Annotated in this window: 51 protein-coding genes and 1 pseudogene (1 of these 52 cut by a window edge); 14 read left to right on the top strand and 38 right to left on the bottom strand. The window is 71.5% G+C overall.

Annotated features, from left to right (window positions below; translation table 11 throughout):
- Positions 1–744, bottom strand: the 5' portion of a protein-coding gene (locus tag TN53_RS26645) for an MFS transporter (RefSeq protein WP_046261201.1). It extends 522 nt beyond the left edge of the window; the window shows 744 of its 1,266 coding nt (coding positions 1–744); its start codon is at positions 742–744; its stop codon lies off the left edge, out of view.
- Between the two features lie 63 nt (positions 745–807).
- Here TN53_RS26645 and TN53_RS26640 point away from each other — a divergent pair, with 63 nt between their 5' ends.
- Positions 808–1,770, top strand: coding sequence for a LysR family transcriptional regulator (locus TN53_RS26640; RefSeq protein ID WP_046261200.1), 963 nt, complete (start codon positions 808–810; stop codon positions 1,768–1,770).
- Here TN53_RS26640 and TN53_RS26635 read toward each other — a convergent pair.
- The 7 genes from TN53_RS26635 to TN53_RS26605 form a co-directional block, all read right to left on the bottom strand.
- Positions 1,724–2,623, bottom strand: coding sequence for an anchored repeat-type ABC transporter permease subunit (locus tag TN53_RS26635; RefSeq protein ID WP_052745319.1), 900 nt, complete (start codon positions 2,621–2,623; stop codon positions 1,724–1,726). The genes TN53_RS26640 and TN53_RS26635 overlap by 47 nt on opposite strands.
- Positions 2,620–3,333 carry an anchored repeat-type ABC transporter ATP-binding subunit gene (locus tag TN53_RS26630; protein ID WP_046261215.1) on the bottom strand — a complete coding sequence of 238 codons (714 nt, stop codon included), beginning with the start codon at positions 3,331–3,333 and terminating at the stop codon, positions 2,620–2,622. Before TN53_RS26630 ends, TN53_RS26635 begins: the two co-directional genes overlap by 4 nt.
- On the bottom strand, positions 3,330–4,730 hold the full coding sequence (locus TN53_RS26625; RefSeq protein ID WP_046261199.1) for a choice-of-anchor M domain-containing protein: 1,401 nt from the start codon (positions 4,728–4,730) through the stop codon (positions 3,330–3,332). Before TN53_RS26625 ends, TN53_RS26630 begins: the two co-directional genes overlap by 4 nt.
- On the bottom strand, positions 4,730–6,253 hold the full coding sequence (locus tag TN53_RS26620) for an anchored repeat ABC transporter, substrate-binding protein (protein WP_046261198.1): 1,524 nt from the start codon (positions 6,251–6,253) through the stop codon (positions 4,730–4,732). Before TN53_RS26620 ends, TN53_RS26625 begins: the two co-directional genes overlap by 1 nt.
- Before the next feature lie 14 nt (positions 6,254–6,267).
- On the bottom strand, positions 6,268–7,905 hold the full coding sequence (locus tag TN53_RS44230; RefSeq protein WP_052745318.1) for a choice-of-anchor M domain-containing protein: 1,638 nt from the start codon (positions 7,903–7,905) through the stop codon (positions 6,268–6,270).
- A complete protein-coding gene (locus TN53_RS26610; protein WP_046261197.1) occupies positions 7,902–8,546 on the bottom strand; it encodes a choice-of-anchor M domain-containing protein in 645 nt (214 codons plus the stop codon). The genes TN53_RS44230 and TN53_RS26610 overlap by 4 nt, the downstream gene beginning before the upstream one ends.
- A 152-nt stretch (positions 8,547–8,698) precedes the next feature.
- Positions 8,699–9,460 carry a prolyl oligopeptidase family serine peptidase gene (locus TN53_RS26605; RefSeq protein WP_046261196.1) on the bottom strand — a complete coding sequence of 254 codons (762 nt, stop codon included), beginning with the start codon at positions 9,458–9,460 and terminating at the stop codon, positions 8,699–8,701.
- A gap of 113 nt (positions 9,461–9,573) precedes the next feature.
- Between TN53_RS26605 and TN53_RS26600 the strand changes: the two genes are divergently transcribed.
- Positions 9,574–10,737 (top strand): adenosine deaminase, encoded by a 1,164-nt coding sequence (locus tag TN53_RS26600; protein WP_046261195.1) that lies wholly within the window; start codon positions 9,574–9,576, stop codon positions 10,735–10,737.
- Between the two features lie 138 nt (positions 10,738–10,875).
- Entirely contained in the window at positions 10,876–11,235 is a 360-nt protein-coding gene (locus TN53_RS26595; protein ID WP_046261194.1) for an ATP-binding protein, read from the top strand.
- A 73-nt stretch (positions 11,236–11,308) separates the two neighbouring features.
- On the opposite strand, the gene TN53_RS26590 is transcribed toward TN53_RS26595, so the two are convergent.
- From TN53_RS26590 to afsQ1, 5 genes are all read right to left on the bottom strand, one after another.
- Positions 11,309–11,518 carry a PspC domain-containing protein gene (locus TN53_RS26590; RefSeq protein WP_046261193.1) on the bottom strand — a complete coding sequence of 70 codons (210 nt, stop codon included), beginning with the start codon at positions 11,516–11,518 and terminating at the stop codon, positions 11,309–11,311.
- Between the two features lie 90 nt (positions 11,519–11,608).
- Positions 11,609–12,160, bottom strand: a complete 552-nt coding sequence (locus TN53_RS26585) for a VanZ family protein (protein WP_046261192.1) — start codon at positions 12,158–12,160, stop codon at positions 11,609–11,611.
- A 71-nt stretch (positions 12,161–12,231) separates the two neighbouring features.
- Entirely contained in the window at positions 12,232–12,876 is a 645-nt protein-coding gene (locus TN53_RS26580; protein WP_234441718.1) for a hypothetical protein, read from the bottom strand.
- Positions 12,873–14,423 carry a sensor histidine kinase gene (locus tag TN53_RS26575; RefSeq protein WP_046261190.1) on the bottom strand — a complete coding sequence of 517 codons (1,551 nt, stop codon included), beginning with the start codon at positions 14,421–14,423 and terminating at the stop codon, positions 12,873–12,875. The genes TN53_RS26580 and TN53_RS26575 overlap by 4 nt, the downstream gene beginning before the upstream one ends.
- Entirely contained in the window at positions 14,420–15,097 is a 678-nt protein-coding gene (gene afsQ1 / locus TN53_RS26570) for a two-component system response regulator AfsQ1 (protein WP_046261189.1), read from the bottom strand. Before afsQ1 ends, TN53_RS26575 begins: the two co-directional genes overlap by 4 nt.
- A 230-nt stretch (positions 15,098–15,327) precedes the next feature.
- On the opposite strand from afsQ1, the gene TN53_RS26565 reads away from it, so the two are divergent.
- Positions 15,328–16,071 (top strand): SigE family RNA polymerase sigma factor, encoded by a 744-nt coding sequence (locus TN53_RS26565; protein ID WP_046261188.1) that lies wholly within the window; start codon positions 15,328–15,330, stop codon positions 16,069–16,071.
- A 174-nt stretch (positions 16,072–16,245) separates the two neighbouring features.
- Here the strand turns inward: TN53_RS26565 and TN53_RS26560 are convergent, their stop codons facing one another.
- Both TN53_RS26560 and TN53_RS26555 read right to left on the bottom strand, forming a co-directional pair.
- Positions 16,246–16,569: a DUF6281 family protein gene (locus TN53_RS26560; protein WP_046261187.1), complete on the bottom strand. Its 324-nt coding sequence runs from the start codon at positions 16,567–16,569 to the stop codon at positions 16,246–16,248.
- A gap of 31 nt (positions 16,570–16,600) precedes the next feature.
- The gene (locus TN53_RS26555) at positions 16,601–17,263 is read right to left on the bottom strand and encodes a uridine kinase (RefSeq protein WP_095046742.1); all 663 of its coding nucleotides are present in this window, start codon (positions 17,261–17,263) and stop codon (positions 16,601–16,603) included.
- 230 nt (positions 17,264–17,493) lie between these two features.
- Here TN53_RS26555 and asnB point away from each other — a divergent pair, with 230 nt between their 5' ends.
- Genes asnB through TN53_RS26540 form a run of 3 tightly spaced genes read left to right on the top strand, consistent with a single transcriptional unit; the run spans position 17,494 to position 23,013 of the window.
- Positions 17,494–19,332: an asparagine synthase (glutamine-hydrolyzing) gene (gene asnB / locus TN53_RS26550; protein ID WP_046261185.1), complete on the top strand. Its 1,839-nt coding sequence runs from the start codon at positions 17,494–17,496 to the stop codon at positions 19,330–19,332.
- Positions 19,332–20,957, top strand: coding sequence for an AMP-binding protein (locus TN53_RS26545; RefSeq protein WP_046261184.1), 1,626 nt, complete (start codon positions 19,332–19,334; stop codon positions 20,955–20,957). Before asnB ends, TN53_RS26545 begins: the two co-directional genes overlap by 1 nt.
- A complete protein-coding gene (locus TN53_RS26540; RefSeq protein ID WP_159038201.1) occupies positions 20,950–23,013 on the top strand; it encodes a condensation domain-containing protein in 2,064 nt (687 codons plus the stop codon). Before TN53_RS26545 ends, TN53_RS26540 begins: the two co-directional genes overlap by 8 nt.
- 65 nt (positions 23,014–23,078) lie before the next feature.
- Here TN53_RS26540 and TN53_RS26535 read toward each other — a convergent pair whose 3' ends face one another.
- The 10 genes from TN53_RS26535 to TN53_RS44225 form a co-directional block, all read right to left on the bottom strand.
- Complete coding sequence (locus tag TN53_RS26535) at positions 23,079–24,005, bottom strand: diiron oxygenase (RefSeq protein ID WP_046261182.1); 927 nt, start codon at positions 24,003–24,005, stop codon at positions 23,079–23,081.
- A complete protein-coding gene (locus tag TN53_RS26530) occupies positions 24,002–26,833 on the bottom strand; it encodes a condensation domain-containing protein (protein ID WP_159038200.1) in 2,832 nt (943 codons plus the stop codon). Before TN53_RS26530 ends, TN53_RS26535 begins: the two co-directional genes overlap by 4 nt.
- A 190-nt stretch (positions 26,834–27,023) precedes the next feature.
- Positions 27,024–28,301 (bottom strand): MFS transporter, encoded by a 1,278-nt coding sequence (locus TN53_RS26525; RefSeq protein WP_046261180.1) that lies wholly within the window; start codon positions 28,299–28,301, stop codon positions 27,024–27,026.
- On the bottom strand, positions 28,285–28,533 hold the full coding sequence (locus TN53_RS26520) for an acyl carrier protein (protein WP_095046740.1): 249 nt from the start codon (positions 28,531–28,533) through the stop codon (positions 28,285–28,287). The genes TN53_RS26525 and TN53_RS26520 overlap by 17 nt, the downstream gene beginning before the upstream one ends.
- Positions 28,526–30,388, bottom strand: a complete 1,863-nt coding sequence (locus tag TN53_RS26515; protein WP_046261178.1) for an AMP-binding protein — start codon at positions 30,386–30,388, stop codon at positions 28,526–28,528. The genes TN53_RS26520 and TN53_RS26515 overlap by 8 nt, the downstream gene beginning before the upstream one ends.
- A complete protein-coding gene (locus tag TN53_RS47435) occupies positions 30,385–30,525 on the bottom strand; it encodes a hypothetical protein (RefSeq protein ID WP_159038199.1) in 141 nt (46 codons plus the stop codon). Before TN53_RS47435 ends, TN53_RS26515 begins: the two co-directional genes overlap by 4 nt.
- A gap of 136 nt (positions 30,526–30,661) precedes the next feature.
- Positions 30,662–32,005, bottom strand: coding sequence for a crotonyl-CoA carboxylase/reductase (ccrA, locus tag TN53_RS26510; protein WP_046261177.1), 1,344 nt, complete (start codon positions 32,003–32,005; stop codon positions 30,662–30,664).
- 29 nt (positions 32,006–32,034) lie between these two features.
- Positions 32,035–33,483: a methylmalonyl-CoA mutase family protein gene (locus TN53_RS26505; RefSeq protein ID WP_046261176.1), complete on the bottom strand. Its 1,449-nt coding sequence runs from the start codon at positions 33,481–33,483 to the stop codon at positions 32,035–32,037.
- Between the two features lie 3 nt (positions 33,484–33,486).
- Positions 33,487–33,750, bottom strand: a complete 264-nt coding sequence (locus TN53_RS26500) for a phosphopantetheine-binding protein (protein WP_046261175.1) — start codon at positions 33,748–33,750, stop codon at positions 33,487–33,489.
- Positions 33,751–33,936: 186 nt separating this feature from the next.
- Positions 33,937–34,671: a helix-turn-helix transcriptional regulator gene (locus TN53_RS44225; RefSeq protein WP_052745317.1), complete on the bottom strand. Its 735-nt coding sequence runs from the start codon at positions 34,669–34,671 to the stop codon at positions 33,937–33,939.
- A gap of 293 nt (positions 34,672–34,964) precedes the next feature.
- On the opposite strand from TN53_RS44225, the gene TN53_RS26490 reads away from it, so the two are divergent.
- Positions 34,965–35,372 carry a hypothetical protein gene (locus tag TN53_RS26490; protein WP_046261174.1) on the top strand — a complete coding sequence of 136 codons (408 nt, stop codon included), beginning with the start codon at positions 34,965–34,967 and terminating at the stop codon, positions 35,370–35,372.
- Between the two features lie 67 nt (positions 35,373–35,439).
- Here TN53_RS26490 and TN53_RS26485 read toward each other — a convergent pair whose 3' ends face one another.
- The 3 genes from TN53_RS26485 to deoC are packed head-to-tail and all read right to left on the bottom strand — an operon-like array spanning position 35,440 to position 38,745.
- A complete protein-coding gene (locus TN53_RS26485; RefSeq protein WP_046261173.1) occupies positions 35,440–36,351 on the bottom strand; it encodes an aldehyde dehydrogenase family protein in 912 nt (303 codons plus the stop codon).
- Positions 36,344–37,780, bottom strand: coding sequence for an aldehyde dehydrogenase family protein (locus tag TN53_RS26480; RefSeq protein ID WP_046261172.1), 1,437 nt, complete (start codon positions 37,778–37,780; stop codon positions 36,344–36,346). Before TN53_RS26480 ends, TN53_RS26485 begins: the two co-directional genes overlap by 8 nt.
- A gap of 5 nt (positions 37,781–37,785) precedes the next feature.
- On the bottom strand, positions 37,786–38,745 hold the full coding sequence (gene deoC / locus TN53_RS26475; RefSeq protein WP_046261212.1) for a deoxyribose-phosphate aldolase: 960 nt from the start codon (positions 38,743–38,745) through the stop codon (positions 37,786–37,788).
- 192 nt (positions 38,746–38,937) lie between these two features.
- Between deoC and TN53_RS26470 the strand changes: the two genes are divergently transcribed.
- Both TN53_RS26470 and TN53_RS26465 read left to right on the top strand, forming a co-directional pair.
- On the top strand, positions 38,938–39,561 hold the full coding sequence (locus tag TN53_RS26470) for a PH domain-containing protein (RefSeq protein ID WP_046261171.1): 624 nt from the start codon (positions 38,938–38,940) through the stop codon (positions 39,559–39,561).
- 115 nt (positions 39,562–39,676) lie between these two features.
- Entirely contained in the window at positions 39,677–41,341 is a 1,665-nt protein-coding gene (locus TN53_RS26465) for a hypothetical protein (RefSeq protein ID WP_046261170.1), read from the top strand.
- Between the two features lie 33 nt (positions 41,342–41,374).
- Here TN53_RS26465 and TN53_RS26460 read toward each other — a convergent pair whose 3' ends face one another.
- The 4 genes from TN53_RS26460 to TN53_RS26445 form a co-directional block, all read right to left on the bottom strand.
- Positions 41,375–42,556 (bottom strand): glycosyltransferase family 39 protein, encoded by a 1,182-nt coding sequence (locus TN53_RS26460; protein WP_046261169.1) that lies wholly within the window; start codon positions 42,554–42,556, stop codon positions 41,375–41,377.
- A gap of 143 nt (positions 42,557–42,699) precedes the next feature.
- On the bottom strand, positions 42,700–44,331 hold the full coding sequence (locus tag TN53_RS26455) for a phospho-sugar mutase (protein WP_046261168.1): 1,632 nt from the start codon (positions 44,329–44,331) through the stop codon (positions 42,700–42,702).
- Positions 44,332–44,593: 262 nt separating this feature from the next.
- On the bottom strand, positions 44,594–45,418 hold the full coding sequence (locus tag TN53_RS26450) for a purine-nucleoside phosphorylase (RefSeq protein WP_046261167.1): 825 nt from the start codon (positions 45,416–45,418) through the stop codon (positions 44,594–44,596).
- A 111-nt stretch (positions 45,419–45,529) separates the two neighbouring features.
- Positions 45,530–45,967, bottom strand: coding sequence for a gamma-glutamylcyclotransferase (locus tag TN53_RS26445; protein ID WP_046261166.1), 438 nt, complete (start codon positions 45,965–45,967; stop codon positions 45,530–45,532).
- A 106-nt stretch (positions 45,968–46,073) separates the two neighbouring features.
- Here TN53_RS26445 and TN53_RS26440 point away from each other — a divergent pair, with 106 nt between their 5' ends.
- Together TN53_RS26440 and TN53_RS26435 are read left to right on the top strand one after the other, a co-directional pair.
- Positions 46,074–47,522, top strand: a complete 1,449-nt coding sequence (locus tag TN53_RS26440; RefSeq protein ID WP_046261165.1) for an NAD(P)H-quinone dehydrogenase — start codon at positions 46,074–46,076, stop codon at positions 47,520–47,522.
- 213 nt (positions 47,523–47,735) lie between these two features.
- On the top strand, positions 47,736–48,656 hold the full coding sequence (locus tag TN53_RS26435) for a DeoR/GlpR family DNA-binding transcription regulator (RefSeq protein WP_046261164.1): 921 nt from the start codon (positions 47,736–47,738) through the stop codon (positions 48,654–48,656).
- 116 nt (positions 48,657–48,772) lie between these two features.
- Here the strand turns inward: TN53_RS26435 and TN53_RS26430 are convergent.
- Together TN53_RS26430 and TN53_RS26425 are read right to left on the bottom strand one after the other, a co-directional pair.
- A pseudogene (locus tag TN53_RS26430) lies at positions 48,773–49,315 on the bottom strand (TetR/AcrR family transcriptional regulator); the annotation flags it as partial.
- Positions 49,316–49,488: 173 nt separating this feature from the next.
- Complete coding sequence (locus TN53_RS26425) at positions 49,489–51,261, bottom strand: acetyl/propionyl/methylcrotonyl-CoA carboxylase subunit alpha (RefSeq protein ID WP_046261163.1); 1,773 nt, start codon at positions 51,259–51,261, stop codon at positions 49,489–49,491.
- A gap of 363 nt (positions 51,262–51,624) precedes the next feature.
- On the opposite strand from TN53_RS26425, the gene TN53_RS26420 reads away from it, so the two are divergent.
- Positions 51,625–52,143, top strand: coding sequence for a hypothetical protein (locus tag TN53_RS26420; protein WP_046261162.1), 519 nt, complete (start codon positions 51,625–51,627; stop codon positions 52,141–52,143).
- Here the strand turns inward: TN53_RS26420 and TN53_RS26415 are convergent.
- Positions 52,112–52,732 (bottom strand): Maf family protein, encoded by a 621-nt coding sequence (locus TN53_RS26415; protein ID WP_046261161.1) that lies wholly within the window; start codon positions 52,730–52,732, stop codon positions 52,112–52,114. The genes TN53_RS26420 and TN53_RS26415 overlap by 32 nt on opposite strands.
- A gap of 22 nt (positions 52,733–52,754) precedes the next feature.
- Complete coding sequence (gene mmpB, locus TN53_RS49195) at positions 52,755–52,883, bottom strand: morphogenic membrane protein MmpB (protein ID WP_095046738.1); 129 nt, start codon at positions 52,881–52,883, stop codon at positions 52,755–52,757.
- Between the two features lie 131 nt (positions 52,884–53,014).
- Here mmpB and TN53_RS26410 point away from each other — a divergent pair, with 131 nt between their 5' ends.
- Positions 53,015–54,133, top strand: a complete 1,119-nt coding sequence (locus tag TN53_RS26410; protein ID WP_046261160.1) for an SGNH/GDSL hydrolase family protein — start codon at positions 53,015–53,017, stop codon at positions 54,131–54,133.
- 57 nt (positions 54,134–54,190) lie between these two features.
- On the opposite strand, the gene TN53_RS26405 is transcribed toward TN53_RS26410, so the two are convergent.
- Positions 54,191–54,400 (bottom strand): acyl-CoA carboxylase epsilon subunit, encoded by a 210-nt coding sequence (locus TN53_RS26405; RefSeq protein ID WP_046261159.1) that lies wholly within the window; start codon positions 54,398–54,400, stop codon positions 54,191–54,193.
- A gap of 9 nt (positions 54,401–54,409) precedes the next feature.
- The gene (locus TN53_RS26400; RefSeq protein ID WP_046261158.1) at positions 54,410–56,005 is read right to left on the bottom strand and encodes an acyl-CoA carboxylase subunit beta; all 1,596 of its coding nucleotides are present in this window, start codon (positions 56,003–56,005) and stop codon (positions 54,410–54,412) included.
- Positions 56,006–56,356: the final 351 nt, after the last annotated feature.

Raw genomic sequence — 56,356 nt, 5'->3', positions numbered from 1 at the left:
CATGAACAGCGCGCCGATCGCGTACAGCCGGCACATCAGCGGGTTGGACAGGTGCGCACGGACCGTCCGCACCAGCACCCGCGGCTTCAGCGACCCGGCGACGAAGTGCTTCGGCGCCGGCAGCAGCAGCCGGAACGCCACCGCACACCCGACCGCGATCGCACCGATCACGCCCAGGGCCACCCGCCAGCCCCACTCCTGCGCCACCCAGCCGGTGATGACCCGGCCGCTCATCCCGCCGACGCTGTTGCCCGCGACGAACAGTCCGATCGCCGTGACCAGCGCCTTCGGCCGGACCTCCTCCGCCAGATAGGCCGTCGCGGCAGCCGGAAGGCCGGCCAGCGCCGCACCCTGCAACGCCCGCAGCGCCACCAGCACCGGCAGCGAGGGAGCCAGCGGAACCAGGAGACCGACGATCACCGCGACCGCCAGCGAGCCCGTCATGACCGTGCGCCGTCCGTACCGCTCCGACAGTGCGCTCATCGGGAGGACGAACAGGGCCAGTCCGCCCGTCGCCGCCGCCACCGTCCAGCTCGCGTCGCTCGCCGCCACCCCGAAGTCGCCGGAGATCAGCGGCAGAAGGGCCTGCGTGGAGTACAGGAGGGCGAAGGTCGCCACCCCGGCGAGGAAGAGGGCGAAGCTCATCCGGCGGTAGCCGGGGCCGCCCGGGGCCATACGGGAGTCGGGAGCAGGAACAGCGGATACGGCGCCCATGGTCATGGGCGCCTCGGTACTGGCAGGCATGCCTCGAAGTTACGTACACCTCGGTTCATGCGTCCAATGCATGGACTTGCCATAATCGTTCCCATGGTGCATCAACACAGCTCACAGCCTCGACTGTCACCGTCCAGTGACACAGAAGACATGTCGGAGATGTCGATGGTGCTGGCCCCGCGGCTGGCGTACTTCGCCGGCGTCGCCCGCACCGAGCACGTCACCCGGGCCGCCCAGGAGATGAACGTCCCGCAGTCCACGCTCTCCCGCGCGATGGTCCGCCTCGAACAGGACCTGGGCGTCGACCTGTTCGCCCGCATCGGCCGCACCGTCTCCCTCACCCCGGCAGGGCGCGCCTTCCTCGGCCACGTCGAACGCGCCCTCGCCGAGATCGACCGCGCCGCCGAGGAGGTCCGCGCCGACGCCGACCCGGCCACCGGCAAGGTCGCCTTCGGTTTTCTGCACACCATGGGCTCGGAGACGGTCCCCGGCCTGATCCGCGCCTTCCGCGCCGACCACCCCCGTGTCCGCTTCAGTCTCGTCCAGAACTACGGCGAGGCGATGCTCGAGCGCCTGCGCGCGGGCGGGCTGGACCTGTGTCTTACCTCCCCGGTCCCGGACGCCCCGGACCTGGTCGGCCGCCGACTCGACGAGCAGAAGCTGCGCCTGGTCGTCCCCGCCGACCACCGCCTCGCCTCCCGTAAGCGGGTGCGCCTCGCCGAGGCCGCCGACGAGACCTTCGTGACCCTGGAACCCAACTACGGCATGCGCCGCATCACCGACGACCTGTGCCAGGAGGCCGGTTTCAAGCCGCGGATCGCCTTCGAGGGTGAGGAGGCCGAGACACTACGGGGGCTGGTCGCCGCCGGTCTCGGGGTCGCCCTCCTCCCGCCGCCCGCCGTGGCCCGCCCCGGTGTCGTCGAGCTGACGGTCACCGCCCCGCGCGCGGTGCGCGAGATCGGCGTCGCCTGGCTCGACGGCCACCCGGACACACCACCGGTCGCGGCCTTCAAGAAGTTCCTGCTCGCACAGCGCGGCCGTCTCCTCCCGGACTGACCGGACCGACCACCGCCTTCGCCGAAGCACGCGCGAGCAGCCCGTGCTTGGGCGCCAGACACCACGTCACCATGAACACCCCGGTCAGGACCACGACGATGGAGCCGCCGGCCGCCAGGTCGTACGTGTACGAGACGTACAGCCCGGCCAGGCTCCCCACGCAGCCGATCGCCGACGCGAGCAGCGTCATGGTCCACAGCCGCTCGGTCAGCAGCCGGGCGGTCGCGGCGGGCGTGATGAGGAGGGCGAGGACGAGGACGTTGCCGACGGCCTCCAGCGACATCACGATCGTGGAGGTCACGACCACGTACAGCGTCAGGTCGAGCCGGAACACCGGCAGCCCGGCAGCCCGTGCCGTCTCCCGGTCCAGGCTGACCGCGACGAGTTCCTTGCGCAGGGCGAGCACGACGGCCACCAGCACCGCCCCGATCCCGGCGACCGTCCAGACGTCCTGCGGCGACACCGCCAGCACCTGCCCGAACAGGAACGAGGACAGGTCGGTCGTCCAGGTGTCCCGCGTCGACACCAGCACGATCCCGAGGCCGAACGCGAAGGCGAAGAAGACCCCGATGACGGTGTCCTCCTTCAGCCGCCGGTTCTGCGACACGTACGCGATGAGCACCGAGGTGACGATCCCGGCCGTCGCCCCGCCGAGGAGCAGATTCCCCTCGAAGGTGTAGGCCAGCGCCACCCCGGGAAACGCCGAGTGCGCCACCGCGTCCCCGATGAACGCCATCCCGCGCAGCACCACGTACACCCCGACCACCCCGCACACCAGCCCCACCACGGCGGCGACAGCGAACGCCCGCTGCATGAAGGGCAGTTCCCAGGGATCAAGCAGGAAGTCGATCACGTCACCGTCTCCGTGGGCATGGCCCGGTCGAGTCCGAACGCCCGCAGCATCCGGTCCGGTTCGGCCAGCAGCTCGGGCCCGCCCTCGGCGACGACCGTCCGGTTGATCAGCACCACGCGGTCGCAGGTGCGGGCGGCGGCCGCCAGGTCGTGGGTGGTCATCAGCAGGGCCCGGCCCTCGGCGGCGAGCTGCCGGAAGAGCTGGTTGAGGAGCTCCTGGGTGGGGACGTCCACGCCGGTGAACGGCTCGTCGAGCAGCAGGAGCCGGGGTTCCGCCGCCAACGCCCTGGCCACGAGGACACGTTGGCGCTGCCCGCCGGACAGTTCGCCGATGGGGCGGCGGGCCAGGCCGGTGAGCCCGGTGAGCTCCAGGGCACGGTCGGCGGCCTCCCGGTCGGCCTGCCGGGGCCGTCTGAGCCACCCGATCGCCCTGGTACGTCCGGTCAGCACGGCCCCCGCGACATCGATCGGGAAGTCCCAGGCGAACTCGTGCCGTTGGGGCACGTACCCGGGCCGGGACGCCACGGACACGGCCCCCGAGGCGAGCGGCACGAGCCCGAGCGCCGCCCGCAACAGAGTCGTCTTCCCCGCCCCGTTGGGCCCGATCAGTCCGACCAGCTCACCCGTCTCCACGGCGAGCGAGGCGTCCTCCAGCGCGAGCCGCCCCCCGAGCACGACGGACGCGGCCTCCACCCGCAGCACCCCGTTCACACGCCCCGCCGCCGACGCCGTACGCCCCACACCGCACCCCCACCGACGAGCGCGAGGCCGACGGCCGCGGTGGCGAGGAAAGTGGTGTCGCCGGCGCCGGTGCCGGCCATGGAGCCGGATGAAGTGCCTTGATCTGCCCCAGCCTTGGTCGACTCCGACTCCGACTCCGACTCCGGGAGCGAGGACGAGGACCCGGCATCGGAGGAATCACCCCCGGAATCACCGCCGGGGCTCACCGCGTCCGCCTTCCCGTCCCCGACCACGAACGCCACGGTCTCCGTGTCGCTCACGGCCGTCCCGTCGGCGAGTTTCCCGCTCATCCTGAAGGTCAGCCGGTAGGTGCCCTCCTTCGTGAACGCCCACCCGCCGTGCGCATGCGTGTTCGCGGGGACCTCGAAGGAGTCCGGGACGCCGTCCTTGCTGTTGAACAGCACCTCGGCGCCGGACATCGCGTCGTACGTGTACAGCGCGTACGCGCCCGGACCCGCGACGTCGGTCAGCGTGAACGTCACGCCGCCCTTCATCGCCCCGGCCGTGACATGGTCCGTCGACCAGCCGGGCCACAGCAGCCCTTCCTGCTGCACCTGGTCGAGCAGCCAGACATCGGCTCCGGGTCTGCCCAGGAAGGCGAAGGCGTCGTTGTCGGGCAGGGTGTTCTTCGCGGCCGGTCTCACCCGCAGGACCAGGGAGGACGGCTCGCGCCAGGTGGTCTTCCCGGAGACCGTGCCGTCCTTGACGTGGATCTGGAGCTTGTCGTCGAGAACGCGGGCGGCGAAGTCGATGTGGCCCTCGTCGAGGACCTTCCGGGTCGAGACGACATCCGACGTGGCGGCCGTGCGCGGCATCTCCGCCGGAGCGGCGAGCGCGCGCGCCGGGACCTCGGGTGCGGGGGCAGCGGTCGGCTTCACCGGTTCACCCTCACCCCCGACGACCACCGTGTACACGGTCCCGACGGACAGCTCCCGCCCGTCCTCCACCGCCGTACCCGACGCCTCGAAGATGAGCCGGTAAGTCCCCTCCTCACTGAACCCCCAGCGCCCATGGGCCTGTTCACCCACCGGCACCTCGACCCGGTCCGGCACGTCGTCCGCGCTGTCGAAGAGCACGGAGTCATCTCCGTACACCGTGACCTCACCCGGCCCGTCGACCCCGGTCAGCGCCCAGGTCACGGTGTCCCCGGCGAGGGCACCCGGCGGCACCCCCGTCGTGTCCCAGCCCGGCGCGACCGAGTCCGCCTCGACCACATGGACGCTGTCCCCGGGATCGAGCGTCAACTCCCCATCGGTGTAAGCGATCCGTCCGATCCCGCCCGGCGGCTCGTCCGCGACGGCGACCCCGCCCCCCGCGAGTGCGGCCGCCAGCACCACGGCGACCGCGACCCGTTCACTGCCCCTCATCAGGCTTCCCCTCCGAGGCACTCGGCGAGCTCCGTCGCGTTGTGCCGCATCATCGATACGTAGTCGTGGACCTTGTCGTCGAACGAGTCGCCGTAGATCGTGCAGACGTCGACCCCCTCGTCCTGGGCGACCCGCTCCAGCACGTTCGCCCGCGCGGCGAGGTTGGGTTCCACGAACACGGCCGGGACCCGCTTCTCCCGGATGGTGTCGCCGAGCCTCTCCACCTCGGCGGCGCTGGGCTCCTGGTTGGGCACCGGCACGACGAAACCGGCGACCTCCATGCCGTAGGCCTTGGCGAGATAGCCGAAGGCGTCATGGGTGGTGATCAGCCTGCGGTTCCGTTCGGGGACGGTCGCGAGCGTCCGCCCGACCTCCTCGTCCAGCGCGCCGAGCCGCTTCAGGTAGGCGGAGGCGTTCTTCGCGTACGTCTTCGCGCCGGCGGGGTCAGCCTTCGCCAACTCGGCCTGGATCCGCCGCACATACGCCTGCGCGTTGGAGACGTCCTCCCAGGCGTGCGGGTCCAGATCGCCGTGCACGTGCTTGCCGAGCACGGCCTGCGGCAGCACCCACAGGGGGTCACCGGCGTCCCCGAGGAAGGAGTACGCGCTCTCCTCCGGCACCGATTCGCGCGCCCGGTCCGGCACGTTCAGCACCACCTCGTCCGGCGCGAACCTCTTCCGCTCGCCGCTCTTCTCGTCGTCGGCGCGGACGTACACCTTCCCGGTCCCGGCGTTGAGTGCGAGGTCGGCGTGTCCACCGTCGAGGACGGTGGCGCCCTCGGGGGTGTCGGTGCCGACGGCGAAGGTGAAGGTGCCGCTGCCGAACTCCTCGGTTGTCCCGTCGAGCGTCTCGGTCCGCCCCTCGACCGTCAGCCGATACGTTCCCGGCTCGCTGAACGCCCAGTTGACGTGCGTGTGCGCCTCGGGCGGCAGGGTGAAGGAGTCCGAGTCGTCGAAACCGTCACCGGAGTCGACGTACACCTTGGGGCGCCCGAGCGTGTCGGTCAGGTAGACCCGCAGATCCCCCGGCCCCTCCAACCCGGTGGCGGTCGTACGGACTTGGGAGCCGTCCCCGGCGACCTCGCCCTCCACCGCCCAGCCGAGCCACAGCACATCGAGCCCGAGGTCCTCCTCCAGCTTCATCACCTTGCCGCCGTACTGCTCCAGCTTCTCGGCGATCTCGATCTTCGGCGCGGACTTCCGGGCGTTGCTGTGGACCATCTTCATGATCCCGGGCTCCTCCAGCAGCAGCCCGTTGCCGAACACGAGGTCGGCCCGCGCGACCTTCGCGGCGTCCCCGGGACTCGGCTCGTAGGAGTGCGGGTCTCCGTGGTGCGGCACGATCGATGTCACGTCGGTGCGGTCACCGCCGACCTGCCGGACCAGGTCGGCGATGATCGCGGTGGTCGTGGAGACCTTCAACTCGGCGTCGGACGCGCCGGATTCACTCCGGCCGCAGCCGGCGGCCAGCACACAGGCGGCGGTGAGCAGCACGGCCGCGATACGCGTGGGACGGCCCCGCATGGGGCTCCCTCCTCTCAGTCGGTCGTACGGCGTCGTCGTACGAGGAACACCGCACCGCCACCCATCACCAGGGCGGCCACCGCGATCCCCGCGACCGTCGACACCTGGGCACCGGTGGAGGCGAGCGAGCCGGAGGAGCCCTCGACGCTCACCGCCGCCCCGGAGGCCGCCGCACCCGGTGACCCGGAAGCGGCAGCCGATACCGATGTCGATTCCGACGCGGAAGCGGCAGCGGTGGCCGTGGGCGTCGCCGAAGCGGTCTCGCTCGCACCGGCCGTCGGTGTCGTCGTGGGCGTGGCCGTCGGTTCGTCCCCCGCCCCCGGTGTCACCGTCGACGGATCGGTGCCGTCCCCGACCACCCAGGCGAGGGTCTGCGTGTCGGCGACCCGCGTGCCGTCGGCGAGCGTGGCGCTGACGGTGAAGGTGGTGCGGTAGACGCCCTCGGCGGAGAAGGCCCAGTCGAAGTGGGCGTGTGTGCCCCCGGCGAGGGTGTGGGTGTCGGGCAGTCCGTCGCCGCTGTTGAGCGGGACGACCGGGGTGCCTGTGGAGTCGCTGTAGAACATCGCGATGTTTCCGGGCCCCTGGACGGAGTCCAGCCGGAAGGAGACCTTGCCGTCGAGCTCGGCCCTGGGGAACTCCCCGGTGTTCCAGCCGGGCCACACGATCCCGGCGTTCTGCTGCAACGGCAGCCACCACACCGCGTCGCCCGGGGTGCCGAGGAAGTCGTAACCCTCGGGGATCCTCCGCTTGGCGGCGGGCCGTACGTGCAGGACGACCCCGCTCGGCTCGTGCCATGTGTGGTCGAGTTCGGAGCCCTCCTTGAGCTGGAACTCCAGCTCGCCGTCGATCTTCCGGGCCGCCATGTCGACGTGCCCCTCGGAGATGACGTGCGTCGTGGCGGTGGGGGTCGGAGTGGGACTGGCGGGCGGTGTCGACGTGGTCCCGTCGCCCGGCATCACGGTCGACGGATCGGCGTCGTCGCCCACCACCACGGCCAGGGTCTCGGTGTCGGTGGCGCCGCCCGTGGTCACGGTGAAGGTGAGCCGGTAGACGCCTTCCGCGGTGAACTGCCAGATGGGCAGCAGCCGTTCCGCGTCCCCGGCCAGGGTGAAGGACCGCGGTACGCCCTCCGCGCTGCCGAGATGGGCGATCGCCGGGCCGTTCGCACTGTCGATCTCCCGCGTGTACGTGGCCAGACCGAAGACCCCGGGCCCCTCGAACCCGGACAGCGCGACCTGGGTGTCCCCGCCCGCCTCGGTGCCCTTCCAGCCCGGCTCGGCCGCGAAGATGTTCGCCGCCTCCCAGCCGCCCAGCTGCCAGGAGTCCATGTTCGTGGACCCCAGCGCCGTGGCCACCGGGTCCGGCGTGTACTGGAGGGCGGACGGTACGACGTGCAGGACGACCTCGGACGGTTCGCGTACGACGGTGGTGCCACCTCCGCGGTCGTCGATCTGCAACTGCGGCCTGCCGTCCACCTGCCGGGGCGTGAAGTCGAGTTCGCCCTCGTCCAGGACGACGGCACCGCCGGCGGCGCGGGCGTCCCCGCTGCCGCCGGCGACGACCAGCCCTGCCGCGCACAGGAGCACCGCTGCCGTCGTGGTGAGAGCGGCCGCCGTGAAGGCGCGCCCGCCGCGCGTCAGGGCTTCCCTCATGAGCTGACGACGACGGTGTAGGTCCCGGTGGCGGTCTTGGCGACACCGCCGACCGTGCCGGAGACCCGGAACGTCAGCTGGTAGGTGCCGGCCTCCTCGAAGGCCCAGTTGGCGTGGTTGTGGGTGGCGACGGCGAAGGTTCTGGACTTGAAGCTGCCGGTGGCGGTGTCACTGTCGAACCAGCGGCTGCCGCTGCCGGCGTAGACGCTGAAGTCCTCGGTCGAGGCGCCGTTGCGGGTGGCGCTGACGAGGGTGAACGTGACGTTATTGTTGGCGAAGACCCCCGTGGTCAGGTGCTCGGTGGAGACGCCGGGGAAGAGCACCCCGGCGGCGGTCGCCTCGGCCTCGGTGTCCGGCAGCAGCCAGACCTGGCTGCCCGAACCGAGGAAGGTGTAGCCCGGGTTGGTGACCTTCGCGGCGGTCGGGACGGCCAGCGTCAGGTCCGCGGGGTCGTACTCGGTGTCGTTCTCCTCGTCATGGGCGTGCAGGCTCAGCGCGGAGCCGTCCCAGTCGGCGTCGAGGACGTCGACATGGCCGGACGACAGCGTCGTCGCGGCGAACGCGGAGGAGTTGAGACCGGCGGTGGCGAGCGTGGCGGCGGCGAGGCCGGCGACGGTCAGCAGACGGTTGCGGGTACGCAAAAGAAGACCCCCCTTAGGTCATGGACATGCCCCCATGGGCACGTAAAGACGATAATCATTTTCAGTAAAGAGTCGCAAGGGGGTCATGAGAGAGGCGTGAGGGCGCTGTGCAGCGCGTGACGGTGTCGGTCACCGCCGGGCGGTGCTGTCGGCTACCGCCGCAGCGACCGCCCGAAGCCCGCCGCCAGCGGCATCCGCAGCCCCAGCGGCGGCGGGGCGGCCAGGGCGTCCTCGACCGGGCGTGAGAACGCGCGGCCGAACAGCGATCCCATGACGAAGTCCTCGGCCAGCGCGTGGACTTCGTCCCGGTGCTGGCGCAACGCGTGCCCGTCGGAGTGGACTTCGAACCGGCAGACGTCCCGGTTGGCCTTCTTCGCCCGCGCCGCGAGTCGGAACGACAGCTCCGGATCCGTGCGCGCGTCGTTCGTGCCGTGCACCACCAGCACCCGTCGGCCCGCGAGCTGCTTCACCGGTTCGGGGGGCGCCGCCACGTCCTCCTCGGGCAGCCAAGGGGCGATGGCCAGCACGGAGTTGACGGCCTCGTGGCCGCCCGCGTGCAGCGCGGCCCGGGCGCCCATGTCGACGCCGGCCAGGCACACGGCGACGTCGCCGTAGCGCCGTACGACCTCCTCCGTGGCCCAGTCGGCGTCCCGGGCGAGATGTGCCTGTGTGCCGTTCCAGCCGCGGTAGCGGTAGTGGACGACATGGGTGGCCAGGCCGTCCTCCCGGCCCGCGCGCGCCAGCCGGCGGCCGAGGGCGCGGACGGACGCGGTCGCCATCATGGAGGACGGTCTGCGATCAGAGCTCTCCTCGCCGCCGGGGAGCAGCAGCACCACCCCGCTCACCGCCGTCGGTTCCGGACCGAGTGCCCGTCCCAGCCGGGCCGTGCGAACCGGCGTCGCTTGCTGTGCCATGACAGAACAGTGTCAGAAGCGTCCGTGTACTCCACCCGTCGGGGCGGTCACCGTTACGTATCGACGGAGTTGTACACCGAGCGATCTACGCGCGTAGGAGTTAGAGTGCGGAAATGACGAGCCAGACTGACCGGACGGGAACCACCCCGAGCTCGGACCAGATCCGCCGGGCACCCAAGGTTCTGCTGCACGATCACCTCGACGGCGGGCTGCGCCCCGGCACCGTCGTCGAGCTCGCCCGGGACACCGGGTACGCCCAACTCCCCGAGCACGACGCCGACAAGCTCGGCATCTGGTTCCGCGAGGCCGCCGACTCCGGCTCGCTGGAACGGTACTTGGAGACCTTCTCCCACACCGTCGGTGTGATGCAGACCCGCGAGGCCCTGGTCCGGGTCGCCGCCGAGTGCGCCGAGGACCTAGCCGCCGACGGGGTCGTCTACGCCGAGGTGCGGTACGCCCCAGAGCAGCACCTCGAAGGCGGGCTCAGCCTCGAAGAGGTCGTCGAGGCCGTCAACGAGGGCTTCCGGGAAGGGGAGCGGACCGCCCGCGCGAACGGCCGGCGCATCCGCGTCGGCGCCCTGCTCACCGCGATGCGGCACGCCGCCCGCGCCCTGGAGATCGCCGAACTCGCCAACCGCTACCGCGATCTGGGCGTGGTGGGCTTCGACATCGCGGGCGCCGAGGCCGGCTACCCGCCCACCCGGCACCTCGACGCGTTCGAGTACCTCAAGCGCGAGAACAACCACTTCACCATCCACGCCGGCGAAGCCTTCGGGCTGCCCTCCATCTGGCAGGCCCTGCAGTGGTGCGGCGCCGACCGGCTCGGCCACGGGGTGCGCATCATCGACGACATCCAGGTCCACCAGGACGGCTCGGTCAAGCTCGGCCGGCTCGCCTCCTACGTCCGGGACAAGCGCATCCCGCTGGAGCTGTGCCCGAGCTCCAACCTCCAGACCGGGGCCGCCGACTCCTATGCCGAGCACCCGATCGGGCTGCTGCGCCGACTGCACTTCCGGGCCACCGTGAACACCGACAACCGGCTGATGTCCGGTACGAGCATGAGCCGGGAATTCGAGCATCTGGTCGGAGCATTCGGCTACACGCTCGACGACATGCAGTGGTTCTCCGTCAATGCGATGAAATCAGCGTTCATTCCTTTCGATGAACGACTGGCCATGATCAATGACGTCGTCAAGCCCGGTTATGCCGAGCTGAAGTCCGAATGGCTGTTCCAGCAGACCGCCTCCACCAGCGGTTCTGTGGCCGAAGAGGGCTGATCGGGAATCTCTCGGGAATCGAAATGCGGACGGGTATTCACAATCCGTCCGCATTTCGATGTTTGCGGCGGATGCCGATGCGTGTTTACGGTCGTGGACCGCTCACATCACCGCCATCCCATTCGAGGACGCATTTTCATGAAGCAGTCTGCTGCCAAGACCCTCGGTGTCGCCGCCCTCGGTGCCGCCTTCGCCGCCGTCGGTGCGGGTGCCGCGAACGCCGCCCCGGCCGTTCCGGACGCCTCCCAGGCGCTGGACACCGTCACCAAGACGCTCCCGGCGGAGAATGTCGCCAAGGCGCTGCCGGGTGCCGGTGACGCGCTGTCGCAGGCGCAGCCGGCGCTCGCCGCGGGTCTGGCCGCCGTGACGCCCGCCGCTCAGAGCGCGCTCGCCGACGGCCCGACCAAGCCGGTCGCCGGTCTGCTCGGCGGTCTGCCGGTCGGCCAGACCGGGCTGCCCACCCAGGGTCTGCCGCTGAACGGGATCCCGCTCGGCTGAACCCGCAAAACGCCCCGATGGGGCGCACCCCTGGTACGGGGTGCGCCCCATCGGCGTATGCGCGAAAGGCCGGTTACCAGGCCGCCTGCGTCTTGTTCACCTTGCCCTCGGAGGGGAACAGGATCCACAGGGCGATGTAGAGCAGGAACTGCGGGCCGGGCAGCAGGCACGAGAGCACGAAGATCACCCGCATCGTGGTGGCGGAGGTGCCGAAGCGCCGTGCCAGCGCGGCACACACTCCGCCGATCATGCGGCCGTTGGTGGGGCGGGCAAGGCGGGACATTGCGGCTCCTTCGTGAGCGTCGTCGGGCTGCCTTTCCGGCTGCCTCGTCTGTCTTCGACACTACGGAGACGAAGGGGGCAAAGCGTCGCTCTACGGTGCGATGCCGACCCTGGGAATCGTCGGGGTACGACCCTGAGAGGACTCCTCCGCGAGGACGGCCGCCCGCCTGGGGGACCGGGACCTGCGGCGGAACCAGGCGCGGCCCGCGGGGATGAAGGCGGCGTGCGCGAGGGCCACGCCCACGGTGTTCAGGAGCACCGAGTCGATGTCGACGACCTGACCGGGGACGCCGGTCTGCAGCAGTTCGATGCCGAGGGAGATCAGGGCGCCCGCGGCGACCGTGCGGATCAGGGACGCGAGCGGGGAGACGTACAGCCTGCCGTGCGCCAGCGGGAACAGCACCCCGAGGGGGGCCAGCAGCACGACCGCCTCACCGATCCGCCGGGCGGCCTGCGGCCAGCCGAGGGCCAGGTCGGCCCGGATACCGGCGAGCGGGGTGAGATTCGGTGGCGTCATCCACGGGACGTCCAGCGGTCTCAGGGTGAGCCAGGCCACGAACGCGAGATGCGCGACGAGGAGGAAACCCCCCGCCGCCCGCATGCGGATCACGGCGCTGCTGCCGATGGAGCCTTGACGCTGCACGACCCCCTAGACGCGGGGTGCGGCGGGATCGGTTCCGGGCATACGGGTGAGGCGTCCGCCACACCCGTACATCAGCCGTCCGTGACCTCCGTCGACGGCGGTTTCGCGCTGTTCGGTTCGGCGCGGACCTCGTCGGTGCACTCGTAGCGGCGCGGGGCGGCGCCGTCCGGGCCGCCGAGGATGACCGAGCCGTCGCCCTCGGCGGCGGCGGAGTCGGAGAACGTGCAGACGATCTGGGCGAGGGAGGACTTGGCGAGGGCATCCGGCGGGAAGCTCAGCCGGAGAGTGTCCTCGGGGTCCTCGCGACGCGGCCCGGTCACCGTCATGCCGTCGCGCACGGTCGTCCGGTACCCGGCCTCCGCCTCGCCGGCGGACGGCGCCGCGGCCAGCTGGTTGAGCAGCTCCTGCGCCACCAGCACCCGCCGCCGCGAGTCCGCCGTACCCTCCTCGACGCTCACCGTCCGGTCGACGGCCACCAGCGACGAACCGCACAGCAGGAACACCTGCACCGCAAGGCCGCGCGAGGACTGCGCGGAGATGTCCGGCTCCGAGACGGAGCAGTGCACCCGTGAGGGCGCGGGCCCGAAGTCCGTCGGGACCTCGGTGGCCCGGATGCCGCACCCGGTGGCCAGCGCCGCCAGCACGGGCAGTGCCAGCAGCCGTCGTACGGTCACGGTGCTCATGGCCCGCCGCCCCCGCCCTCGCGTCACGCTCATGGGTTCTTCTCCCCCTCGCCCTCCAGCGCCAGCTCCGACCCGTCCCTGGGCAGTCGCAGCGTGAAGACCGCGCCGCCCTCGGGGGAGTTCGCGGCGGTGATCTCGCCGCCGTGGATATGGGCGTTCTCCAGGGCGATGGAGAGGCCGAGTCCGCTGCCCTCGGAGCGGGGGCGCGACGCGCTCGCCTTGTAGAACCGGTCGAAGACATGCGGCAGGACGTCCTCCGGGATGCCGGGCCCGTGGTCCCGCACCTCGATGACGACCGAGTCGTCCGCCGCACGCACCGCCACCCGCACCGGCGAACCGCCGTGCTTGAGCGCGTTGCCGACGAGGTTCGCCATGATCACGTCCAGGCGGCGCGGGTCGAGCCGGGCGTGGATGCCGCGTTCGGCGTCCAGGTCCACCGCGTCCAGCCAGGCCCGCGCGTCGATGCAGGCGGTGATCTGGTCCGCGACGTCGACGTCGTCCAGGACGAGACGGGCGGTACCCGCGTCGAAGCGGGTGACCTCCATCAGGTTCTCGACGAGGTCGTTGAGGCGCCGCGTCTCGCTGACGACCAGCCGGACCGCAGGCTCGATCATCGGGTCCATCGAACCCGACTCCGCCTCCAGCTCCTCCTCCAGGATCTCCGTCACGGCGGTGATCGCGGTGAGCGGCGTACGCAGCTCATGGCTCATGTCGGCGACGAACCGCCGGGACGCCTCGTCCCGCCCGGCCATGTCGTCGACCCGTTTCTCCAGGGCCTCGGCCGCGTCGTTGAACGTCCGTGACAGATCCGCGAGTTCATCGGTGCCGGACACCCTCAGCCGGGTGTCCAGCTTGCCCTCGCCGAGCCGGCGGGCGGCGACCCCGAGCCGGTGCACCGGCTTCAGTACGGTCGTGGCGGCGGCCTGCGCGAGCAGCGCCGAGCCGATCAGCGCGAGACCGGTGGCGATACCGAGCGACCAGGCAAGGGAGTTGAGGTCCTTCGCCTCCGGCTCCAGCGACTTGAGCATGTAGCCGGTGGTGCCGCCGTTGATGACCTTCGTGCCGGCCACGAGATACGGGGTGCCGTCGTCGACGATCCGCTGCCAGTACAGGTGGTACGCGTACTTGTTGGAGGAGTCGACCTCCTGCGTCTCGTTCACCGCGGCCCGCAGCGACGTGGGGACGTCCTGGACCGCGAAGCCGTTCAGGGCACCGGAGTTGGCGTACAGCGCCTCGCCGTCGGAGCCCTTCGCGACGAGCAGCACGCTGAAGCGCTGGCTGCTGTTGGCCATCTCCTGCGCGGTGCGCTGGAGTTCGTACTGCTCGGGGAGCTCGGGCAGCAGACCCGCGTGGTTCTGCATCTCCTGCTGGAAGTCGCGCAGCACCGCGTCCTGGGTGCGGGTGAGCACCGCCTCGCGGTTGAGCCAGTAGGCGATCCCGGACGCGGACACCGCGGCGGTGAGCGCCACGAGTCCGAAGACCACGACGAGCCGCAGCCGCAGACTGGTGAAGCGCAGTCGTGTCAGATGTCCCTTGCGAGCCGCGGCCCAGCCGCGGATCCCCCCTTGCGCTTGGGTCACTGAGGCGTGTCCAGCCGGTAGCCGACACCCCGGACCGTGCGGATCAGGGTCGGGGACGACGGCACGTCCTCGACCTTGGCGCGCAGCCGCTGGACACAGGCGTCCACCAGGCGCGAGTCACCGAGGTAGTCGTGCTCCCAGACCAGCCGCAGCAACTGCTGCCGCGACAGGGCCTGGCCGGGCCGCCGGCTCAGCTCCAGGAGCAGCCTGAGCTCGGTGGGCGTGAGCTGGAGGTCCTCGCCGTTCTTCGTGACGGTCATCGCCGCGCGGTCGATGACCAGGGAGCCGAAGCTCGCCGCGTCGGTCGACTCGCGTTCCCCGCGCCGCAGCACGGCCCGGATCCGGGCGTCCAGCACCCGCCCCTGGATCGGTTTGACGACATAGTCGTCGGCGCCGGACTCCAGTCCGACGACGATGTCGATGTCGTCGCTGCGCGCGGTCAGCAGAATGATCGGCAGCTGGTCCGTGCGCCGGATGCGCCGGCACACCTCGAAACCATCGATGCCGGGCAGCATCACATCCAGCACGATCAGGTCCGGCCGCTGCTCACGCAGCAGCTTCAGGCCGTCCTCGCCGGTGGCAGCCGTGGCAACCCGGTGACCCTGGCGCGTCAGTGACAGCTCCAGGGCCGTGCGGATGGCGTCGTCGTCCTCGATCAGCAACAGGGAAGGCACGGGGCTCATTCTGGCCCATGGCGGGGTGCGGTATCGACACCTGTACAGGTACGTACGTGTAGCGCTGCTCTCTGTGACCAAGCCGTGTCTTCCCTGAGGCCGACCCCTGTGACAGGTCTGTGACAGTCGGCGGACACGGTCATGAAGGTGCGAAGGCAAGCTTCTCGGCACAGGCAAGGAAGCACAGCCTGGAAAGCAGAACACCGGAAGTCCACGACGGGGGGCGCGAGATGAACACGCTGCACAGCAACAGCACCAGCGCAGTGATCACGCGTCTGCACGACGTGAACGGGGGCCGGGGTTCCGAGAAGTCCGGCGCCGTGAGCGGGCGGGGGTGCGCTCGCGGCGCTGGGCGTCAGCACACCGCGTACATGACGGTGGTTGACGGTTTCACGGGGGAAGCACACGGGGGAAGCGCGTACAGGGAGGACTCGGGGGAGCGTCGTTCGCTGTCGGAGGCGGAGTTCACCGCCTACGTCCAGGAGCGCCGCGCCTCCCTGTACGCAACCGCCTACCACCTGACCGGTGACCGCTTCGAGGCCGAGGACCTGCTGCAGAGCGCGCTGTTCTCGACGTACAAGGCCTGGGACCGGATCAGTGACAAGGCGGCCGTCGGGGGATACCTGCGACGGACGATGACGAATCTGCACATCAGCGCGTGGCGCCGCCGCAAGCTGAACGAGTACCCGACCGAGGAACTGCCGGAGACGCCCGGCGACACGGACGCGATGCGCGGCACCGAGCTGCGTGCGGTCCTGTGGCAGGCGCTGGCCCGGCTGCCCGAACTCCAGCGGACGATGCTGGTCCTTCGTTACTACGAGGGCCGCACCGACCCGGAGATCGCGGACATCCTCGACATCAGTGTCGGCACGGTGAAGTCCAGCATCTGGCGGTCGCTGCGCCGGCTGCGCGAGGACGAGGTCCTCAGCTTCGGCCGTGACGAGGAGGACGCCTTCGGGGAGCTTGTCGCCTGAGGGTCGGGGGAGCACCACCACGGGGGAGCACCGCGGGGGAGCGGTAGCGCGGTGGTGCGGTAACACGGGGGAGCAGTACCGGGGGGAAATCGGGGGAAGCACCACCACGGGGGAAGCACCAAAGAGCGGGACTGGAGGGCCGGGGGGTCCGTCCAGTTCCGCTTTGGTGTGTGGTCAGCCGGCCGCCATGGGAGCCGCCTCGGCGGCGCTGTCACCGACGGCGATGCCCACGGCGGGATCGACCCCCTCGATGCGGTACGCGCCGGTCCTGCTCTCGGGGATGCCGTCCCCGGAGTCGTTCGGGGTGTCGTCGCACTCCGCGATGGTGGCGGTGCCCAGCCGCTCGCCGACGGTGAAGACGGACTTCTCGGTGGGCAGATAGTCACGGCTGTCGTAGGTCACCAGGCCCGAGCAGGAGGCCGAGGCCTCACCGCCCGTGCATCCGGTGGCGGCCAGCAGCGCGGCCGCCACGAGCAGGGTTCCACGTGTGATCGTCATGGCCCTACGACGCGGAAGGCGCCGAAGACGTTCAGCCCGCCGGCGTCGAAGCTGCCGGACGGCGGCCCGCCGCGGCCGCGGCCAGTCGGCCCAGCGCCTCGTGCTTGTCGCAGGCGTGGGCGCCGAGTGCGGTCTGACGGGAGACGATCGTGCGTTCCTGGCGCATCAGCCGCCAGCCGCGGCGCAGCAGGAACGGCACCGACTTGCGGCCCTCCTTGAGGTCCCGCAGGAACCGGCGCCGGAACGTCTGCACGGGACCGCGGCTCAGACACAGCGCGTCGGCCAGCACGCCGAGCTCCTGGCAGCGTGTGACGATCTCCGCGGCGAAGATGCCCTCCGCGATGAACAGCGGGGTCCGGCCGATGTCGACGGTCTCCGCGCCGGTACGGGCGCTCAGCGAGAGGTCGTACTGGGGGACGTCCGTACGACCCGTGCCGCACAGCTCGACGATCGCCGCGACGGCCACGTCCGCGTCCCAGGACTCCGGGTGGTCCCAGTCGATGTCGGAGCTCCCCGCCACCAGCGGCAGAGTCGGGTCGTCGCCCTCCTTGTAGAAGTCGTCGAGCCTGAGGACCGGAAGACCGGAACGGGCCGCGAGAAGGGACTTGCCGGAGCCGGAGGGGCCGCAGAGCAGCACGACTCGCGTCGGTATGGACGAAGGGGAACTCACGGGACACCAGTGTGCGGCATTCACCTGCTGTTCATCGACCCCGCGGACCGGCTTTGCAGTGCGCGTCACATGCCGAGCACCGTCGGTGCCGCCGCGGTCACCCTGGGCGAGTCGCCGGTTCGCACGCGGCGCGCGGCCCGGGAAGCCACAACACCAGACCTGGCAACTAGCTGCCAACCGGGGTGACGCACGGGTGCGTCGCGCGTGATCCTCGCCTTCGTCACCCTGCACGCGACGCTGGGAGCGTTCTTTCCATGTGCGGCATAGTCGGCCTTGTCTCCTTCACCCAGGACCTCGCGCACCGCTCCGACCTGGTCGAGTCGATGCGTGGCGCGCTCGCCCTGCGCGGTCCGGACGAAGTCAGCGAGTGGTCCTCTCCGAGAGCCCTGTTCGTGCCCCGCAGGCTCGCCGTGGTCGACCTGTCGGGCGGACACCAGCCCGCCGTCGCCACCGACGCGGCGGGTCGCGAGACCGTCGTGCTCAACTACACCGGCGAGGTCTTCAACTTCGCCGAGCTGCGCGAGGAACTGCGCGGCCGGGGCCATGAGTTCCGCGACCGCAGCGACACCGAGGTGGTGCTGCGCGCCTACCAGGAGTGGGGCCCGGCCTGCGCCGAACGGCTGCGCGGCATGTTCGCCTTCGCCGTGTGGGACGTACGGACCGAGGAACTCGTCCTGATCCGCGACCGGTTCGGCATCTACCCACTCTTCTACGCCGAGACCCCGGACGGCTTCGCCTTCGGCTCCGAACCCAAGGCGCTGTTCGCCACCGGCCTGGTCGAGCCGGTCGTGGACCGGACCGGACTGCTGGAGGCGCTGTCCTTCACCCCCACCCCGGGCCTGTCGGTGTTCCGGCACACCCGGGAGGTGATCCCGGGCGAGGTCGTCCGCTACTCGCGCGCCGGCGTCCGCCGCGCCCGCTACTGGAACTTCACCCCGCGCGAGCACACCGACGACCTCGCCACCACGGAACGGACCGTGCGCGAGATGCTGGAGGACATCGTCCGGCGCCAGGTGATCTCGGACGTGCCGATCTCCTCGATGCTCTCCGGCGGCCTGGACTCCAGCGCGGTCTGCGCCCTGGTCAACCGCTCCCTCGGCGGCGGCGACCGGCTCCAGACGTTCTCCATGGAGTTCGCCTACCATCTGGAGAACTTCCGCCCCGACGAGGTGCACGACTCCCCGGACGCCCCCTACGTCGCCAAGATGGCCGCGCATCTGGGCAGTGAGCACCGCGAGCTGCTCGTCGACCGGGACCACCTGGCCGACCGCGAGGCCCAGGCGGCCGTGGTGCGCGCCCATGAGCGGCCCGTCGCCGGACTCGACATGTACGTGTCGCTGTACCGGCTCTCCCAGGAGGTCCGCCGCTTCTGCACGGTCACCCTCACCGGGGACGGCTCGGACGAGCTGTTCGGCGGCTACATGTGGTTCCACGACCCGTTCTACGTGAAGTCCAGGACCTTCCCCTGGCTCGGCGCCTCGCACCAGATGGAGTTCCTGTCCGGACTCCTGGACCGGGAGCTGTACCACGAGCTCGACTTCGCCGGGTACACCCAGGCCCGCTACGAGGAGGCCGTCGCCGAGGTTCCGCTGAGCGGTGAGGAGTCCGCGCACGAACGCCGGATGCGGGAGATCACGTACCTCAACATGACCCGCTATCTGCGGGTCATCCTCGACCGCAAGGACCGCCTCGGGATGGCCGCGTCCATCGAGGGCCGGGTGCCGTTCTGCGACCACGAACTCGCCGAGTACGTCTACAACGTGCCGTGGGAGATGAAGGTCGCCGACGGGCGGGAGAAGAGCCTGCTGCGGGCCGCGGTCCGTGACCTGCTGCCGGAGGCGGTCCTCCAGCGGAAGAAGTCGCCGTACCCGACGGTCCAGGACCCCGCCTACCGCACCGCGCTGCGCGCCCAGCTGAAGGACATCACCGAGCGGCCCGGTGCCCGGGTGAACGACCTGCTCGACCCCGCGCGCGTCGAGTCCGTGCTGACCGACCCCACTTACGGGCTACGGGCAGGGGTGACCCGGATGAGCATCGAGGCGGCCGTACAGCTGGACCACTGGTTCGAGTCCGGCGTACGGGTCGAGCTCTGATGCCGCTCACCGAGCTGCTGGTCGCCGCGTGCGAGAAGTACGCGGACCGGGTCGCGGTGGTGCACGAGGACACCGAGTACACATACGCCCAGCTGGACGCGGCCTCCGCCCGGATCGCGGCCGCGCTCGCCGAACGGGGCGTGGCGCCCGGCGCGTACGTCGGGGTGCTGGCGGTGCGCGGCTGGTGGCGGTGCGCGGCCGTGCTCGGCATCTGGCGGGCGGGGGCCGCGGTCGTCGCCCTGGACCCGGGGCTGCCGGCCGAGCGCCTGGACCGGATCATCGACACGGCGGACGTCCGACTGGCCCTGACCGACGCCCCGGCATCGATGGACCTCGGTCCGGATGTGACGACGCTCGGGGTCGGGACGTCGGCCGTGACCGCGCAACGGGCGGCCGAGGGGGCCGGCCCGGGCTCGGGCACGGACGCGGGGCCCGGTCGCGCGGGCTCGGTGCCGGGGGCGGGCGAGGGGCTCGGTCGGACTGGTTCGGGCGCGAGCGGGGGGTCCGCGGTCGATCGGAGCGGTCCTGTCGCCTACGTCGTCGCCACCTCCGGTTCCACGGGGACGCCCAAGTGTGTGGCGGTTCCGCCGGTGGTTCTCGAGGGGCTGGCCGGCTGGCATCTGGACGGGTGGGAGCGGGGCGAGGTGCCGCGCACGCTGCATGCCGCGTCCGTCGGGTTCGACGTCGGGTTCCAGGAGCTGGTGGCGGCCTGGGTCGCGGGCGCGCCGCTGGTCGTGGTCGACGACATCACCCGCCGCGACCCGTTCCTGCTCGCCGGCGTGCTGGAGCGGTACGACATCGCCCGCGCCTTCCTGCCGGTGGCGTCCCTGCACGCGCTGGCCGTCGCGGTGCCGGTGACCGGGCATCGGCTGTCCGCGCTGCGGGAGGTCGTCGTCGCGGGCGAGCGGCTCGTCGTCAACGACGAGGTGCGGGCGCTGTTCGCGGGCCTGGACGCGACCCTGGTCAACCAGTACGGGCCCAGCGAGACGCATGTCGTCACCGAGTACCGGCTGCCCCAGGACCCGGCCCGGTGGCCCGCGCATCCGCCGCTCGGCGGCTGCGTGGCCGGTGCCGGGCTGCTGCGGCTGCGGGACGGGGTCCTCGGCCCCTTCGCCGAGGGCGAGGAGGCCGAACTCGTCGTCACCGGCCGCTGCCTGGCCACGGGGTACCTCGGCGACGAGCGGCTGACCGAGGAACGGTTCCAGGAGCTGCCGCACGTCGACGGCGGCACCCGGCGCGGCTACCGCACCGGCGATCTGGTGCGCCTGGAGGACGGCCTGCTGCACTTCGTCGGCCGTATCGACGACCAGCTCAAGGTCCGCGGGTACCGCGTGGAGCCGGGTGAGGTCGAGGCCGTGCTGAGCCGGGTCCCCGGGGTGCGCCGGGTCGCCGTCGTCGGCCTCGGCACGGACCGCACGACCGCGCTGCAGGCCTACGTCGTCCCGGCCGGCGAGGACCGGGCCCCCGACGTCGGCGCGTTGCGCACAGCCTGTGCGGCCGCCCTGCCCGACTACATGATCCCGGCCCGCTTCGTCCTCGTACCGGAACTCCCCCTGACGGCCAACGGCAAGCTCGCCCGCCGCGAACTGCCGGATGCGGTGGGGGCGGGGGGAACGCGTGGCTGAGACGGCGGGGGTGGCGGACGGGCGGTCGGTCGATGCGCCGGTGCTCGTGCGGTTGTCTCCCGCGCAGGAGGCGATGTGGCTGGAGCAGCAGTTGCATCCGCGGTCCATCAACGGTGGGTTTCTGTCGGTGCTCATCAGGGGTGGGGTGAGCGCGGAGCGGGTGCGGGCGGCGTGCCTGGACGTGTGTGAGGATCATCCGCAGCTCCGGGGGCTGGTCACCGAGGGCGGCGAGGCGCGGATGGCGATCCGTCCGGCGCCGGATGTGCTCCAGTTCGAGGAGTTGGAGCTCGCCGCCGCAGCGGGGCAGGAGCTATCCGTGGCCCGGGACTGGTACCGGGCGCACCGGGTCGGGCCCTGGGACCTGACCACCCGCTCGCCGATCACCTTCTCCCTGCTGACGCACGGACCCGACCGGCACACCCTGGTCGTCGGCGTCCACCACATCGCCTTCGACGGGCGCTCCAAGTTCGTCTTCGCCCGCCAGTTCCTGCGCGCCCTCGCCACCGGCCCCCGGCCCTCGCGCGAGAATCACGCCCTGCCCGAGCACCCGGCGATCGACGAGGAGCTGGACGACGTCGTCCGGTACTGGCTGACCGCCGGTCTGCTCGACCTGCCCGGTCTGGTCCTGCCCCGCTCCGCCGGCACCGACGAGGACGCCACGGTGCGGCCGACGCCCCGTTTCGACCTGCCCGCCGCGCACTGCGCCCGGCTGCGCGAGCTCACCCGGCGGACGGGCGTCAGCTTCTTCACCGGCCTGGTGGCCTGTGCCGCGGCGGTCCTGCACGGGTACGGCAACCGCCGTTTCGTCCTGGGCATCCCGGTGGACACCAGCGTGCCCGAGACCCGGGACCACATCGGCCTCCAGGTCAATGTCGTGCCGTGTCTGATGGAGGTGACACCCGAGACGACGTTCCGGGACCTGCTGGCGGCCGCGGGGGAGGCGCTCGGCCTTGTCCACCGCCATCGCCGGGTCCCGTTCAGCTGGGTCCTGCGCGAACTGCGCCGACGTCACGGCGTGGACGTCGGTCAGGGCGCCTTCGACCGGATCGGCGTGTCCTATCCGTCGGTCGCGCGCGACCTGGGCGAGGTGGCGGGTCTGGAGTTCGACTGGGACTTCTTCGCGCCCAACTCGACGCGGTCCTTCGACCTCATCCTGCAACTGCGCCGCGAGGGCGACGCCGCCTACGGACGGCTCGACTTCACCCCGACCGCCCTCGACCAGGCCGGCGCGCGGCGCCTCACGGCCGACTTCACCCGTCTGCTCGGCGCCCTCACGGAGCGGCCCGACGCCTCGCTGCACACCTTCGCCGAACCCCATGTACGTCCCGCCGAGGACCCCGTGCCGGACGGGGACACCGACACCCTGCCGCCCACCGCGCGCGGGTCGTTCCCAGAACTCGCCGCCGCCGCGGCGACCGGCCCGACGGCCACCCCGCTCGTGCACTGTCCCGTCGAGCAGTTCCTGCCGACGCCCGCGGTCGCCGCTTACCGAAGTGCGGGCGGCCGGGTCCTGCTGGACGTCGTCGACCCCGCCCTCGGGCGGCTCGGCGTGTGCGACTGGCGGGCGCAGGACCCGTACGGCATCTGGCTCACCGACCCGGCGCCCGGCCGCCCGCTGCGGGTGGCCGACCCCGAGGGGCGCACCCTGCCCCGGGGGATCGCGGGGCTGCTGGGCGTCGGCGACGACCCGCGTCCCGGTGGGTTCCGTGCCTGGATCGACGCGGACGGCCGGGTCCGGCTGCTGGGCACCGCGGACCAGGTGCGGCAGTGGGTCGGGCGCACCCTGGACCGTGCCGAGGCCGAGACGGTGCTCGCCGCGCTGCCCGGGGTCCGGGAAGCCGCGGTCGTGACCGGTGACGGCGGGGCGCTGCGGGTCCGGGCCGCCGTGGTGCCGACCGCGGGCACGGACCCCGACCCCCGTGTGTGGCGCCGTGCCGTGCGCCGCGCCTGGCCCGCGGGCTGGCCGCCGCCCACCGTGCACGTTCTCGACCGGCTGCCCCGGCTGGCGTCCGGGCGGGTCGACGGTGTCGCGCTCGCGGCGGCGCTGGAGAAGTGACGTACCGGCCATGACGTACGAGAGGAAATGGGCCCCGGGCGGCCCGCGCCGCCGCCCGGGACCCGTCAGTCCGTCAGCCCCAGCAGATGCAGCTGCTCGCGGGCCTCGGGTATGTCGAACGCGCCCACCGACTCGCACAGCCCCAGCGTGTGCCGGCCCGCGTCCCGTACGCCGGCCGCGAGGACCTCCTCGCGATAGCAGTCGCGCAGCACCTCCTCGGCCAGGTCGGCGCTCACCCCGGCCGTGTGCAGGGCCGACCGCACCGGGTCGAGGTCGGGGCGCAGACAGTCGTCGACGAAGTGCGGCATGGCGCAGGCCACCTTCACGCGCGTCGCCGGGGACAGGCTCGCCCACAGTTCCTTGAAGTAGCGGGTGAAGTAGGCGTGGTGGTGCACCTCGTCGCGGACGTGGTCGCCCACGACCTCGCGCACCACCCGGAACACCGTCTCGTCGCGGGGGATCCGCGCCAGCATCCGTGTCACCACGGTCTCGAAGGCGACGACCTGGAGGATGTGGGCCAGCGAGCCGTGGTCCGGCAGGAATTCGTGGCCCGTACGGTCCAGGCGGGCCATGCGCGGCGCGAAGTCGTACGGCAGCACCGGCACCGCCGTGGTCTTCTCCACCTGTTGCACCACGTCCAGGCTGAACAGGGCGTGATAGGCCTCGTCGCTGTAGATCTTGAACGCGTCCAGGCGGGCACCGGGCCCGAGGTCGACGTCGGTCTCGCCGTGCGCCACCATCGCCGCCCCCCGGTTGACCACCTTGGTCTCCAGATGCGAGGTGAACAGCATGTACTGGTAGAAGTGCTGGGTCAGCAGCGCCTGCCGGGTGTCCGCGCCCAGGCCGGCCAGTCCCTCGTGGTGCAGATGCGGGACCAGATGCTCGGGGAACACCTTCAGCCCGGCCTCGCGATCCTCCCGCAGCATCCGGCGCGGGCCGCCGCGCACGCCGGCGCTCTCGTACCAGTCGGCGGCGACGCGGGGCTCCGTCATGACCGTCCTGTTCGCTCGGTGAACGCCGCCGCGACCTGCTCCACCGCGGGGGACGCGAGCACCTCGATGTGCGTCCCGGGCACCCGGCACAGCTCCAGCGCCCCGCCGAGGCCCTCCCAGCTCGCGGCCAGCGCCTCCGGGTAGCCGGCCGGGTTGTCCGCGCACAGGAAGAGCTGGAGGGGCGCGGTGGTCTTCGCCGGGGCGCACTCGGCCACCAGGCCGAGCAGCCGGGCCCAGTCCTCCAGCATGCGGGCGGCCTGGTCCGCGGGTGTGTCGCGCAGCAGGTCCAGGTCGACGCCGAAGCGCCGCATGAGCAGCCGTTGTCCGGCGGTGGCCCCGAGGACACCGGTGCCGTCCCGGAGCACCGAACCGGCGAGCGCGAGCAGTTCCGCGGAGGTGGCGGACATGCGCTCGGCGTCCTCGACGGTGCGCTGGGCGAGGGAGTCCAGGAGCGCCACCAGGGCGACGTCGTGGCCGAGTCCGGTGAGCCGGTCGGCGACCGAGTGGGCCAGGACGCCGCCGAGCGACCAGCCCAGCAGGGCGATCCGGCGGCCGGGCAGGGCGTCGGCCAGGGTGGTGGCGTACCGGTCGACGAGGTCCGCGTAGGTGGGGTCGTCGGGGTGGGCGCCCGCGACCCGCTCCAGGCCGACCACCTCGGTGTGCCCGGGCAGGAGGGCGACCAGGGGCGCGTAGCACATGAGGGTGCCGCCGACCGGGTGGATCAGGGCCACCGCCACGTCCGAGGGGTCGCCCGCGGGAGTGCGCAGGCGCACCAGACCGGCGGGGCCGGCGGTGCCGTCCTCGGCGAGGGCCCGGGCCAGGGCGGCCACGGTCGGGTTGTTCATGAAGACGCCGACGCCGAGCGGACGGCCGAGCTCCTCGGCGACCCGTGCGACGAGCCGGACCGCCAGCAGCGACTGGCCGCCGTAGTCGAAGAAGTTGTCGTAGCGGCCGAGTCCCGGCACGCCGAGGAGCTCCTCGAACAGCTCCACCAGCCGCCGTTCCACGGCATCGCGCGGAGCGTCGTCCGCGGCCTCCTCCGGCGTCCCCTCGGCCGGTTCGGGCACGGCGGCCAGCGCGGCCGGGTCAGGGCGGCCGTCCGCCCCGGTGGGGATCTTCTCCCGTACGACGACCCGCTGCGGCAGCAGATGCGCCGGCACCCGGGCCTGCAGATGGGCCGACAGCTCGCGCGGCGCGGGCGGTTCGACGCCCGGGCGCGGCACGGCACAGGCGACGAGCTGCTCGCCGCTCCCGTCCTCGGTGGCGGGCAGCCGCACCACGGCGGCGGCCAGCACACCCGGATGAGCCTCCAGGGCCGCCTCGACGGGGTCGCGCCACAGCTCGAACCGGCCGTCCGCGGCGAACCGGCCGCGCTCCCCGGTCGGCACCGGCCGCCCGCCCGCCGGGTCCGCGGTGTGCACGGCGCCGTGGAAGGCGAGCGGCAGCGGCCGCCCCCGTCCGTCCAGCACCTGCCGGCCGCTCGCGGTGCTCAGCTCCCGCACCCGCGCCCGCTCCTCGGCGTCCATCAGGTCGACGTCGCCGACCGGCGCGTCCGGGTCCGCCAGCAGCCCGCCGAGCAGCCGCAGGAACACCGCGGTCAGCCGTTCGGCCGTGGCCCGGGAGAACCGCTGCGCGCTGTAGGCGAAGTCGCCCTTGAGCACCCCGTACTCGTGCAGCAGGGTCAGCGCCAGATCGAAGTGCGAGGTCGGCCACGGGAACGGCAGCGGCTCCACCGTCAGGCCCGGCAGGCTCCAGTCCTGCTCGACCTTGCGCCGGTTGAAGACCAGCGCCACCTGGAACAGCGGGTTGCGGGTGGACTCCCGGGACGGCCGGACCGCGTCCACGACCGTCTCGAAGGGCACGTGCTGGCGTTGCAGAGCCTCCAGCACGGTCCGCCGGGACGTCTTGAGCAGCGCCGCGAAGCTCTGCCCGGGGTCGACCGTGCCGCGCAGCACGACCGTGTTCTGGAAGAAGCCCACGGTCTCGGCGAACCGCTCGTCGACCCGGCCGCTCATCGGCGTACCCACGGCGATGTCCTCGGCGCCGGTCCACCGGTGCAGCAGCACCAGCAGCGCGGCGTGGAACACCATGAACTCCGAGACCCGGTGGGCGCGGCTCACCTCGGCGACGCGCGCCGAGACGGCCTCGGGCACGGTGAAGCCGACCCGGTCGCCGGTGAACAGGCCGTGGTCCTCGGGGACATGCTCCTCGGGCAGCGGCAGCACCGGCATCCCGGCCAGCCGCTCCCGCCAGAAGTCGAGGCCCTTCGGATCGGGCTCGGCCAGCAGTCCGGCGCAGAACTCGGCGTACTGGTGCTCGGGGCCCGTACCGGGGAGGGCGGCGGGGTCCTCGTAGAGCCGGTGCAGTTCGCCGGCCAGCGCGGTCGCCGCGATCTCGTCGATGATCAGGTGGTGGAAGCACAGCGACACCGCGTGCTCCTCGCCACCGAGCTCCACCACGTCCACCCGCATCAGGGGACCGCTCACCACGTCGAAGGGCCGGCCCGCGTACCGCACGACCTCCGCGGCCGCCCGGGTCAGGTCCGCGCCCGGCAGCGAGGTCCAGTTCACCTCGACCCGGGGCGCCACCTCCGCGGGGTGGATCAGCTGGAGCACCTGCCCGTCGCTCTCCCGCACCGTCAGCCGCAGCGCCTGATGCCGGGTCACCAGCACGTCCACCGCGCGCTGGAGCCGCTCGCGGTCCAGACCGCCGCGCACCCGCAGCACGATCGGCACGTTGTACACCGCACTGTCCGGGGCCAGACAGTGCAGGAAGTACACGCCTCGCTGCTGGGGTGTCAGAGGCAGCACCACGGGGGCGCCGGTCATGAGGATCTCCTTCGGAAAGTGCGGGTCCGGCCGCTGGGTCCGGCCGGGGGTCACGCGGGCGTCGGGGTCCGGCGCGTCGTCGTCACCCGGCTTCGCTCGGGTCGGCCGCCGGGGCGTGCCGTTCACGGTGGCCGCGTGACCCCCGGCCGGACCCCGGCGGCCACCGAACAGGGCCTGGCGCGGCGGTACGTCACTCCGCGGCGGCGGGCGCGGAGTGCGGCTGCGCGGTGGTGGGCCGCGGCACGGCGGGGAAGCCGCGCATCCGCAGGGCGAGGTAGCCCGAGCCGCCCAGGACCAGGACGGTCATCACGCCCAGCAGCACCCGGAAGTCGACGCTCGCCACCAGCGCGGCGCTGGTGAACACGGCCAGCACCTGGGGCGCGGTCGCGAGCATGCTCGCCGCCGAGGCGACCCGGCCCTGGAGCCGGTCGGGGGAGTTGCGCTGCACGGAGGTGTACAGGCCGACGACCGCGCCGGGAATGCCCAGGCCGATCACGAACACACCCGCCAGCGCCGCCACCACGCCGGGCAGGACGAGCAGGGCGCAGCCCAGGCCCATCGTGCCGAGCCCGAACACGGTCAGCATCGCCTCCCGGCCCGGCCCCATCCGCTTGAGCACCCGCACCCCGGCGAGGCCGCCCAGCACCGAGCCGACGCCCTTGACGACGGTGAGCACCCCGACGAACGACGCGCTGCGATGCAGACCCTCGTCGGCGACGGCGTAGATCAGCGTCTCGATGAAACCGAAGCCCAGCAGGCCGAGCCCCATGGCCACGGAGACCGCGCGCAGCTGCGGGGTGCGTGCCAAGTGCCGCACCCCGGCCAGGAGTTCCTGGGCCAGCTTGCCGTCCGGCCGCTGCGGCTCGGGCTCCTCGACCTTCACCGCCAGCACGCACAGGGCGCACGCCAGGAACGTCACGACTTCCAGCCCGGCCACGGCACGCGGCCCGACCCAGGTGTACAGCGCCGCGCCGACGGCGGGCGCGACGAGCATGCCGCCCTCCTGGAGCGTGCGCATCAGCGCGTTGGTGGGGCCCAGTTCCTCGGCCGGCACCAGGCGGGTGAGCAGCGCGCTGCCCGCCGCGTTGTGCATGCCGACGCCCAGACCGATGCCGAACAGCACCAGGTACAGCAGCCACGCCTGGTCCTTGTCGTGGACCAGGAAGGCCAGGCACACCCAGCCGGCCAGCGCGAAGTTGATCAGCGCGATCAGTGGCCGGCGCCGGTAGCGGTCCACGACCAGACCGAGGAAGGGGGCGCCGAGGCGGGGCAGCACATAGGCGGCGAAGGCCAGTCCGGCCGCACCGTTGGAATCCGTCAGGTCCTTCATCCAGATGCCGAGCGCGATCCACAGCGCGGCATCGCCGAACAGCGAGACGGATGTCCCGGCCAGCCACAGCCGTACGTTCCGCTTGTTCGGAGCGATCGCCGGCGCTCCGCTCTCGGCGGAGTCAGAGCCGGTCGCCATGTGCCTTCTCCAGTTCCGTGACGAGCTCCCCGATCGTGGGGTGGTCGAACACCGTCAGTACGTCGATCGCGACGCCGAGCCGCTGTTCCAGCAGGGCGGTGAGCCGGGTGGCGACCAGGGAGTCGCCGCCCAGGTCGAAGAAGTCGTCGTCGGGCCCGATCCCGTCGATGCCGAGCACCTCGGTCCAGACCGCGGTGACGGTGTCCGCGAGCCGGTCGCGCACCTCAGACATAGTTCTCCTTACGTCGCCAGTCGGGGGCCGGCAGGGCGTTGCGGTCGACCTTGCCGTTGGCGGTCACGGGCAGCGCGTCGACGGCCGCGAAGAGCGTCGGCACCATGTACTCGGGCAGTTCGCGCCGGAGTCGGGCGCGCAGTGCGCGGCGGTCCAGCGGGCCGGTGAGGGTGACCCAGGCGACCAGCTTGGGGTCGCCCACGAGGTTGGTGCGTACGCCCACCGCGGCCTGGCCGATGGGCGGGCACCCCGCGAGCAGGTTCTCGATCTCGCCGGGTTCCACGCGGTGGCCGAGCAGCTTGACCTGGCCGTCGATCCGGCCGAGGAACTCGTGGACGCCGTCGGATCGTCGGCGGGCCAGGTCGCCGGTGCGGTACCAGGTGCGGCCGTCGGCATCGGTGACGAACCGCTCGGCGGTGAGGTCGGGGCGGCGCCAGTAGCCGAGGCCCACGCCCGCCCCCGCGATCCACAGTTCGCCCTCGGCGCCCTCGGGCACGACCGCCCCGGAGTCGTCCCGCAGTTGGGCCTCGGTGCCCTGGACGGGGACGCCGATGGGGACCGAGCGGGGGAACTCCTCGTCCGGCGCGATCCGGTGGCACAGCGAGAAGGTGGTGGCCTCGGTCGGGCCGTAGCCATTGACGACCCGCAGGCCCGGGGCGGCCGCGCGGAGCCGTCGGACATGTTCCACGGACAGCACGTCACCGCCCGCCAGCAGCACGCGCAGCGAGCTCAACGACCCGGCGTCGAAGTCGATCTGACGGTGGAACAGCGCCGCGGTCAGCCACAGAACCGTGATGCCCCGCTCCCGCAGCAGCCCGCCCAGCCCTTCCGCGCCGAGCGGCCCGGCCGGCGCCACCTCCAGCCGGGCGCCGTTCAGCAGCGCGCCCCAGATCTCGAAGGTCGCCGCGTCGAAGGCGACCGGGGCGAGCTGCAGGAGCCGGTCATGGCCGTCCAGGGTGACGTAGTTCGGCTCGTGAACAAGGTTCAGCACGGCCCGGTGCGGCACGAGCACGCCCTTCGGGCGGCCGGTGGAGCCGGAGGTGTACATGACGCAGGCGACGTCTTCGGGCCCGCTCCGCGGGGCGCCCTCGGAGGGCTGTCCGTCGAGCGGCACGGGCCCGCGGGGAGGCGAGGGTGTCTCGGCATGGGTCGTGCCGGGAGGGGTGGGTGCGTCGGCGTCGGTCGTGCCCTGGGAGGGCTGTCCGGCGAGCGGCACGGGCCTGCGGGGAGGCGAGGGCGTCTCGGCATGGGTGGGTGCGTCGGCGTCGGTCGTGCCCTGGGAGGGCTGTCCGGCGGGCCGCGCGGGCCCGCGGGGAGGCGAGGGTGTCTCGGTATCGGTCGTGCCGGGAGGGGTGGGTGCCTCGGCGTCGGTCCTGCCCGCGCCGGGCCGTCCGGCGGGCGATATGGGCCTGTCGGCGGGCGTCGGCAACGCGGCACCGGTCGTGGCACCCGCCGTTGTCCCGCCGGACCGGCCGACCAGCAGCACCGGCACCTCATGCGCCGCCAGCACGCCGGCCCCCACCTCGTCGCACAGCGCCAGCCGGACCTCCGCGTCCGCGACGATGCCCGCCAGCCGGGCCGGCGCCTCCCCGAGATCCACCGGGAGATACGCCGCCGACGCCTTGAGGATCGCGAGCAGGCCGACGACCAGCGATACCGACCGCTCCAGGCACACCAGCACCCGGTCACCGGGCACCACCCCGCGCGCGACGAGCGCGTCCGCCCACGCGTCCGAGCGACGGTCCAGCTCACCGTAGGTCAGCTCCTCACCCACCCCGGCGACGGCAACCGCCCCCGGCGCCCGGGCGACCTGACGGCGGAATGCCTCGGGGATGCTGAGGTACGGAGTGGTCATGTCCGCCCCACCTGCCGGGCGTGGTCGCGGAAGGGCCGTGGCCGGTTCTCGTCCGTGGCGGCGACGGGGGTCGCTCCCGGCGTCCCGGTCGGCCGATGGCGGAAGGCAGTGGGGGCGCTGTCGTGAGGGGTGGTCATCTGTTCCCCACCTGCTCGGTGTGGTCGTGGAAGGGCCGCGGCCGATCCCCGTCCGCGGCGGCGACGGTGACTGCTCCCGGCGTCCCGGTCGGCCGGTGGCGGAAGGTTTCGGGGGCGCTGCGGGCGTACGGGGTGGTCACGGGCGGGCCGCCTGTCCGGCGTGGTCGCGGAAGAGTCGCAGTCGGGGCTCGCCGATGCGCTCCCGCAGTCCCGGGTCCTGGACGCCCTGGCCCTCCGCGGTCGCCAGGTTCAGCAGGCCCACCTTGCCCTCGTGGGCGTTGAGCTGTACCGAGCGGGTGGCCTCCGCGGCCTGGGCCAGCGGGAAGACCCGGGAGAGGGCGGGCATGACCATGCCGAGGCGCAGCAGCCGGTTCGCCTCCCACGCCTCGTCGATGTTGGCGCCGTGGCTGCCGATGACCCGCTTGAGTTTCATCCACAGATAGCGGTTGTCGTAGACGTGCCGGTATCCGCTGCTGGACCCGCAGGTCACCACCACACCGCCGCGCCGCACCACGTTCACCGAGGTCTCGAAGGTGGACCTGCCGACGTGCTCGAAGGCGACATGCGGGTCCTCGCCGAGCTCCTTGCGGATGACCGAGCCCAGCGCCCGCCACGCGGAGGCGTCGTCCTCGTCGTCGCCGAGCCCCACCTCGTTGCGGTCGACGACGACATGGCAGCCCAGCCGGTCCACCAGATCGGCCTTGTCCCGCGAGCCGACGACCCCGACGGCGATCCCGCCGGCCTGCCGCACCAGCTGCACGGCGTAGCTGCCGAGCCCGCCCGCCGCGCCCCAGACCAGCACGATGTCCCCGGCCCTGATCCGGGCGCCGTGGTCACCGATCAGCATGCGGTAGGAGGTGCCGAGGCACAGCGTGTTGCAGGCGGCCTCCTCCCACGACAGATGTGGCGGCATCGGCACGAGCTGCGAGGCGCGGGCCACGGCGAAGTCGCCGAACGCGCCGAAGTTGGTCTCGAACCCCCAGGCGAGCATGCCCGTGGTCAGCATCCCGTCCCGCTGGGCGACGGGATCCTGCTCGTCGATGTACGGCGGGTTCACCACCACCCGGTCACCGGGGGTCCAGTGCCGTACGGCACTGCCCACCCGGACCACCAAACCGGCCGCGTCGGACCCGACGACCTGGTAGTCGCGGTCGTGCCGCGCCTCCCAGTGGCCCTCGCGGGCGAACCGGGCCAGGAACCCGAAGGTCGACATCGGCTCGTACAGCGCGGACCAGACGGTGTTGTAGTTGACGGCGGACGCCATCACCGCGACCAGCACCTCGTCCGGCGCCAGCTCCGGCATGGGCACCTCGCCGAGGTGCAGGGTGCGTCGTACGTCCTTGTCGCGGCTGTCGATCCCCTTGAACAGGTCCTCGTCCTCGCGGCGCAGGAAGACCGCGCGATAGGACTCCGGCACGGGGCAGGCCAGTAGTTCGTCCGGGTCCGCGCCGTGCCGGACCGCCTCGATCAGTTGAGACATCAGTGCGACTCCGCTGGGGTGGGGGAGTGTCAGGAAAGGGACGGTGCCGAGGGGTCGTCGGCCGGTCGCATGGCGGTACAGAGCTGCCCGATGGTGGCCCGCCGCCGGACCGCCTCGATCAGGGCCGGCAGGACGTTGCGGCCGGCCCGGGCGTCGTCCCGCAGCCGGGTCAACTCCGGTTCGCAGTCCGGGCGTTCGATGTCACGCCGGCCACCGGTCGTGGTGTGGGCCTCGGTCCGGAGCAGTTGGCGCTCGGACTCCGAGGGCGAGGTCTCCAGCACTCCCACGGTGGGCCCGGGGTCGCGGTAGGCGAGCTCCTCGATCTGGCCCTCCAGCCAGCCGCTGCGGATACAGGCGGCCACACCGCCGCGCGCCTCGATGCGCTCCAGCCAGTCGTCGACCTCCTTGCCCAGCTCGTCGACGAGGCCCTCGATGACGTGGGAGCCGCCGAGCGGGTCGGCGTAGCGGGCCAGGTCCGTCTCGTGGGCGATGATCTGCTGGGTGCGCAGGGCGATCCGGGCGCCGAGCGGGCCGGGTGTCTGCACGGCCTCGTCGAAGCTGCACACATGCAGCGACTGGGTGCCGCCGAGGACGGCGGCGACCGCCTGCAGGGTGGCCCGGACGATGTTGTTGAGGGGTTCCTGGTAGGCGAGGGCCGAGCCGAAGGTGTTGACCTGTGCGCGCAGCCGCATCGCCCGGGGCGAGGTCACGCCCCAGCGGTCCCGCATCCGCTCCGCGTACCGGCGGCGGGCGACCCGCAGCTTGGCGGCCTCCTTCAGCACCTCCATGTCGGTGCCGAAGATGAAGCTGAACCGGGACGCGACGTGCTCCGCACAGTGCCCGCGCTCGACCATCCCGGCGAGATAGGCGTCCACGCTCGCCAGCGCACAGGCGACCTCCAGCGCGGCGTCCGCCCCGGCCTCCCGGGCATGCCCGCCGGAGACCGAGATGGGGTTGACGCCGGGCAGGTGCTCCATGCAGTACTCGACGACGTCGAGGGCGTAGCGCACGCTGGTGTCGAGGTCGTACACGTACGCCTTGCGGGCGAGGAACTCCTTGAGCATCTCGTTCTGGAGGGTGCCGCGCAGGGCGGCGGGGTCCACGTCCGACTCCTCGGCGGCCACGATCCACATCGCGAGCAGCATCGGGGCGGTGGCGTTGATGGTGAACGAGACCGAGACCCGGTCGAGCGGGATCTCCTTGAACACGGTCTTCAGGTCGTCCACCGTGGCGACGGAGACCCCGGTGCGTCCCACCTCGCCGTCGGCGGCGGGGGCGTCGGGGTCCAGGCCGAGCTGGGTCGGCAGGTCGAAGGCGAGCGACAGGCCCGTCTCACCCATCTCCAGCAGGTATCGGAAACGGCTGTTGGTGCTCTCGGCGCTGTAGAGGCCCGCGAGCTGCCGCATGGTCCACAGCCGGGTCGTGTACCCGCCCGGGTGCAGTCCGGCGTCGTAGGGGAACTCGCCCGGTATGCCCATGAATCATTCCTGGGGTGCGTCCTGGATCGCGTCCAGGACCGATATGGCGAATTCGCGCAATTCCGGGTATTCGAAGATGTTGAGCAAGGGGATGTCCGCGCCGAAGCGGGTGCGCAGTGCCGCCACTATCCGGGTGGCGACCAGGGAGTCGACGCCCAGTTCCAGAAGATTGTCGTCGAGATGCACTTCGGGGACATTCAGGGCCTCTGCCGTCACGGCGAGTACGGCGGCCTCGACATCGGCATGGGTGACCGAAGCAATGGACATTCCGTCATCCGTTTCTGCCCGTGATGCCGTGCGTGGGCACGGAAGAACGGGGGTCAATTACCTGGTGGGGGTGCTGGTTTCCTGATCAACCTAGAAGTCCGCGCGCCGCGGCAGCAACAGGTTCCGGGCGCCAAAGTCGGCAGCAACCTGCCACCCGGGGCCCTGGCGCGGACCCGGGTGCGGCTGTCAGGGCGCGGACACCAGCCCGTACTCCGCGGCCCTGATCCCCGCCTCGAAACGGGTGCTGACGTCAAGGGACTTGAGGATGGCGGCCACATGGCGGCGGTAGGTGCGCACGGACACGTTCATCTGCCGGGCCGCCGTGTCGTCCTTCATGCCGGAGCCGAGCATCTGCAACACCTGGCGCTGGATCTCGTCCAGTTGCAGCTCACGGACGTCGCGCGCCGAGGTCAGGCCCTCGGCGTGGCCCCACAGCACCTGCTGGAACTGGAGCAGGGCGGCGGTGGCCTCCCGGCGGGCGAGCAGGATCTGCAGCCGGCCGTCCGGCGCCACGGTGCGCACCAGGCCGAGCTCGGTACCCAGCAGGGCCAGGTCGGGCAACGGGGCGTCGGTGACGCGCAGTTGCACCTGGCGCGCCCTGGCGCCGCCCGGCAGCGCGCGGGAGCGCGGATCGGTCATGACGCCGCGGTCCGCCAGCAGTCGCAGGCTGTGTCCGCGGGTGAGGATCTCGGTGCGGATCAGGCGCGAGAAATCGGAGAGCGGGTGATGCATCGTCTCGACGGCGAAGCGTCCGGTCAGCTGCGTGAAGCCCCGAGTGTGCGGTGCTTCGGCGAACGCGCTGCGAAGAACTCCGCAGACGGCGTCGGCGTGTACCGGGTGCACCAGTTCGAAATCATCGGGACCCGAATAGGTTTCGATGGCGCGCGTGTGCTGCTGGACATCGGCTATGTGTATGGACATGGCCCCCCCGGGTCTCAAATTCCATCCTTGATCGAAAGGCTGGTCATCTGACTCACGCACCGCGGCGGGGGTGTTGCCCCCGCTTTGAAGTGATCTTGAGGGTACGTCAAGCGGCGTTATTCAGTCGATAGTTCGAATGCCGCAAATCGGATTCCGGCATTAAATGACCGCTACTTGTCACGCCTATGGGGATGCCTTTGAAGTCTGCGGGTCGGCGGTGGAGTGTGCGCCGAACCTCAACTACCCTTCGTGTCGACCCGATTACCTTGCGCAAGACGAAGGCGGCAGCAGCAATGGCCCGACACGCGTCCCCCTCCACCCCCACCGCCCAGCGCGCGCTGGCCGCCCTCGCGACCGCGGGCGTGGCCCTGGGCGCAGGCGCGGCGACGGCCTCCGCGGACACCGACCCGGTCCTCGACGTGATGCGCACCCGCCCCACCTCGCTGGGCAACATCGACCCGCAGGCCGGCCTCCAGGGCCTGGCCGGCACGGTCGGCTACGTCACCGGCCCGATCAGCGGCCTCAAGCCCAACCCCCTCGCCGGCACCGGCGTCGACCCCCTCGACAACGGCCTCGGCACCCAGCTCGCCGACTTCCAGCCCCTGGCCACCCAGGCGCTGACCGGCCCGGTGGCGCAGGCCCAGTCCATCGGCAGCATCCCGGTGGTCGGCCAGGCCGCGGGGCTCCTCAACAACCGCTGACGGTACGCAGAGAGCCGCGTCTTCCCAGGACGGTGGGAAGGCGCGGCTCTCCGGTCTGTGGTGGCCGTCAGTAGGACGAGCCGGACGCGCCCAGTGAACCCGTCGGGTGCCAGACGGTCTTCGTCTCCAGGAACGCCGTCATACGGTCGATCCCCGGAGTCGCCGAATAATCCACAGCCTGTGGACGAAGAACCCGCTTCAGGTTGTCCGCGGCCGCGATCTCCAGCTCCTTGGCGAGTACGTCATCGGCGCCCGCCAGATCGATCGCGTTGACGTCCTGGTGCGCGGCCAGTGGCGCCGCGATCTCCGCCGTACGGCCGGACAGGATGTTGACGACACCGCCGGGCAGGTCGGAGGTGGCCAGCACCTCGCCCAGGGACAGGGCGGGCAGCGGGGCCTCCTCGGACGCGATCACGATCGCCGTGTTCCCGGTCGCGATCACCGGGGCGACGACCGAGACCAGGCCCAGGAAGGACGACTCCTGCGGGGCCAGGACCGTGACCACGCCGGTCGGCTCCGGGGTGGAGAGGTTGAAGAACGGACCCGCCACCGGGTTGCCGCCACCGACCACCTGGGCGATCTTGTCGGTCCAGCCCGCGTACCAGACCCAGCGGTCGATGGTGGCGTCCACCTGAGCCGCGGCCTTCGACTTCGACAGCCCCTCCACATCGGCCACTTCGCGCACGAACTGCTCGCGGCGGCCCTCCAGCATCTCCGCGACGCGGTACAGGATCTGACCCCGGTTGTAGGCCGTCGCGCCCGACCATCCGCCGAACGCCTTGCGCGCGGCGACCACCGCGTCACGGGCGTCCTTACGGGACGAAAGCGGCACGTTCGCCAGCCAGTTGCCCTTCGCGTCGCTCACCTCGTACACCCGGCCGCTCTCGGAACGCGGGAACTTCCCGCCGACGTACAGCTTGTAGGTCTTGAAGACCGACAGCCGATCAAAACGGTCCGTCTTCTCGTTCTTCTCAGACATCGAGGTACGCCTCCAGGCCGTGGCGACCGCCCTCGCGGCCGAAGCCCGACTCCTTGTAACCGCCGAACGGCGAGGTCGGGTCGAACTTGTTGAACGTGTTGGACCAGATCACGCCCGCGCGCAGCTTGCCCGCGACGGCGAGGATCCGCGAACCCTTCTCCGTCCAGATGCCCGCCGACAGGCCGTACTGGCTGTTGTTGGCCTTGGCGACGGCCTCGTCCGGCGTACGGAAGCTCAGGACCGAAAGGACCGGGCCGAAGATCTCGTCGCGGGCGATGGTGTGCGCCTGGGTGACGTTCGTGAAGAGCGTCGGGGCGAACCAGTAGCCGGAGGACGGGAGTTCACAGGCCGGGGACCAGCGCTCGGCGCCCTCCGCCTCGCCCGCCTCGACGAGCGAGGTGATCCGGGAGAGCTGCTCCTCGGAGTTGATCGCGCCGATGTCGGTGTTCTTGTCCAGCGGGTCGCCGAGTCGGAGGGTGGAGAGCCTGCGCTTGAGCGAATCCAGCAGCTCGTCCTGGATCGACTCCTGGACCAGCAGCCGGGAGCCCGCGCAGCAGACCTGGCCCTGGTTGAAGAAGATGCCGGTGACGATGCCCTCGACGGCCTGGTCGATCGGGGCGTCGTCGAAGACGATGTTGGCGCCCTTGCCGCCCAGTTCGAGGGTGACCTTCTTGTCCGTGCCCGCGACCTGGCGCGCGATCGCCTTGCCGACCGCGGTCGAACCGGTGAAGGCCACCTTGTTCACATCGGGGTGCGCGACGAGGGCCGCGCCCGCGTCGCCGTAGCCGGGAAGGATGTTGACGACACCCTTGGGCAGACCGGCCTGGCGGCAGATGTCCGCGAAGAACAGGGCCGAGAGGGGGGTCGTCTCGGCGGGCTTCAGGACCACCGTGTTGCCGGTCGCGAGCGCCGGGGCGATCTTCCACGCCAGCATCAGCAGCGGGAAGTTCCACGGGATGACCTGACCGGCGACACCCAGCGGACGCGGGTTCGATCCGAAGCCCGCGTGGTCGAGCTTGTCCGCCCAGCCCGCGTAGTAGAAGAAGTGCGCGGCGACCAGGGGGAGGTCGGCGTCGCGGGTCTCCTTGATGGGCTTTCCGTTGTCCAGGGTCTCCAGGACCGCCAGTTCGCGGCTGCGCTCCTGGATGATCCGGGCGATACGGAACAGGTACTTGGCGCGCTCGGAGCCGGGCAGTGCCGACCACTTCTCGAAGGCCTTGCGGGCGGCCCGCACCGCGCGGTCGACGTCCGCCTCGCCCGCCTGGGCGATCTCGGAGAGGACCTCCTCGGTGGCGGGGGAGACGGTCTTGAAGACCTTGCCGTCCGCCGCCTCCACGAACTCGCCGTCGATGAAGAGCCCGTAGGAGGGCGCGATGTCGACGACCGAGCGGGACTCGGGTGCCGGTGCGTACTCGAATGCAGTTGCCATGTGGATCAGTCCACCGTCACGTAGTCGGGGCCGGAGTAACGGCCGGTGGCCAGCTTCTGACGCTGCATCAGCAGGTCGTTCAGGAGCGAGGAGGCGCCGAAGCGGAACCAGTGGTTGTCCAGCCAGTCCTCGCCCGCGGTCTCGTTGACCAGGACCAGGAACTTGATGGCGTCCTTGGTGGTGCGGATGCCACCGGCCGGCTTCACACCGATCTGGACGCCGGTCTGGGCCCGGAAGTCGCGCACGGCCTCCAGCATGAGCAGGGTGTTCGCGGGGGTCGCGTTCACCGCCACCTTGCCGGTCGACGTCTTGATGAAGTCGGCGCCGGCCAGCATGCCGAGCCAGCTCGCGCGCCGGATGTTGTCGTACGTCGAGAGCTCGCCGGTCTCGAAGATGACCTTCAGACGGGCGCTGGTCCCGCAGGCCTCCTTCACGGCGGTGATCTCGTCGTACACCTTCAGATAGTGGCCCGCGAGGAACGCCCCGCGGTCGATGACCATGTCGATCTCGTCCGCGCCCGCGGCCACGGCGTCGCGCACGTCGGCGAGCTTCACCGCGAGCGCGGCGCGGCCCGCCGGGAAGGCGGTGGCGACCGAGGCGACCTTCACGGAGGAGCCGGCGACGGCCTCCTTCGCGGCGGTCACCATGTCGGGATAGACACAGACGGCCGCGGTCGCGGGGGTCGTACGGTCGGTCGGGTCGGGACGGACCGCCTTGGCGCCGAGCGCCCGGACCTTGCCCGGGGTGTCCGCGCCTTCCAGCGTCGTCAGGTCGACCATCGAGATGGCGAGGTCGATGGCGAACGCCTTGGCGGTCGTCTTGATGGAACGGGTGCCGAGAGAGGCGGCGCGCGCCTCCAGGCCGACCGCGTCGACGCCGGGCAGCCCGTGGAGGAAGCGACGCAGCGTGCTGTCGGACGCGGTGACATCCGTAAGCGGGTGTGCGGGAGATGCAGTGGTGGGCATGGTCACCAGCCGAGCATATCTACGCGCGTAGCGGCTGTACACCCCGGAAGAAACGGTTCCTGCGAACGAGCGGCATCCGGTCCCACCTGAAGGGGCGCGGGGAACCGCGCGACCAGCCACGGACCACCCGCACCCGCGAACGCACAAGGTCCCCCAGGGCGAGGACGCGGACCACTGAGGCACAATCGCCGCATGACGACCAAGGACCGCATCTACCGCTCACCCGCAGGCATCGCCGGAGGCGCCCTGCTGCTCGCCATCGTCCTCTGGCTCGGCATCGACGCCCTGGTCCAGGGCGAGGACCGCACCCCCTGGCTGGCGCTCGCCTCGATGATCCTCGCGGTCCCGCTGATCGTCGCCTTCACCGTCCGCCCCGCCGTCTACGCCAACGAGGACCGCCTGCGCATCCGCAACCCGTTCCGGGTGATCGTGCTGCCCTGGGGGCAGGCCGCAGCGCTGCGGTCCGGTTACTCCAATGAGGTCGTCGTCGAGTCCGGCGACAAGTTCCAGCTGTGGGCCGTCCCGGTGTCGCTGCGCGCCCGCAAGAGGGCGGCGCGCAAGGACGCGCGCGCCGAGCGCGGCGGCGGCGCCGGGCTGCGGCTCGGCTTCGGCGGCGGTGGGGCCGCGCCCGCCCCCGACGCCGGGCCGGCCCGGGCCGAGACCGACAAGATCATGGACGAACTGCGCGAGTTCATGGAGACGCGGGGGACGGCGGAGAGCGCGCAGGGTGAGGTGACCGTGCGCTGGGCGTACGAGATCTTCGCGCCGGTGGCCGCCGGGGCAGTACTGCTGGTGATCCTGATCGCAACGGGCTGAGGCGCCTGTCCTCCCACAGGTCCCGGGGTGATGATGTGGCCTCACCTCGGCGTGCCGCCCCGAACAAGGACCCGAGGACCGCAACCACACCTGTGGTCCGAGTGTCTGGAAGACGATGAGCACGAACCTCCAGCGGCCCCTGCCGCTGCCCGCCTCCGCGATACCCGACGGCTGCCTCCCCTGGGACGGGGAACAGACACGGCGGTGGACACAGGCCCTGCCCGCCCGGTGGGTGCCGGTGCGGCTCGACACGGGCGTGCTCGTCGGGGTGGCGCTGGCCGGTCTGCTCGGCTCCGGCGCCCTGGCGCCGGCCACCGACCTGAGCCCGTGGGCCGCGGCCGTCGTCGCGCTCCACGCGATCTGGCTCGCGGTACGGCCCGAGGTCGTACGGGTCTCGGTGCCGGTTCTGTTCTTCCTGGTCCCCGCCCAGCAGCCACTGCCGTGGCCGGTGACCCTGCCCGTGCTCGCGTTCCTGCTGCTGGCCTGGGCGCTCGCCATGCTCCGGCTCGTCGCGCGCGGACGACAGCGGGCGGCGGCCCTGGCGGCGGCCGGCGGGGCGACGGCCGTTCCGCCGGACGAGGGCAAGACGTTCCGGCGGGGCAAGCTCCTCGCCTGGTTCGGGCTGTCCGTGACGGCGGCCGGTGCCGCGTGGCTCACGGCGTTCGGGCTCGGAGACGGCCACGTGCATGCGGCGACCGGCCTCTACGTGATCGGGCTCGGCCTCACCGCCGTCCTCTCCGGCCTCCTCGGCCGCCGCCGCGCCGCCGTCCTGCGCGGCGCACCCGCCCCCGTCCTGCGCGTGCTCGTACGGGAGAACGCCGACGTGGACACCGAGGTCTACGCGGCCGACGACCTGGGCGCGCTGCGCCCCCTGTTCACCGTCTCGGTGTCGGAGCCGGACGACGAGGACGAGCCCTTCTTCGAGGAAGCGGACGACGACGGCTTCGACGAGGAGGCGGCCGAGGCGGAGATGCGGGAGGCCCTCGACCGGATCGACGACGAGGAGCCCGGCCCCCTGCGCGAGGCCGTCCTGTACGGCACGCCGTACGACGGCGCCGAGCTCCTCCTCGTCAGCGCCGACGAGGAGCCCGGTGAGCCGCCGCTGATCGAGCGGTCGCAAGGGCCCGTACGGCCGTTGTCGGACCGGTTCGGACGCGGCCGCGTCGTGGGCGAGAAGCGGGCGGGAACCCGTAAGGCGGCGTACCGGGAACTGGGCCGGCAGGCCGCAGAGGCGGCCGTCGCCCAGCCCGGCCCGGGAACCGTGCGACGGTGGCGCGCGGGGTGGACGGACCGGATCATCGCCGTGGTGGTGATCCTGTGGTTCGTCCCGATCGCCCTGGACGAGTCCGGCTGGTTCTGGCGCTACGTCCTCGTCGGCAGCGTGGCCCTGGGCGGCGCCCTGCTGCTGTCCGAGCGGCTCGGCTGGACCGTCACCGCCGACCGCGAGGGCCTCTGGTTCAACGGGCTCCGCCGCGTCCGCCACATCGCCTGGGACGACATCCGCGTCGTCCGCTGCAAGGGCGCCGAGCTGAAGATCGACAGCCGCGGTGCCGGCTTCCCCACCTGGACGATGCAGGGCGTCCGCTGGCCGAAGCTGGAGCTGCGGCGGGGCTGGATCCACCCCTACGAACGCACCGCCGCCGAGATCACCGCGATGTGGGAGGACCCCGCGCTGCGGCCGACCGTCTCGGCGACCGAACGGGAGCGGGGCCGCCCGCTGTGGCCGCTCGCCCTCGTCCAGGCGGCGCTCTTCACGGCGGCCCTGGTGCTGCTGCCGTAACGGGCGGGCCGCTCCGGCCGCCGCCGCGGGGTGTCACGGCGCCCCCGGCCACACCAGGGCCATGTACGCGCCCCAGTACACCGAGCCCGCCACCGCCGCGGTCAGCACGAGGACGCGGTGGCGACGGGCGGCGTGGGAGAGCCGCAGGGCCAGCGGCAGCAGGAGCGGGAAGGCCGGCAGGAGGTAGCGGGCGCGCGGGAAGTAGACGCCGCCGCTGGTCAGGACGATGAGCAGCGTCACGCCCGTGAAGACCAGCAGGGACAGCGGCTGGCGGTCGCGCGCCGACAGCGCGAACAGCGCCACCGAGGCGATCAGCACCAGCGTCACCAGCACCAGGAACAGATGCGGCGTCGAGTCCCGCACCAGCAGTTGGCGGATCTCCCGCAGGGTCCGCCGGCCCCCGTCCATCTCGTTGCTCCACACCCGCTGTTCGGCGAAATAGCCGTCCCAGCGGCCCACCCGCAGCCCCACCCAGGCGAGGTACCCGCACCAGCCGAGCGGGGCCAGGAGAGCGGCCGTGAGCGCGCGCACGGAGAAGCCGCGGCGCAGGGACAGCAGGGCCGTCACGGTGACCGCGGCCGCCAGCGCGACACCGGTCGGCCGGGTCAGACCCGCGAGCACGGCCAGCGTGCCCGCCCACAGCCAGCGGCGGGAGAGCACCGCGTACAGCGACCAGGCCGCGCACGCGGTGAACAGGGACTCGGTGTAGCCCATCCACTGCACCAGGCCGACCGGGAACGCGGCCCACAGCACGGTGGCCAGGAACCCGACCCGGCAGCCGTACAGCCGGTCGCCCACCGCGAACACCCCCCAGGCCGCGACGAAGGACGCGGCGACGGCGAGGCACAGACCGGTGGTGGCACGGGTGCCCGGGGTGACGGCCGCGACCGCCTTGAGCAGGACCGGGTAGAGCGGGAAGAACGCCAGGTTGCTTCCCTCGGTGCCGACCTCCCGGGCGTAGCCGTGGTCGGCGATGCCGAGGTACCACTTCGCGTCCCACTGCCGCGCCAGGATCGGCCACAGACCGTGGTCCTGGTGATGGGCCCACAGCGCGAGGAACAGCAGGCCCGCGAGCCGTACGGCGACGAAGGCGCCGAGGGCCGGGGCCGCGCGGCGCAGGGCGTGCACGGCGGGGCGCGGGCGGGGCGTGGTCTCGGGTCGCCGGCTGCCCGGGACGCTGCCGCCCGGGGCGGTTTCGGGGGCGGTCGAGGACACGGGGGCGGCTCCGGGGCTCGGCGGACGGGATACCCGTCAACCGTTTCCCGGGGTGGGCGCCGAGGCGTGGAGCGCGCGACAACCGGCGCGGTGAAATCACCCGTTGGGATGCCCCCGTCGGTGAGGGCAGCCCAACGGGTGGGTCAGATGCCGGCCGCGGCCGACAGGTCCCGCTTGATCGTCGTCAGCAGGTCCGTCGCCTTCGCGTGGGCCGTGGGCAGATCGGCGTGGGCGGCGACCGGGACGACGACCTCCAGGTAGCACTTGAGCTTGGGCTCGGTGCCGCTGGGCCGGACGATGACGCGGGCGCCGTCGAGGATGTACCGCAGACCGTCGGTGGGCGGCAGCTTGTCGGTGCCCTTCGTGAGGTCCTCGGCCTTGGTGATCGCCAGGCCGGCCAGCTCGGTCGGCGGCTGCTCGCGCAGACGCCGCATGGCGTCGGCGATGACCGACAGGTCCTCGACGCGGACCGCCAGCTGGTCAGTGGCGTGCAGACCGTGCTCCACGGCGAGGTCGTCGAGGAGATCGAGCAGCGTGCGCCCCTGCTCCTTGAGCTCGGACGCCAGCTCGGTGATCAGGAGGGCGGCGGTGATGCCGTCCTTGTCCCGTACGCCGTCGGGGTCGACGCAGTAGCCGAGGGCCTCCTCGTAGCCGTAGCGCAGGCCCTCGACACGGGCGATCCACTTGAAGCCGGTGAGGGTCTCCTCGTAGGGGAGGTTCGCCTTCTCGGCGATCCGGCCGAGGAGGGAGGAGGAGACGATGGACTCGGCGAAGGTCCCCTGCGCGCCGCGTCGGACGAGGTGCGCGGCGAGGAGCGCGCCGACCTCGTCACCGCGCAGCATCCGCCACTCGCCGCTCTCCTTGACGGCCACGGCGCAGCGGTCGGCGTCCGGGTCGTTGGCGATGATCAGGTCGGGGTCCGTCTCGCGGGCCCTGGCGAAGGCGAGGTCCATCGCGCCGGGCTCTTCCGGGTTGGGGAAGGCGACGGTCGGGAAGTCCGGGTCGGGCTCGGCCTGCTCGGCGACGAGCACCGGCTCCGGGAAGCCGGCGCGGGCGAAGGCGGCGAGGAGGACGTCCTTTCCGACGCCGTGCATCGCCGTGTAGACGGTGCGGGCGGTACGGGGGGAGCCTTCCGCCAGGACGGCGTCCGTGCGGGCCAGGTAGGCGTCGAGGACGGCGCCGTCGAGGATCTCCCAGCCGGCGTCCGGGCGCGGGACGTCGCCCAGGGACCGTACGGCGTCGATCTCGGCGGCGATCTCCGCGTCGGCCGGGGGCACGATCTGCGAACCGTCGCCGAGGTAGACCTTGTAGCCGTTGTCGCGGGGCGGGTTGTGGCTGGCGGTGACCTCCACGCCGGCGACCGCGCCGAGGTGCCTTATGGCGTACGCCAGGACGGGGGTGGGGAGGGGGTGGGGGAGGACGGCGGCCCTGAGTCCGGCGCCGGTCATCACGGCCGCGGTGTCGCGGGCGAAGTCGGCGGACTTGTGGCGGGCGTCGTAGCCGACGACGACGAGGCCGTCCGTCCGGCCCTTCCCCTTGAGGTACGCGGCGAGACCGGCGGCGGCGCGGATGACCACACTGCGGTTCATACGCATCGGTCCGGCGCCGAGCTCTCCCCTGAGGCCCGCCGTGCCGAACTGGAGGGTGCCGCTGAAGCGCGCGGCGAGTTCGGTGACGTCTCCGGCCTCGATGAGCTTGGCGAGCTCGTCACGGGTCTCCGTGTCGGGGTCCTCGGCCAGCCATGCGGTGGCTCGTGCGATGAGATCGTCGTGCACGTCGGGTCAACCTCTCGTGTCGGTGTGCGGGTGAGTGGGGGCGCGCGTGGGGTGGGTTTTCGCCCCCGCCGCCCTTACCCGTTCCCATCCCCAGGGGCTGCCGCCCCTTCGACCCCGCTCCCAGGGGGCGCTGCCCCCTGGACCCCCGCTCCCCAAACGCCGGAGGGGCTGGATTCACTGACGCCGGTCGTGGGGGTCTGGGGGCGCAGCCCCCAGGGACGGGACGGGTAAGGGCGGCGGGGGCGAGGAAAGTCCCCGTCGGCTACAGCCGGCTCAGCACCTGGCCCAGCAGCGCGCCCATCTGAGTCGCCGAGTCACGGCCCGCCTGGAGGACCTCCTCGTGGTTCAGCGGCTCGCCCGTCATCCCCGCGGCGAGGTTGGTCACCAGGGAGATACCCAGCACCTCCGCCCCCGCCTCGCGCGCGGCGATGGCCTCGAGGACCGTCGACATACCCACCAGGTCCGCACCGATGACACGGGCCATCCGAATCTCGGCCGGCGTCTCGTAGTGCGGGCCGGGGAACTGGGCGTAGACACCCTCCTCCAGCGTGGGGTCGATCTCCTTGCACAGCGCACGCAGCCGGGGGGAGTACAGATCCGTCAGGTCCACGAAGTTCGCGCCGATGATGGGAGACGTCGCCGTGAGGTTGATGTGGTCGCTGATCAGCACCGGCTGCCCGGGACGCATGCCCTCGCGCAGCCCACCGCAGCCGTTGGTCAGCACGATCGTCTTGCAGCCGGCCGCCACGGCCGTACGGACGCCGTGCGCGACGGCGGCCACACCACGCCCCTCGTAGTAGTGCGTGCGGCCCAGGAAGACCAGGGCCCGCTTCTCGCCGATCTTGTACGAGCGGATCTTGCCGCCGTGGCCCTCGACCGCCGGCGGCGGGAACCCGGGCAGCTCGGTGACCTGGAACTCGGCGTCGGGAACGCCGAGCGCGTCCACGGCCGGAGCCCAGCCGGAGCCCATCACGAGGGCGACGTCGTGGGTCTCGGCGCCGGTCAGTTCGCGCAGGCGCGCGGCGGCGGCGTCGGCGGCGGCGTGCGGGTCGCCCTGGATGTCGTCCGGAAGAAGAGATGCGTTCACGCGGATGAGCGTAGCCTCTTCCTTCCTACGCGCGTAGATGACAGAGCGAACGGGTTGACGATCGTTGTCTTGTCGTTTCCAACGAAGTCCGGCGAAGACGGGGCGCGCGAGCTAGCAGGGGCGCTTGCGGAGTTCCATCACATAGTCGTGCGGCGCCCCCGCCGATTCCGCCGCGTCCGCGATCTCGCCGAGGTAGCGCGCCGACGGCAGGCCCCCCTCGTACGCGTCGAGGACGTACAGCCACGCCGACTCCTCGGTCTCCAGGGTGTGCACCCGCACCCGCATCCGGCGGTAGATGCCGAGGCCGACACCCTCCCAGCGGTCCATCGAGTCCTCGTCCGGCGGCGCGATGTCGTACAACGCGACGAAGACCTGCGACTCGGGGTCCTCGACGAGCGTCGCGAGCGCGCCCTCCCAGCCCATCTGCTCGCCGCCGAAGGTCAGCCGCCATCCGTTCAGCCAGCCGGTCGCGCGCATCGGCGAGTGCGGTGCGCGGCGCGTCATCAGCCGCGCGTCGAGGTTGCCGGCGTACGCGGCGTAGAGCGACATGGGGAGAGGGTACGGCAGTCGAAACGGCCGACCCGCCTGTCCCGTAGGTAACAAGATGGCCCGTCCCGTGGCCCCCGGGCAGTAGCACCTTGGAGAGTGCGGGACAATTACGTACGTGACTCGGATCGTGATCATCGGTGGCGGACCCGGCGGATACGAAGCGGCGCTGGTAGCAGCGCAGCTCGGCGCGGAGGTGACCGTCGTCGACTGCGACGGTCTGGGCGGAGCGTCGGTGCTGACCGACTGCGTGCCGTCGAAGACTCTTATCGCCACGGCCGAGGTGATGACCACCTTCGACTCGTCGTACGAAGAGCTCGGCATCATCGTCGCCGACGACACCCCACCCCTGGAGCAGGCCGCCCGTGTGGTCGGCGTGGACCTCGGGAAGGTCAACCGTCGTGTGAAGCGGCTCGCGCTCGCGCAGTCCCACGACATCACCGCCTCCGTCACCCGCGCCGGCGCCCGCGTGCTGCGCGGCCGCGGCCGGCTGGACGGCATGCAGTCCCTCGACGGGTCCCGCAAGGTCGTCGTCACCGCCGCCGACGGCACCGAGGAGACCCTCACCGCCGACGCCGTCCTCCTCGCGACCGGCGGCCACCCCCGCGAGGTGCCCGACGCCCAGCCCGACGGCGAGCGCATCTTCAACTGGACGCAGGTGTACGACCTCACCGAGCTGCCGGAAGAGCTCATCGTGGTCGGTTCGGGTGTGACGGGCGCCGAGTTCGCGGGTGCCTACCAGGCCCTCGGGTCCAAGGTCACCCTCGTCTCGTCCCGTGACCGGGTCCTCCCCGGCGAGGACCCGGACGCAGCCGCCGTGCTGGAGGACGTCTTCCGGCGCCGCGGCATGAACGTCATGGCCCGCTCCCGCGCCGCCGCCGCCAAGCGGGTCGGCGACCGGGTCGAGGTCACCCTCTCCGACGGCCGCGTCATCACCGGCTCCCACTGCCTCATGGCCGTCGGCGCCATCCCCAACAGCGCGGGCCTCGGTCTGGAGGAGGCAGGCGTCAAGGTGCGAGAGTCGGGGCACATCTGGACCGACAAGGTGTCCAGGACGACTGCCCCCGGTGTGTACGCCGCCGGTGACGTGACCGGTGTCTTCGCCCTCGCGTCCGTGGCCGCCATGCAGGGCCGTATCGCCATGTACCACTTCCTCGGCGACGCGGTGGCCCCCCTCAACCTCAAGACGGTCTCCTCCAACGTCTTCACCGACCCCGAGATCGCCACGGTCGGCTACACGCAGGCGGACGTGGACGGGGGCAAGATCGACGCCCGCGTCGTCAAGCTCCCGCTGCTGCGCAACCCGCGCGCCAAGATGCAGGGCATCCGCGACGGCTTCGTCAAGATCTTCTGCCGTCCCGGCACGGGCATCGTCGTCGGCGGTGTGGTCGTGTCGCCGCGCGCCTCGGAACTGATCCATCCGATCTCGATCGCGGTCGACAACAACCTGACCGTCGAGCAGATCGCGAACGCCTTCACCGTGTACCCGTCTCTTTCGGGCTCGATCGCCGAGGTGGCACGCCAGCTCCACACCCGTAAGGAGACGGCCGAGAGCTAGACAGGCCCTGGCGGCCGAAACCCACTCCCCGCTGGTCACAGGGAGTTGTCGACCATTCGTACGGCATAGTCGGGGGGCGTAGGCCCTATACCACTTGCGACCCTTCTGTGCGAACAACTTCTGTTATTCGGCGCATACTGCTGAAAGCAGACGGTCGTTGGGGTTACTGTCAGTTTCGTGTTCGCTGCAGAACGTCGCCAATTGATCCTCGAAATGGTGCGAGCGAACGGGGCCGTGTCGCTCCGTGAGCTCGCCCGCGTCGTCCAGACCTCCGAAGTGACCGTACGGCGGGACGTGCGCGCACTGGAGGCAGAAGGACTCCTCGACCGCCGACATGGCGGTGCGGTATTGCCGGGCGGGTTCACGCGGGAGTCCGGCTTTCCGCAGAAATCACATCTCGCGACCGCCGAGAAGACGGCTATTGCCGACCTCGCCGCGAACTTCGTCGAAGAGGGCGAAGCGATCGTGGTCGGGGCGGGTACGACGACACAGGAGCTGGCCCGTCGGCTCGCTCGCGTACCCGGGCTGACCGTCGTCACCAACTCCCTGCTGGTGGCTCAGGCGTTGGCCCATGCCAACCGGGTGGAAGTCGTGATGACCGGCGGCACTCTGCGCGGTTCCAACTACGCCCTGGTGGGCTCCGGCGCCGAGCAGTCCCTCCAGGGGCTGCGGGTCTCGCGGGCCTTCCTGTCCGGGAGCGGACTCACCGCCGAGCGCGGACTGTCCACGTCCAACATGCTGTCGGCATCCGTCGACCGGGCGCTGGTGCAGGCCGCCGCGGAGGTCGTCGTCCTCGCCGATCACACCAAGCTCGGTTCGGACACGATGTTCCAGACCGTGCCCACGGATGTGATCACCCGGCTGGTGACCGACGAGCCCCCGGCACACGACGATCGTGCGGCCACGGAGTTGCAGGCGCTGGCCGACCAGGGTGTTCAGATCGCTGTCGCCGGGGGCTCGGGGAGTGATTCGGTCCCCCCGCGCCAACCTCGCCGGGACGTGTCCCTCCCAGGGCCTCGCCGGGTGCCGGCCGGCTCCGCCGGGGCGGGGCTTCGGGCGACGTCGGTTCTGAGTGAGCCGGCGGCGGGGGCGGAGCAGCGGGCGGCGCGGGTTGCGGATATGCGGCGACGCTAGGTTCAGGTTCGCCTGTTCGCCGTAGGGGACGGTGTCGCTGCGCGAGTGCCGGTTGTGTGTGGCTGGTCGCGCCCCGCGGCGGAGCCGCAAATCGATGCAGCCCCGCGCCCCTGGGTGGGTTTGAGTCCCCTCAGTGTCAACATCAGCAATCTGTCCGCCAGGTCCGGGTCGCTCGACGTCTCCTCCGCCGCCAGCGCGATCGCGTGGGTGAGTTGGAGCAGATCGCCGATCGCCACGTCCTGCCGAACGGCCCCCGCATCCTGTGCTCGTGCCAGGAGTGCGCCGCCCGCTTCCCGGATGGGGTCGCTGCACCGCGCCAGGGCCGAGGTGTCGTCGTGGCCGACGGACATCAACGCCCTTGCCAGGCCCCGGTACTCGCTCGCCTGGGTGATCATCTCGCGGAGCCAGGTCACCAGGGCCGCGCAGGGTTCCGGTGACCGGCGCAGTTCGCTCGCGCGAGCCAGCAGATCGTTCACCGCGTCCTCGAAGACCGCGCTCAACAGGGCGTTGCGGTTGGGGAAGTGGCGGTAAAGGGTGCCGATGCCCACGCCTGCGCGGCGGGCCACGTCCTCCAGGGACGCTTCGGCACCGTGGGCGGCGAAAGCGGCGCGGGCCTCGGCGAGGAGCCGGTCGTAGTTGCGGCGGGCGTCCGCGCGCATGGCACGCGTCGGCGTGGGTGTCGCCGTGGCCTCCTGGCTCCCCATGGCTCCCACCTGCCCTCTCTCCTGCCCGGGTGTGTCTCCAGGATGCCGGAAAAAAGGAGCGCCCGGCGGACTGACTGTCAGTCCGCCGGGCGCTCCGGGATGTCCTACGACCTTCCGGGGAAGGTGTGTCAGTCCTTGATCTCGCAGATCGCCGCACCCGAGGTGAGCGAGGCGCCGACCTCAGCGGACAGGCCCTTGATGGTGCCGGACTTGTGCGCGTTGAGCGGCTGCTCCATCTTCATGGCCTCCAGGACGACGACCAGGTCGCCTTCCTTGACCTCCTGGCCCTCCTCGACGGCGATCTTGACGATCGTGCCCTGCATCGGGGAGGCGAGGGTGTCGCCGGAGGCGACGGGGCCGGACTTCTTGGCCGCGCGGCGCTTGGGCTTGGCGCCCGCCGCGAGGCCGGTGCGGGCCAGGGACATGCCGAGCGAGACGGGGAGGGAGACCTCCAGGCGCTTGCCGCCGACCTCGACGACGACCGTCTCGCGCCCCGGGTCCTCGTCCGTCTCCACGTCGACGGGGGCGGCGAAGGGCTTGATCTCGTTGACGAACTCGGTCTCGATCCAGCGGGTGTGGACCGTGAAGGGGTCCTCGTTGCCGGTCAGCTCCGGAGCGAACGCCGGGTCCTTGACGACCGCGCGGTGGAACGGGATGGCCGTCGCCATGCCCTCCACCTGGAACTCCTCCAGGGCACGCGCGGCACGCTGCAGGGCCTGCTCACGAGTGGCCCCGGTGACGATCAGCTTGGCCAGCAGGGAGTCCCAGGCCGGGCCGATGACCGAGCCGGACTCGACGCCGGCGTCGAGGCGGACGCCCGGGCCGGACGGTCCGTTGAACACGGTGACCGTGCCGGGGGCCGGGAGGAAGTTGCGGCCCGGGTCCTCGCCGTTGATGCGGAACTCGAAGGAGTGGCCGCGCAGCTCCGGGTCGCCGTAGCCGAGCTCCTCGCCGTCGGCGATGCGGAACATCTCGCGCACCAGGTCGATGCCGGCGACCTCCTCGGTGACCGGGTGCTCCACCTGGAGACGGGTGTTGACCTCCAGGAAGGAGATCGTGCCGTCCACGCCGACGAGGAACTCCACGGTGCCGGCGCCGACGTAGCCGGCCTCCTTGAGGATGGCCTTCGAGGAGGCGTACAGCTCGGCGACCTGGGCCTCGGAGAGGAAGGGCGCGGGGGCCTCCTCGACCAGCTTCTGGTGGCGGCGCTGCAGCGAGCAGTCACGCGTCGACACGACGACCACGTTGCCGTGGGAGTCGGCCAGGCACTGCGTCTCCACATGCCGCGGCTTGTCCAGGTAGCGCTCGACGAAGCACTCGCCGCGGCCGAACGCGGCGACGGCCTCACGGACCGCCGACTCGTAGAGCTCCGGCACCTCTTCGAGGGTGCGGGCGACCTTCAGACCGCGACCGCCACCACCGAAGGCGGCCTTGATGGCGATCGGCAGACCGTGCTCCTCGGCGAAGGCCACGACCTCCTCCGCACCGGAGACCGGGTCCGGCGTACCGGCGACCAGCGGGGCACCCGCGCGCTGCGCGATGTGCCGGGCGGCCACCTTGTCACCCAGGTCGCGGATGGCCTGCGGGGGCGGGCCAATCCAGATCAGGTCAGCGTCCAGGACCGCCTGCGCGAACTCGGCGTTCTCGGACAGGAATCCGTAGCCCGGATGGATGGCGTCCGCACCCGACTCGCGCGCCGCGTTCAGGACCTTCTCGATGTCCAGGTAGCTCGTCGCCGGGGTGTCACCACCCAGGGCGAACGCCTCATCCGCGGCGCGGACATGCAGAGCGTCCCGGTCCGGGTCGGCATACACGGCCACGCTCGCGATGCCGGCATCCCGGCAGGCCCGGGCAACGCGGACAGCGATTTCGCCACGGTTGGCGATGAGCACCTTGCGCACGATTGAGGCTCCCTCCTTGAAACAAGCCGAGTTTAGGGACTGCCGACACGACACTTCGACCCGTCCCCACTGGTGAGCTTGCCCACACGGAGCGTGATTCGAGGCTCGCTCGACCCGCGAAATCCCTTGTCGCACCTCGGTACGCAGGACTCCTCCGGGAAACCCTAGCCCTCCTCTGTGGTCAAGGTCTCTGTGAGAGCGTGCTGCGGACCACTCGCTTTCTTTGTGGAGTCCCTACGAATGGCCCAATGATTCTTTGCCCTTCGTAGAACCCTTGTCCCGCGGTTTACCCGTTAGTAGCGTTCGCGTGTATCGAACGTACGTGAGGTAACCAGAGCTCGGCTTGAGAGTGGGTGGGGGCCGGTGGTGCGTAGACCGGTGGCGTGGGTCGTGGCGGTCGTGCTCTTCGTCGAGGCGCTCGGTATCGCGGCGGTGCAGTGGTTCATGGGTGTCGTCGTGGACCGGCAGGACATGTCCCTGGCGGGACTGGACCCGGACGTGATGTCGCTGTCGTCGAAGATCGGCGGCATCGTCTTCGGTCTCTACTTCGCGCTGTGCGGCGTGGTCGCGCTGCTCGTGGCGTTGCGGAACCGTCAGCCGGCCGGCCTCGGCCGTGTCCTGCTGATCAGCGCGGCCGTGGTGCACGCGCTGCTGGGCGCGTTCGCGTGGGGGCTGCTGGGCTGGCCCGAGTTCGTGTTCATGGTGGTCGTGCTCGGCCTCATAGTGCTGCTCCTGATGACGTACGACCGTCCCCAGGAGCCCGCCGACGCGAAGCCGGACGCCCCCAAGGGCGACCCGGAGGGCCCCAGGGCGGGCCCGGAGACCCCCGAGGGGGACGACGCCAGCCCGGTCAGGCCTGCGCCGGCGCCCACAACTCCGTGATGCCAACGCCCAGTCGGGCCAGCAGCTTGCGAACGAGGGGCAGGCTGATGCCGATCACGTTGCCGTGGTCGCCGTCGATGCCCTCGATGAACGGCGCCGAGCGGCCGTCCAGGGTGAACGCCCCGGCGACGTAGAGGGGTTCGCCGGAGGCGACGTACGCGGCGATCTCCTCGTCGGTCGGCTCGCCGAAGCGGACGACGGTCGAGGCGACGCCGGAGACATAGCGTCCGGTGAGGGTGTCGTAGATGCAGTGCCCGGTCTGCAGCGTGCCCGCGCGGCCGCGCATGGCCTTCCAGCGGGCGGTGGCCTCCTCCTGGTCGGCGGGCTTGCCGAGCGCCTCGCCGTCCAGGTCGAGCACCGAGTCGCAGCCGATCACCAGCGCGCCCTTGACCTCGGGCTTCGCCGAGACGACGGAGGCCTTCGCCTCGGCCAGGGCGAGTGCCAGATCGGCGGGGGTGGGGGCGGTGACGGCGTCCTCGTCGACCCCGCTCACCAGCACCTCGGGGGTCAGTCCGGCCTGCCTCAGCAGGTTGAGCCGGGCGGGGGACTGCGAGGCGAGAACGAGTCGGCGGCGCGGCTGATCAGTCATGCGGTCAGGGTATCGGCGTCCGTCAGCCGACGCCGAGCACGATCATCGCGAGCACCATGGCCAACGCCAGGAAGAGTCCCAGTCTCCGCAGCATGTCCTGCATGTCGCGCAGTTCCTTGGGCGGCTCGTTCTCGGGGTCGGACCACAGCATGCCTCCAGGGTGCGGGGCAGGCCTGGGGCGACGCCTGAGTACGCGTACTCAAATTCACCAAAAGGGTCTGGAGTTCCGTTAGTCTGACTGTTGTTAAAGGAACTCTGGTCCCGTTTGGAAGGGCGTGCCCCATGTTCACCACCGTCTGGACCGCGTCACCTCAGCTGCCGAGCGAGGGCTTCACGCCCAACTGGTCCCAGGAGGGCTTCTGGCGGCAGTCGCTGCGTCAGGTCGTCCGGCTGAGCGGGGGCGGGGACCGGGTGCGGGTGCGGCTGTCCCACGCCTACGGCACCTCGCCGGTGCGGATCGCGGGCGCGAGCGCGGGCTGCGCGGGATCGTCGACGCGGCTCACCTTCGCAGGCGGGCCGGACGCCGAGATCCCCGCACGCGGGGAGATCGTCAGCGACGCCGTCCAACTCCCCGTCGCGGCGGGGGAGTCGATGACGGTCACGCTGTACTTCGATACGGCGACCGGGCCCGCGACCTTCCACGCACAGGCCTTCACGACCAGCCGGCGAGGAGAGGGGGACCTGCTGGACGACAGGGACGGGGAGGGGTTCGACGCGGCGAGCGAGTCCTGGTACTTCCTCAGCGCGGTGGAGGCGGACGCCGGACGGACGGACGGGGTCGCGCTGTTCGGGGACTCCCTCACGGACGGCTTCGGATCCACACCGGGTGCGGACCGACGCTGGTCGGACACGCTGGCCCGGCTCACGGGGCGGCCCGTCCTGAACGCGGGGATCGGCGGGAACCTGCTGCTCAACGACTCCGCGTGGTACGGGGAGAAGGGGGTCCACCGGTTGCGGCGCGACGTCCTGGACCGGCCGGGTGCGGACACGCTGGTCGTGCTGCTCGGGCTCAACGACATCGGGTTCAGCGAGACGGACGAGCAGCCGACGTACAAGCCGGCGCCGGTGGTGGAGGCCGACGAGATCATCGCCGGATACCGGGAGTTGATACGGCAGGCAAGGGGTCGCGGATTGAGCGTGGTGGGTGCGACCCTGCTGCCCTTCGGCGGGTCCGACCACTGGGGTGAACACGCAGCCAAGGTGAGCCACGAGGTCAACGCATGGATTCGCCGCTCAGGGGAGTACGACGCCGTAGTGGACCTGCAACGGCTGATGGCCGATCCGCAGGACCCGGACCGGCTCGACCCCGCCTACGACTTCGGCGATCACCTGCACCCGAACGACGAAGGATACGAGGTGATGGCCGAAGCGACGGCGCTCCGCTTGCAAGGCCGCTGGTGACCGCGGGTCCGCTGTGGCTGGTCGCGCAGTTCCCCGCGCCCCTTTCGGGCGCTCCAGCTAGCCTGGCCAGTAAGTACGGGCCCAAGTCGTGGGCCCGGGCCGGGGCAGGCGGTGGGCCGCGATGCGGGACGGGTCCGACCACCCGTCCCGCGGCTTGGGGGTGCCGTCCGGCGTCGCGGCCGCCACCGCGGCGCGGGCTCGGACCACCGCCAGAGCGGCGGCCAGCTCCTCGGGGGTGGGGTTGCCCCGTACGACTCTGATCGTCACAGCGGCTCCTTACAGGGGGATGTTGCCGTGCTTCTTCGGGGGCAGGGACTCCCGCTTGGTGCGCAGCTGGCGCAGGCCGCGGACGATGTGGCGGCGGGTGTCGGACGGCATGATGACCGAGTCGACATAGCCGCGCTCGGCCGCGACGTAGGGGTTGAGGAGAGTGTCCTCGTACTCCCGGATCAGCCGGGCGCGGACCACCTCCAGATCCTCCCCGTTCGCCTCCGCCTCGGCGATCGTGCGCCGGTGCAGGATGTTGACCGCGCCCTGGGCGCCCATGACGGCGATCTGGGCGGTCGGCCAGGCGAGGTTGAGGTCGGCGCCCAGGTGCTTGGAGCCCATGACGTCGTAGGCGCCGCCGAAGGCCTTGCGGGTGATCACCGTGATCAGCGGGACCGTGGCCTCCGCGTACGCGTAGATCAGCTTGGCGCCGCGGCGGATGATGCCGTCGTGCTCCTGGTCGACGCCCGGGAGGAAACCGGGCACGTCGACGAAGGTGATGACCGGGATGTTGAAGGCGTCGCAGGTGCGGACGAAGCGCGCCGCCTTCTCGCTCGCCGTGATGTCGAGGCAACCGGCGAACTGCATCGGCTGGTTGGCGACGATGCCGACCGGGGCGCCCTCGACCCGGCCGAAGCCGGTGAGGATGTTCGGCGCGAACAGGGCCTGCGTCTCGAAGAACTCGGCGTCGTCCAGGACGTGTTCGATCACCGTGTGCATGTCGTACGGCTGGTTCGCGCTGTCCGGCACGATGCGGTCCAGCTCGCGGTCCTCGTCGGTGAGGGCGAGGTCCGCCTCCTCCGGGAAGACCGGTGCCTCGGAGAGGTTGTTGGACGGCAGGTACGACAGCAGCTGCTTGACGTACTCGATGGCGTCCTTCTCGTCACCGGCCATGTGATGCGCCACGCCGGACACCGAGTTGTGGGTGCGGGCGCCGCCCAGCTCCTCGAAGCCGACGTCCTCGCCGGTGACCGTCTTGATGACGTCAGGCCCGGTGATGAACATGTGCGAGGTCTGGTCGACCATCACCGTGAAGTCGGTGATGGCGGGGGAGTACACGGCGCCACCCGCGCACGGACCGACGACCAGGCTGATCTGCGGGATGACCCCTGACGCGTGGGTGTTGCGGCGGAAGATCTCGCCGTACGCACCGAGCGAGGCGACACCCTCCTGGATCCGCGCGCCACCCGAGTCGTTGATGCCGATGACCGGACAGCCGGTCTTCAGCGCGAAGTCCATGACCTTGACGATCTTCTGGCCGTAGACCTCGCCCAGGGCGCCGCCGAAGACGGTGAAGTCCTGCGAGAACACGGCGACGGGACGCCCGTCGACGGTTCCGTACCCGGTGACGACTCCGTCGCCGTACGGGCGGTTGTTCTCCAGGCCGAAGTTGGTGGAGCGGTGCCGGGCGAACTCGTCCAACTCCACGAAGGAGTCCTCGTCGAGCAGCAGCTCAATGCGCTCACGGGCCGTCAACTTGCCCTTGGCATGCTGTTTTTCGACGGCGCGTGCGGAGCCGGCGTGCGTCGCTTCCTCGAAACGGCGCTGGAGATCCGCGAGCTTGCCCGCGGTGGTGTGGATGTCGATCTCTTCCGGCTCGGACATCGGGGGGTGGCTCCCTGCCTGCTCAAAAGGGGGGACGGTTACTCATCCGTAGAGTAATGGGGGGCCCGAGGAACAGCAGGCAGGGCGATGAGTTCTGAGACCAACGCCACCGGACGTCTGAGATGAAGGCCACCTCGAGCACCTGCGCAAGCGTGCCATTCGAGCAGTGATCCCCGTCGCGGCAGGTCAGAGGTCTTCGACCAGAAACCTACTCGAAGATCAGGAGGCGAACGTGTGTCCCTGTGTTCGCCGGTTGGGGTGACCGCGCCTGGAGAAGCGTGCGGGCGTGCGGATCCCGTACGCACTGTCGCCCGAAATGTGGGCAGGGGGCAGGGGGCAGGGGGCAGGGGG

Origin of the sequence: Streptomyces sp. WM6386, from assembly GCF_000972385.1 — a bacterium.
GTDB lineage: Bacteria > Actinomycetota > Actinomycetes > Streptomycetales > Streptomycetaceae > Streptomyces.
The sequence above is the reverse complement of the archived record's forward strand: the minus strand, read 5'-3'. Positions and strand labels throughout refer to the sequence as shown.

Coding starts and splice junctions, on each gene's coding strand:
- TN53_RS26640 (WP_046261200.1), top strand. CDS start 808: ATGGTGCATCAACACAGCTCACAGCCTCGACTGTCACCGTCCAGTGAC.
- TN53_RS26625 (WP_046261199.1), bottom strand. CDS start 4,730: ATGAGGGGCAGTGAACGGGTCGCGGTCGCCGTGGTGCTGGCGGCCGCA.
- TN53_RS26620 (WP_046261198.1), bottom strand. CDS start 6,253: ATGCGGGGCCGTCCCACGCGTATCGCGGCCGTGCTGCTCACCGCCGCC.
- TN53_RS44230 (WP_052745318.1), bottom strand. CDS start 7,905: ATGAGGGAAGCCCTGACGCGCGGCGGGCGCGCCTTCACGGCGGCCGCT.
- TN53_RS26605 (WP_046261196.1), bottom strand. CDS start 9,460: ATGGCACAGCAAGCGACGCCGGTTCGCACGGCCCGGCTGGGACGGGCA.
- TN53_RS26600 (WP_046261195.1), top strand. CDS start 9,574: ATGACGAGCCAGACTGACCGGACGGGAACCACCCCGAGCTCGGACCAG.
- TN53_RS26595 (WP_046261194.1), top strand. CDS start 10,876: ATGAAGCAGTCTGCTGCCAAGACCCTCGGTGTCGCCGCCCTCGGTGCC.
- TN53_RS26590 (WP_046261193.1), bottom strand. CDS start 11,518: ATGTCCCGCCTTGCCCGCCCCACCAACGGCCGCATGATCGGCGGAGTG.
- TN53_RS26580 (WP_234441718.1), bottom strand. CDS start 12,876: ATGAGCGTGACGCGAGGGCGGGGGCGGCGGGCCATGAGCACCGTGACC.
- TN53_RS26565 (WP_046261188.1), top strand. CDS start 15,328: ATGAACACGCTGCACAGCAACAGCACCAGCGCAGTGATCACGCGTCTG.
- TN53_RS26560 (WP_046261187.1), bottom strand. CDS start 16,569: ATGACGATCACACGTGGAACCCTGCTCGTGGCGGCCGCGCTGCTGGCC.
- asnB (WP_046261185.1), top strand. CDS start 17,494: ATGTGCGGCATAGTCGGCCTTGTCTCCTTCACCCAGGACCTCGCGCAC.
- TN53_RS26545 (WP_046261184.1), top strand. CDS start 19,332: ATGCCGCTCACCGAGCTGCTGGTCGCCGCGTGCGAGAAGTACGCGGAC.
- TN53_RS26535 (WP_046261182.1), bottom strand. CDS start 24,005: ATGACGGAGCCCCGCGTCGCCGCCGACTGGTACGAGAGCGCCGGCGTG.
- TN53_RS26530 (WP_159038200.1), bottom strand. CDS start 26,833: ATGACCGGCGCCCCCGTGGTGCTGCCTCTGACACCCCAGCAGCGAGGC.
- TN53_RS26525 (WP_046261180.1), bottom strand. CDS start 28,301: ATGGCGACCGGCTCTGACTCCGCCGAGAGCGGAGCGCCGGCGATCGCT.
- TN53_RS26520 (WP_095046740.1), bottom strand. CDS start 28,533: ATGTCTGAGGTGCGCGACCGGCTCGCGGACACCGTCACCGCGGTCTGG.
- TN53_RS26515 (WP_046261178.1), bottom strand. CDS start 30,388: ATGACCACTCCGTACCTCAGCATCCCCGAGGCATTCCGCCGTCAGGTC.
- TN53_RS47435 (WP_159038199.1), bottom strand. CDS start 30,525: ATGACCACCCCTCACGACAGCGCCCCCACTGCCTTCCGCCATCGGCCG.
- ccrA (WP_046261177.1), bottom strand. CDS start 32,005: ATGTCTCAACTGATCGAGGCGGTCCGGCACGGCGCGGACCCGGACGAA.
- TN53_RS26505 (WP_046261176.1), bottom strand. CDS start 33,483: ATGGGCATACCGGGCGAGTTCCCCTACGACGCCGGACTGCACCCGGGC.
- TN53_RS26500 (WP_046261175.1), bottom strand. CDS start 33,750: ATGTCCATTGCTTCGGTCACCCATGCCGATGTCGAGGCCGCCGTACTC.
- TN53_RS44225 (WP_052745317.1), bottom strand. CDS start 34,671: ATGTCCATACACATAGCCGATGTCCAGCAGCACACGCGCGCCATCGAA.
- TN53_RS26490 (WP_046261174.1), top strand. CDS start 34,965: ATGGCCCGACACGCGTCCCCCTCCACCCCCACCGCCCAGCGCGCGCTG.
- TN53_RS26485 (WP_046261173.1), bottom strand. CDS start 36,351: ATGTCTGAGAAGAACGAGAAGACGGACCGTTTTGATCGGCTGTCGGTC.
- TN53_RS26480 (WP_046261172.1), bottom strand. CDS start 37,780: ATGGCAACTGCATTCGAGTACGCACCGGCACCCGAGTCCCGCTCGGTC.
- deoC (WP_046261212.1), bottom strand. CDS start 38,745: ATGCCCACCACTGCATCTCCCGCACACCCGCTTACGGATGTCACCGCG.
- TN53_RS26470 (WP_046261171.1), top strand. CDS start 38,938: ATGACGACCAAGGACCGCATCTACCGCTCACCCGCAGGCATCGCCGGA.
- TN53_RS26465 (WP_046261170.1), top strand. CDS start 39,677: ATGAGCACGAACCTCCAGCGGCCCCTGCCGCTGCCCGCCTCCGCGATA.
- TN53_RS26445 (WP_046261166.1), bottom strand. CDS start 45,967: ATGTCGCTCTACGCCGCGTACGCCGGCAACCTCGACGCGCGGCTGATG.
- TN53_RS26435 (WP_046261164.1), top strand. CDS start 47,736: ATGGTGCGAGCGAACGGGGCCGTGTCGCTCCGTGAGCTCGCCCGCGTC.
- TN53_RS26415 (WP_046261161.1), bottom strand. CDS start 52,732: ATGACTGATCAGCCGCGCCGCCGACTCGTTCTCGCCTCGCAGTCCCCC.
- mmpB (WP_095046738.1), bottom strand. CDS start 52,883: ATGCTGTGGTCCGACCCCGAGAACGAGCCGCCCAAGGAACTGCGCGAC.
- TN53_RS26410 (WP_046261160.1), top strand. CDS start 53,015: ATGTTCACCACCGTCTGGACCGCGTCACCTCAGCTGCCGAGCGAGGGC.
- TN53_RS26400 (WP_046261158.1), bottom strand. CDS start 56,005: ATGTCCGAGCCGGAAGAGATCGACATCCACACCACCGCGGGCAAGCTC.